The sequence below is a fragment of the Veronia nyctiphanis genome, assembly GCF_004116385.1.
In the GTDB taxonomy this organism is placed as follows: domain Bacteria; phylum Pseudomonadota; class Gammaproteobacteria; order Enterobacterales; family Vibrionaceae; genus Veronia; species Veronia nyctiphanis.
The window spans coordinates 1-57,671 of sequence record NZ_PEIB01000022.1 but is presented as its reverse complement, the minus strand read 5'-3'; the positions used below and the strand labels follow the sequence as shown (position 1 = coordinate 57,671).

The window sequence follows — 57,671 nt, the reverse complement described above, 5'->3', positions numbered from 1 at the left end:
AACAGGTAAACATCGCGGCCATGACTCGCTTTTAACTCAGCCTCCAACCACTTACGTTTTTGCTCGCCATAGTGTCCGATATGGGTCCCCGGAATTGTGGTATCAAGCAATATCAATTCGCCTGCCGGTAAGGTTAAACGGCGCTGTATAAAGTCCTCAGAGTCCGTTTGTAATTCTGGAAAGTATTCACATAAGTAACCATTATCATCATGGTTGCCGGGCAATAACGCGAGCGGTGGTAACAGATTGCTCAGCTCCTGTTTGAGGAGTTGATACGCTTCGGGCTGGCCTTTGTGGGTAAGGTCACCAGTAATGACGACCAAATCTGCATCGCCATGCTCGCGATTGATACTGTCTATGGCGAGACGTAAACGTTGGTAAGGTTTTAGGCCAAACAAGGTTTCGTGTTCTGGGACAATATGTGGGTCGGTCAGGTGGATCAGTTTCATCATGACATGATGCTCCAAAAAAGCGGCCCTGTGGCCGCTAGGATGTTTTACAAATGATTAGTTTCTAACCGTGAGCAGGCCGTTAACCTCATCGAGCAGTTCTTGCTGGAGGTCTTCCACGTCATCCGACTCACCCACTAACAGCGCTTCAAGACCGTCGTAGATAACTTGAGTGACAGCAAGGCCGTTATCACCGGGGTATGCAATCCACTCGCGTAGCAGAGGCAATTGACGAACAGCGGTTTCCTTGTTGGGGTTTTGCTGATAGAAATCTTTCAAAATGATTTCATTCGCAGCTTTGTTGGGTGGCATGTAGCCCGTGGTTTGTGCCACTGCCGCAGCGCCCTGACCTGACCTGACGTAATGTATTTAATGAAGGTCCATGCTGCCTCTCGGCGCTCAGGGTCTTTCGACTGAGAGACCATCATCGCAGAGTTACCGCCGGCTGGCAGACCCAGAGGTGCCGTCTTGATTCCCGGGAATTCGTGTGTCTTCAATACAAAGTCACCTTTTGCACGCTCTATCGCACCCAGTGCCGATGTAGACCAGTACATCATGGCAATTTCACCGGCAGAGAAAGACGCCAGCGCGTCTTTCCATGACAGGTTTTTCATTTCACAATCACGGAAAATAGAGCGAATGGTTTTCAGTGCGGTAAGACCCTGAGGATTGTCGATATTCAGTTTCTTATCCTGAATGATCGGCATATCCTGACTCCACAACATTGATTGTATGAACCAGTTACCCGTGATGTTCCAGCCCCAGAAAACCGGGTTTTTTACGCCGGCTTGGCGTAGTGAGCGGCAGGCACCCACGACTTCTTCCCATGTCTCTGGCATCTTGTTGATGTTGGCTTTTTTCATCAGGTCCATGTTGTAGTAACCAACGGGGAGTGACACGGAGAACGGCAGGCCGTATACCTGATTATCGAAAGTGCCCAGAGACAGCATGGCCTCGTGGTAACCGTCTTTTTCAAACTGTGCTTCTTTAGCGATAAACGGTTCCAGGGACTGAGCGATACCTTTTTCGACCAGATTTGCCTGACGATTCAGGCCTTGCATGGTGACGTCAGGCAGGTTGCCAGACAGTGACTCTCGAAGAACGGTGTTGGTACCATCTTCATAGCTGTCATAAACAGCGCGGAACTTCACCTTAATCTCAGGATGATCCGCTTCGAATCCTTTCATGATCTTTTCATGATCTTTTCGTATGTCACATCAAACAGGTGTGAGTACGGGTAAGCGACTTCAATCTCTACCGCTTGCGCGGAAAAAGCGAGCATTGATGACAAAGAGACACAGAGACACAGAGCATTGCACGTTTCATCATTGTTTCCTTTCACTCGATCTTGGGTTATCCGGCAGACCCTCTGCCGGGTGTTAACTGTCTGACTTACTTGAATCCAGACAAAGTAATTCCTTCGATAAACTTCTTCTGGGCAAGGAGAAAAGCAACGATAAGCGGCATAACAATCACGGTGGCCGTTGCCATCATTGGCCCCCATGCAGAGCCGTCGGCATCTCCCTTAAATTCGCGCAGCCCGAGCGGTGGCGTGAACAGTTCTCTGTCTCCCGTGATGACGATTTTTGGCCAGAAGTAGTCATTCCAGTGTGCGACAACCGAGAAAATGCCAAACGCCATCAAGGCGGGAATAGCGGTTGGAAGCATGACGCGCCAAATAATTGAGAACTCACTCATGCCATCCAAGCGTGCCGCATCAAGCAGCTCGTCAGGGACGGTTTTAAAGAACTGCCGCATCAGGAAGATACCGAAAACAGAAATCGTCCATGGGATCACCAGAGCGATGGCGTGGATAGGGATCAATAAGGAAAACAACACAAGCTGGAAAACCGTATCTCGCCCCCACCATTGCAGCTTGGAGAGAGCATAAGCAGCGGGCACGCTGATCAACACCTGAAAGAAGAAGATAGAGGCTGTGACAATTACCCCGTTGAGCATGTAACGAAGAAGCGGCGATTCTTTAAATGCCTGCGTATAATTGAATACCACAGGGCGTTGCTCGCAGTCTTTTCTCGGATTACCAAGGGCGACACAGTGCTCGTCAACCATCATTGCCTGCGCACCGAAAAAGCCACCAGTATTGGTTTCAATCTCTTTAGGCGATTTAAAGGAATAACTGAGCATCACGTAAAACGGCAACAGAACAATAAGTGCACCGAGGAAAAGTGTCAGATGCTTGATAGCTTCGCGTGTTGGGCTGGATGAGATCATGAGTAGTGCACCTTACGTTCGGTATACCAGCGCTGCACAGTGGTCAGCAACATGACAAAGAGCAGGAACAACACGGTGACGGCGGCTCCCATACCCACTAGGTTTTGCTGTATGGCTTTTTCGTATACCGCATACATCATCACGTAGGTACTTTTCACTGGGCCACCCTGTGTGAGGGCTTCAACACTGTCGAAGACCTGAAAGGAGCGGATGATAGTGATGGTGACAACAAAGACGGTGGTAGGACCAAGCATTGGCCATGTTACTAGGCTAAATCGTGACTAGACTGAGTTTACGCCATCGATTGCTGCGGCTTGATAGAGGTGTTGAGGTACAGACATTAAGCCTGCGAGGTATAACACCATGTTGAAACCGAAGGTTTGCCAAATACCAATAAATGCCAATGTCGGTAACGCGAAGTCTCGGTCGCCTAGCCATAGCGGGAAACTGTCCGCACAGGCGTTCCCGTACCAGCTTTCGTTAACCGGGTTGCCATACCAGCTGCCTGTCAGGAAGGGATACCAGAAGCCACTATTACAACCTGATGCCAAGGTATCGTTGATGATGCCGACGGTGGGGTGAAGGGTAAACTCCCAGACAATGGCTATCGCTAAAAGAGATGCCATGACAGGGAGAAAATAGATGGTTTTGTAGATGTCCTTTCCAACTCTTAGTGAGTTAATCAGCATCGCCGTACCCAGCCCCAATATCATCGAAATAGGGACAACAATGGCTACGTAACCGAGGGTTGCACCGAACATCTTCTGATAACGACTATGGTTAAAGACTTTTAGATAGTTATCAAAGCCCACCCAAGAGAAATGATCACTGCCAAGACTGTACTGGGTGAAAGATAAAATGACGGCAATAACGACAGGGGCCAGCAAAAGAAGAGCCATCATTATGAGGCAGGCAGACTCAGCAGCCATCCCGCTCTTTGGTGTCGATAGTGCACGTTGTTAGCCATGTACCACCTCTAGAGGTGTCTGATGTACATCCGTGCGCTTGCCTTGTTCGTTAAAAACATGGCAGTGGGAAAGCATAAAACCGACGTGGACTCTCTGTCCTCGTTGCTTACCTTTTGCCTGCTGGTAAGGCAGCCTTAATGTGATGGAGGAATGGTGACTGTTTTCATTATTAAGCGTGAGGTAATACTCTGCACCCAGATTTTCGATATGAGTGATTATGCCGTGGGTGATAAAATCTGGTTTTGGGTGTTCGACAGTTTCAACGAGAAAGATATCTTCTGAGCGGATACCAACCTGTACATGCCCGTCACTCAACTCACTTTCTATCCGGCGTTGCTGACTGAGCAGCATAAGGGTATTCGAAACTATTTCAGCATTGAGAAGGTTCATTGGTGGAGAGCCAATGAAGCGTGCGACACGGATATCCTTTGGTTGATGATAGAGGTCATCGGGTGAACCAATCTGGACGATTTCCCCCTCCATCATCACGGCAATACGATCAGACATTGTCATGGCTTCGGCTTGATCGTGTGTGACGTAAATAAATGTGGTTCCCAGTTGCTGGTGGAGCTGACTGATCTCAGCACGCATCTCCACCCTGAGTTTGGCATCAAGGTTGGACAGAGGCTCATCAAAAAGGAATGCCGCGGGTTCTCTGACCATTGCACGCGCTAACGCGACCCGTTGTCGTTGACCACCGGAGAGCTGTCCCGGTTTTCTGTCCAGCAGAGATTCAAGTCCAAGGCTTGTAGCGACCTCATGTGCTTTATCTTTGATGTTTTGTCGGCATGACGCTGCACCCGGAAGAAATCACCCAATAAACGGAAATCGTTGCCAAGCAGTCAACCAGCGCATTTCCAATGGGACGCTAATGTTTCCTTCCACGCTGAGGTGTGGGTAAAGCGCATAAGACTGAAAAACCATTGCAATATTGCGTGCACTTGGCGGTGATTGCTCTACACGAACATCGCCGATTTTGATTTGGCCACCGGTCGGCGTATCGAGTCCTGCTATTAGCTTTAACAGTGTGGACTTTCCGCAACCAGAAGGACCGACCAGAGTGAGAAATTCACCGTCTTTTACTGTCAGCGACAAGTCCTTTAGAACCTGAGTTTCCCCATGGTGTTTTGAAATTCCATCTAACGTGATACCTGTCATTTGTCGGTTCCTGATGACTGATAAGATCGTCAAAATAGTAATTAAGACCACAAACAAGAGGGGGAAGAATTGATGAATCAATTAAGGCGTCATATTACTCTGGATAATAGAGTGATTAGTTAGACCGATTTCAGCTGATTTTTTGCGATGTGGGACTTTCGATGATGAAAATAAGCCGTTACCAGATCATTGCTTTTGCCGCGGTTGGCAGAGAGAGAAGTTTTTCTAAAGCCGCGCGTGCGCTGGGTGTTAGCCAAAGCACTGTCACACAGCATATACAGGCAATGGAGGAGGCTCTCGGCATCGATGTTTTTGTCAGAAGTTCCCGAGGTACTGAACTGACGGCCGCTGGACGTGACTTATTCGAAGTGGCAGACCAATTACAGAGTCTGGAAAACAGATTCAACGAAAGAGCCACAGCGTACATGTCAGGCAAAGGCGGGATGCTGAACGTCTTTATCAGTACGTCTTATCCGGCAATGAGAATGCTGGCCCCTTTTCAGGCAGAAGTACCCGACACCTGCATCAATATTCGAATGGCACCTTGGAAAATCGGCGTCTCGTTACTGAGGAATAGGGAAGTGGATGTGGGAATATTTATGGCGCCTGAAAACTGCTCAGGATTGGCCTGTATTCCAATTGAACAGCATCAATTTGTGTCTGTATTGCCTGAGACCAACCCACTTTCTTTACGAAAGCAGATACGCCTGAAAGAGTTAGAAGGTGAGACTTTTATTCGTTTTCACGAGGAAAGCTATACCCGGCAGTGGGTAGACAAAAAATGTCTGGAGTATAAGGTAGATTTCCCGACACACAATATTCTGGCGAACTATGAAATGATGCAATATGCAGTCAGGCAGGGGTTGGGTGTTTCTATTGCCTTGAGGCAGTCAATTTCTCCTCAGAAAGGCTTGGTGTGCATTGCAATCGAAGAGTTTTCAGAAAATCACACCTTGTGTGCAGTGGCTGTGAAGCAGCGCGCTGGGACAGGTTTGGTGGGTCGTTTACTGGCGAGTCTCAAACAGCAACTAGTGTTGGCTGTCTGTAGCAATGGTAGCTTATGCCTGTTCTTTCGCGGCTAGGCTGTCAGCTATCATAGAAATGAGTGAATCTTCGAACTCGAACCTGAGTTCCATTAACTCACCCACCCTTGATATATGGCCATCGAACTTTTCAACGTCATCCTCAACGTCTTCCATTTTTATCTTGCTGTATTTGTCGTTGAAGTCGAGAAGGGGTTCGGTGGTATCGACAATGCGCTGATACAGTTGGTCAATCTCTTCATTGGTGGAGAACTTATTTTGTTTCCAGCGATCCATGACCATGTCATAGATTTTGAAATGACCAGCAGAGATGTAATCGACCAAGTTTTCACAGAAACGATTCAGTTCTTCTTGTGTCGGTAATGTCGCATTGTTTTTAGCAGAGAGACCAGCAATTTTACAATATTCTAGCAGCAGTTCCTGCCTGAGGTTGAGCCAGTAATCGATAATATCGCTGTAGCCGCCCCACTGTTGCTGTAACTGTTCGACCTTGTTAAGCATGACATGTCCCCATCATTGAATAAGCTAACCCGAGTAATTCCTCTGCGGGTTTTTATGCAAGGTAATACCTTTGTTTTATTCAGGTTTGCAAATTCACCGGTATTGATACCGAAAAACAGATTGCCAGTAAAACACCTGTTTATCAAGGTATGGGAATTGGCATCCAATTCCAGCTGTACAGATTCATCCTTTGTTTATGTCAGGTCACAACAAGACCGAAAAGACGAAGCAGATCAGCACCCCTAGTCTTCTACTTGTATATTATGGTCAGAAGTGATTGAAATTGCCCAATTTAATCTCGTTTTGCCCGTTAAATATGTTAGCGGTGACTCACTATGACGTTGGGAAAACAAAGTCAAATTTTGGCAAAAAATACGTAGCAAACGCAAAATATAAGATGTTGAACAAGATGTTATTTTTTATTTCTTGTACGCCTGTCTTAGAAAGTATATGCCGCTATATCATGAACAGCGACATATACTGCCAATTGAGTATTTAGCGGTCTAGCTTGATTAGAAATGTCTTTGATTGGCGCTTCTGTATGCCTGTCGCCAGACTGCCAGCAGCGAGCTTACTGTCCGCTTTACCTTTCATTTTTCGCCATAGCGTAACCGTGGATGAACAGTCTTTTGTTTGATCAAGATCCGCGCTTTGAAGGCCCGAAATATTACTAAGATTAATACTGTAAGCCCCGGTATCTCCTACGCTATTAAAATCTTGCGTTATTGTGCGGGGAAGGCCCGAGCTTTTGAACGTACAAGTGGCCGTTAATCGAATATCGATATTGGTTTCTCCACTTGTTGTTGTCCAATCAACGTTTACTCTGTCATTTTTCCCTGCACTCTGGTTTTCAAGCGGTTGGTTGATGGTAAAACTGTCTGGAATCGTTGCCGTTGAGGTCAGTACAGAACCATCATCTCGATTAAAGGTGACGGTAGCGACAGAGCCATCTTGGCTAGTGGCAAAGTTGGTTGAATAGCTGACATTAGCCAGTACATTGCTCTCATTTAACTCTTTTTGCTGTTGCCCCAGTTGAGCTATCAGAGATTCGTTGTTGGCGAGCTGGATATTCGTTCCAACATCATTTTCCACGTTTAATTCAACGGTGATCTCTGTGTTTTTTCCGTCAGATTGCGCGGTCATTCTTGACCAAACACCTTTGCTGGCAATGTTGTCAGAATCTGTAGTACTGAAACAGCCGCCAAGCATTATTACTGAGGCTGTCATTAAGCATATTGTTCGTATCTTCATAGCGCATACCCTTTATGTAGAAAGGAAATCCATGTATTCGCGTGCTTGTTATGTTTTTGTTGCACTTCGTAGCGAAATAGAATGTCAGCACTAATTCAGAATTAAGGCTATAGCCTTATCGGCCATTACTAAATAATTAATACCTTTAGAAGCACGTGTTTCAAAGTTAACGCGAGAGCATAATGACTATGGTAAATGTGTGATGGGTAGAAATGGATCGAGGCAAAATATTTCTGCCAGTTTCACTTTACGTTCATTTCTCAATAAGACGTTTAATAGAGGGCGGAAGGTATAAAAAAGAGGAAAGAAAAGTGATGCTAAGACGCTATCAAACCACACTGCCCTGATGCCGCTAAGCAGGTGAGATCGAGGCAGTACGGTTTGATGTTGTGCGGGGTTATCTCGTGACTGAGTGAAGCACCGCTTTCTTCTCTTTGATCAGATGTGCAGCGTAAGACGGAGAAACACGGCATACCTGCGATTTGTCTGCTTTGAATGCGGGTTGCCAGCAACGGTCTTTGTAAATGCCTGCCTCAAGAAGCTCTATAGTTACTTTCATATTCATACTCAATTCCTATACATTTCATCAAAGTTGAGACCGAGAAAGCAGGCTACGCCTGATCATGGAATTAAACTTTGATTAAGATCACATAATTGAGCAAATTTTGAGCAAGGGGTTTGAGGTAAGTGTCTATTTAGTTTCGAATAAAAACAAAATAAAAGAAAAAACCCGCCGTAGGGAGGCGGGACAAGATGCGAATATGGATTTTTGTCTTTCAGACATCGTTATTGTAAGACTTAAATTTTTAACACGTGTGTAAACACCGGGCAAACTATCCGGTATTTGACGTGAAATATTTATGATCCCCCCCGCACAGGTGCCTCTACGAGATACCGGGAGGGTGTTACAATAGCTGTAATTTTTTGCCAGGAAGGAAACAATGACTGAACTGAAAAATGATCGCTACCTGCGCGCTCTGCTTAAACAACCTGTTGATTGCACGCCCGTTTGGATGATGCGTCAGGCTGGCCGCTATCTGCCAGAGTACAAAGCGACCCGCGCACAGGCTGGCGACTTTATGTCACTGTGTAAAAACGCTGAACTGGCTTGTGAGGTGACCTTACAACCTTTGCGTCGTTTTCCGCTTGATGCCGCCATCTTGTTTTCAGATATTCTCACTATCCCTGATGCAATGGGTCTTGGCCTTTACTTTGAGACTGGTGAAGGGCCAAAGTTTGAGCGTCCTATTACCTGTAAGGCTGACGTTGAGAAAATAGGTAACCCAGACCCTGAAGGTGAACTGCAGTACGTCATGAATGCTGTACGTACCATCCGTAAAGGCTGAATGGTGATGTCCCCTTGATCGGCTTCTCTGGCAGCCCATGGACACTGGCAACATACATGGTTGAAGGTGGCAGCTCCAAAGCGTTCACCAAAATCAAAAAAATGATGTATGCCGATCCGCAGACGCTTCATCTGTTGCTGGATAAGCTCGCTGACAGTGTCATTGATTATCTGAACGCACAAATCAGAGCAGGTGCGCAGTCAGTGATGGTCTTTGATACCTGGGGCGGGGTGCTGACGCCTCGAGACTACAACGATTTCTCGCTGCAATACATGCACAAGATTGTCGATGGTCTGATCCGTGAGAATGACGGCCGCCGTGTCCCTGTGACGTTATTCACCAAAAACGGTGGTATGTGGCTGGAGAAAATCGCCGATACGGGCTGTGATGGGGTGGGTCTCGATTGGACTATTAATATCGCTGATGCTCGTCACCGTATCGGTGACAAAGTCGCGCTGCAGGGGAATATGGACCCATCCATGCTTTATGCCTCGCCAGAACGTATCCGTGAGGAAGTCGCAACCATTTTGGAAGGCTATGGCGAAGGGACAGGCCACGTGTTCAATCTTGGTCACGGCATTCATCTTGATGTACCGCCTGAAAATGCGGGTGTCTTTGTTGATGCCGTACATGAGCTCTCAAAGCCATACCATCAGTAATTCCCTGTCGCCACTCGCAAGTGTGAGTGGCGAATACCTTTACCGGGGAAATTCCTTAAATCGCTGTACATGTGCTTTAATTTTATAAAATTCAATACCTTATCTTCATATCTCAAATCACTTCCAAATTCCGCTCATCTTTTCGCTGTTTATCAATAAAAAAGCTGTACATCCGTACTGATACGTAATGGTTAAGCCATGTAGTAATAGATAATTACGACAGGTTTGATTTAGCTACGTTGTAAATATGCTCATCTGAGTGATGGAATCTAGGGCTTAATCGATACCAATCTTCGTATCGAAGAAGGCAGGTAGCTTCATCAGGAAGATTCCTCGAATTGCTGTACACCTTTTTTAATTCTCGATTATTCAATGTCTTACCTATTGGTTCTCTTTTTAGATCAAAGTGAGTTCATCTTTTTGCTGCTCAGTTATAAAAAAGCTGTACGAGTTTGACGCCAAAATATGGATATTTCAGTGGAGTGTAAATATTTACGATTTAAATCATTAATTTATGTTTATTTTTTGGCGATTTACATTGCGGGTGTAGTTGAACGTGTTGATACCTTAAGGTATCTTTTGTGTATCTAAGGTGTCAAATGAGTGCTTTAGGTATCATTTGGGAATTAAAGGTATCAAAAAACTTGTGTTGATATAACAATTCAATAGACTCTGACTGAGAGGGAAAAGCAATGAACACAGCAACAATGACGAATGCACAAAAGGAATTTTTGTTATTAAGAAAAGAGGCATTAATGAGCTTGTTCGTGGGGCTATATTTGCTTCTTTACGGCAGCACGGAGGTGGGATACTGGCTGAATCTCTGGTCTGGTCTTAACTGGTTTGTACTTACCTTAGGCGGTATTCGAGTGATCAGTGGCTTTGTGGTGTTGTTTTATCTGTTTAGTTATCTCAAGTCAGCTCCAAGAAGCCTGCACTTCAGAATACTGCACCGTCACAAGGACGAGTATGTTTCGCAGGTCTCACACAAAGGTTATGTAATTAGCGGCTATGCAACCATGCTGGTTTTGACTCTGGCGCTGATTTTAACAAAGTATTTACCAGATGATATTGAGGCCCTACCGATTGACCTTCTCAGTAATGGCATCACTATCTTACTGGGGTTAATGCTCCTATGTTTTTCGATCACGGTACTATTGGGGTTACGCGAAAACGATGAATGAAGAACTTGATAACCATATTGCTAAACTGCGCAGTCGCACCAAGTTGTCGCAGCAGGAGTTGGCTGATGCAATTGGAGTCTCCAGAAAAACGATAAGCACGATTGAGACTGGACGATTTACGCCGTCTGTGGTCATCGCGCTGAAACTGGCCCGGCATTTTGAATTGCCTGTTGAGAAAATCTTCGAACTGCTTGATTGAATACCATCGGCCTCTGGCCGGTGGTTCTACGTCTGACTCTATCACGTATCTTGATCTTCTCCCTGCTAGCTTAAGTTCCTTATACAGGGTAGACAGGGAAAATACCTGGAAAAGCTGTACGTACAATTAAGCTTATGATTAGTATGTATTTTTATTGTCGCCACCTAAATACTTGTAATTTATTACACCTAAAAGCTGTATTTTCCGTTAATTGCTGTACATGGCTGACTTTAAGTATTATTTACATCAAATTTTGACTTAAATGCTCATCATGAAAAAAGCTAAGAAAGCTGAACGAGTAAATAATATTGATATATTTCAACTATTAAAGGAATGTCACTGGTTCTATTTCAAATATTGCTCATCAAAAAGGTCTTATTTAATCGAAAAGCTGAACAAGATGCTTTCTCAGCGTCGGTAAGATCTCTGCTTCAAACCAAGGGTTCTTGGCAAGCCAAAGGTTGTTGCGAGGGCTGGGGTGGGGAAGCGCGATAAATTCTGGTAGCCATCTACATGTGCTCTGCACGGTTTGGGTCAGTGTTTTCGGTTTGTCAGTGAGATAACACTTCTGAGCATAGTTCCCAATCAACAATGTCAGTTGAACGTCCGGTAGATGCGCTTTGATTTGGTTGTGCCAAAGAGGTGCGCAATCAGGCAAAGGCGGTAAATCACCGCTGTTTCCTCTGCCGGGATAGCAAAAGCCCATCGGCATGATGGCAACGCTGGCGGGGTCATAAAAGGTATCTTTGTCCATTTGTAACCAGCCTCGCAGCCTGTCACCGCTCGGGTCGTCCCACGGTATGCCGCTGGCATGCACCCGAGTGCCCGGCGCTTGTCCGATAATCAGCAACTTTGCGGTTGTCTCTGCCTGCACAACAGGACGAGGGCCTAAAGGTAAAGAGGCCTCGCAGTGACGACAGGCTCTGACCTTTTCAAGCAGCGTTTCCAGCGTCTTCATCAGTAACCACGCTCAAAATCGACGATGCTGTCGAGTGGTTTGTCGTGATACCAATTGAGGTAGTTTTGTCTGAAGCAGGCGAAAACATCATCGGGGAAGCTGACTGCGGCAATGTGCGGTGTGACGGACACTTTCGGGTGATCCCAGAAAGGATGCGCTTCGGAAAGTGGCTCAGTAGCAAAGACATCGAGAAAGGCGTGTTCCACCGCGCCATCATCCAGTGCTTTAATAAGCCCTTGTTCCGACAATACCCCGCCTCGACCAACATTAAAAAGCAGTGCCTGCTGACATTGGCCCAGTGACTCTTCATTCAGTAGATGATGTGTTTCCGGAGTATAAGGCAAGGTAGAAACCACCACATCTGCTTGTGCCAACGCACTGTCTAGCGCCGACGTTGCATAGACGGTATCAAATGGTGCTGTCGGGTTACCCGAACGACTGAGTCCGCTCACGGTCATGCCAAAGAGCTTGGCTGTTTCAGCAAGGTGACTGCCTATTGAGCCCGTACCCAATATCAGCATGTGTTTACCAGCAAGGCTTGAGTAAGCGTGTGGCTGCCATTCTGCTTGTTGCTGTTGTTTCCGGTAGATTGCTAGGTGGCGAGTATGGTTGAGGAGGTGTCCAAGCACATACTCGGCAATGAGCGGGCCGAATATTCCCCGCACATTGGTCAGGGTGTAATCGCGTTTGGTATGGGCAAGCACAGCATCGCAGCCTGCAAAGGTCGATTGCAGCCACTCAAGCGACGATGCTGAGTGCAGTAAAGACGCAACTTTCGGTGGGTCTGCAAGCACAATGTTAGCGTCACGAATATCATCGCAAGGCTGTAACTGTGGCAGGGCGTGTTTGTTTAACAGTTCACGATAGCGCTTACTATGGTCTGAGAGGATAAATACTCTGTTCACGGCTGTTCCTTTTTATGCTGTCGCTGTTGGGGTAAACTTACCCACAATTTCCCCCTGACACCGCACGGGCGGTGTCTCAACGCAGACAGCCTATCATGTTAAGAAATCCTATCCAGCTGAGGCTTGAGAAACTTGAGCCTTGGCAGCACATCACGTTTATGGCCGCGCTGGTGGAGCGTATGTATCCAAACTACGCAGTATTTTGCCAGCAGACTGAATTTTCTGACCCTCAGGCGTTTCGTCAGATCCTCGACAGTGTCTGGGAAATACTGACCGTGAAGAGCGCTAAAATCGACTTTGAACGTCAGCTTGAAAAGCTTGAGGAGCTGATCCCTTCAGAGGAAGAGTACGAACTTTACCTGACTTACCCTGCTATCGATGCGTGTATTTCTCTGTCGACACTGCTGCACATGCTGTTAGATAGAGATCTTATGCTGGAGTCAGTACTTAAAATTAGTCAGCAGTCTGTTGCGACAGTGTGCCACCTTGAACTGGCACAAAATGATATCGAGGTGACCGACAACAACCAGAAAGAGATTGAATCGGTATGTATGGAGTGGGATGTGCAATGGGCCATCTTCCGTGCGTTGAAAGATTGTGAGAGTCGAGACATCGAGCTTATCAAAGGTATTAGAACTGAATTGCGTGAAGAAGGTGTCAGCAACCTTGGCCTTTCTCTTGGCTGACCAGAAAACAAGATGAAGCCATGTATATCATTGGTGAAAATCTTCTCTCTAAGGGCGGAAAAACGAAGCGAATATGCATTGAAAGACGTTTTACCGCCCACTTTATAAGGGGTTTAGCCTCCAACTAGGCGTGTTTTTCTGCTTCAGGCAACCCAATGTTTTGTGAGGATGCGCTCAGTTTGTGGTTAAACCCTCTGCATACAGTCACTCGAACCCTCACAAACCTTTGCCAGCCGGGCTTCTTTTGAATTAGAGTTGCGGTGTCTCAAAGAAAACCTAGAAGGGAAGACATAATGAACAAGACCAACTTGATCGACCTGATCGCTGAAAAAGCGGATCTGTCTAAAACTCAGGCTAAAGCTGCTCTGGAAGCGACCCTGTCAGGAATCGAGGGTGCACTGAAAGACGGTGATCAGGTTCAACTGATTGGTTTCGGTACGTTTAAAATTAACCACCGTGCAGCGCGCACTGGTCGCAACCCTCAAACTGGTGCAGAAATCCAAATCGCTGCGGCGAATGTACCAGCGTTTGTTGCAGGTAAAGCACTGAAAGACGCGGTTAAGTAATCGTATCTCAAACCGCTGAAGCTATTCTGGCTTTGGCGGTTTATCTCTAGCGTACGGTTATGATCAGAAAATACATATTCACACTTCTTATCTTCACCTTCCTGTTTGGCTGCAGCAGCAGCGATACCATTCCCGGCAAGCGCACCACAGTGACTGGCAGTGTTAGCGATCAGGCGACTCGCATCTACTGGCTTGATACCATTAATGATGAGCCTTATCAGCTCACTGAAAAAGTCTCGCGGGGTAAGCTTGGTTGGTACGATGCCGATTACCGATGGCGTTCTGGCGTTTTGCGGGAACTGTTACTCACAGGCCAGACGCTGAAAAATGCGCAACTGGTGCCTCTTTCTGTCCATATTCGTTATGACACCAGTGGGCGGGCGGTGTACCAAAAATATCGTCTTGATGGCGATGTGTTACCGCTGCGAACAACGGAACTGGTGACGTTTGCCCGTGAAGCGACATTCTCTTTGGAATCTGCGCGTACATCAGCTGAAGCCGGTGTGCGTTTCTTTCAGGGATATTGGAGCGACGGCGAGCTCACTGAATGCGAGACGGATAAAACCAAATCACTGAAGTTTCTTCCTAATTTCCCACGCTTTGTAAAACAGCGACTGGAAATGGAAGATAACTTTCTTGCAGCAGTCGGCTCGGTCGGTAGTGAACGGAATCTGGTGTCCGGTATTGTGGCACTGGATGATGATGGGCGTGATTGCATTGAGCGACCTGTCATCGATTTCAGTTGACCAGCGGTGGTGGGTGAAGGCTGTCATGCTTCATCAGACAATAAAATAAAAAAACGCGCGTTATGCGCGTTTTTGGTTTCTGAACGTTTTTTCGCTTGCTTAGTGTTTTTCCTGCTCACGAGCGATGGCACGGTAGCCAATGTCTTTGCGATAGAACACACCGTCCCACTCAATCACTTCCGCCAGTTTGTAGGCTTGTTGTTGTGCATCCAGCACTGACTCTCCCAGTGCGGTGGCACAAAGCACGCGTCCGCCTGCAGTCACCGTCTGGCCGTCTTTGTCCGCCGTACCTGCATGGAAGACTTTAGTTGCCGCAGTGTCTTGAGGAATCCCTGTGATTGCATCGCCTTTGTTGTAAGACGCCGGATAACCGCCAGCAGCCAGCACGACACCAACGGAAGGGCGTGGATCCCACTCAGACTCAACCTTATCCAGCGCTTTGTCTTCAGCGGCCAGACACAGCGAGACCAGATCGGACTTCAGTCTCAGCATGATTGGCTGTGTTTCTGGGTCACCAAAGCGGCAGTTGTACTCAATCACTTTTGGTGTGCCGTCAGCCATCACCATCAGTCCTGCGTAAAGGAAACCTGTGTATGGGTTGCCTTCTGCTGCCATGCCACGCACGGTTGGGTAAATCACTTCTTCCATGATGCGATTATGGATTTCAGTAGTAACAACAGGTGCCGGACTATATGCGCCCATGCCGCCTGTGTTGGGGCCAGTATCGCCATCACCGACACGCTTGTGATCTTGGCTGGTGGCCATTGGCAAAACATTTTCACCATCAACCATAACGATGAAGCTCGCTTCTTCGCCGTCGAGGAACTCCTCAATCACCACGCGAGAACCCGCTTCACCAAAGGCATTGCCTGCCAGCATGTCTTTGACAGCTGCTTCGGCTTCTTCGAGTGTCATGGCGACGATAACGCCTTTACCGGCAGCAAGGCCATCAGCCTTAACGACAATCGGTGCGCCTTTTTCCTGAAGATAGGCCAGTGCTGGTTCAATCTCAGTAAGTTTGCGTACTCTGCCGTCGGGATGTGGTGACGAGCGAGAAAATCTTTGGTGAAGGCTTTTGATCCTTCGAGCTGCGCCGCCGCTTGCGTTGGACCAAAAATTTTCAGCCCAGCTTCGCGGAATGCATCAACAACACCGATAACCAGTGGCGCTTCTGGGCCAACAATGGTCAGAGCTATGTCGTTTTCCTGTGCGAAGGCAACCAGTGCACTGATATCCTCAACACCGATGGCGACGTTCTCTAATTTCGGCTCAAGCGCGGTGCCCGCGTTGCCCGGCGCAACAAAAACGGTTTCAACATCTGCAGATTGCGCGGCTTTCCATGCCAGTGCGTGCTCGCGGCCGCCGCTGCCAATAACTAATACTTTCATACCATCCATATCCTCAAAGCGTGAGAGGGTGCCTTTCTTGAAGGCTGACTCAATGTGTTGTCAGGAAACGGAATCCGGCCCTGACAATGTCAGAGCCGAGAATACCTTGAATTTCTTACACTAACGACGTTTTTAGTGGCGGAAGTGACGCATGCCTGTAAATACCATCGCCATGCCATGCTCGTCAGCGGCTGCAATGACTTCGTCATCACGCATTGAACCGCCCGGCTGGATCACACAGGTGATACCTGCTTCAGCGGCTGCATCGATGCCGTCGCGGAATGGGAAGAAGGCATCAGATGCCATCACGCTGCCTGCAACTTCCAAATTCTCGTCCGCCGCTTTAATGCCAGCAATTTTCGCTGAGTAAACACGGCTCATCTGGCCTGCGCCTACACCGATAGTCATGTTGCATTTCGCGTAAACGATGGCGTTAGACTTCACGTATTTGGCAACTTTCCAGCAGAACAGCGCATCACGCAGCTCTTCATCACTTGGCTTGCGCTTAGATACCACAGTCAGGTCATCGAGAGAGACCATGCCTTGATCGCGCTCCTGAACCAGCAGACCACCGTTGACGCGCTTGAGGTCATAACCGGTCGTTTTCTGTTGCCACTCACCACATACCAGCAGGCGAACATTTTTCTTCGCGGCAACCACAGCCGCTGCTTCATCACTCACAGCTGGTGCAATGATGACTTCAACAAACTGACGCTCAACGATAGCAGATGCGGTGTCAGCATCCAGCTCGCGGTTAAATGCGATGATGCCACCAAAGGCAGAGGTTGGGTCCGTCTGATACGCGCGGTCGTAAGCGGTAAGGATGTTGTCACCCAGCGCTACACCACATGGGTTAGCGTGTTTAACAATCACACATGCTGGCTGGTCGAATTCTTTCACACACTCAAGTGCGGCATCGGTATCTGCGATGTTGTTGTAAGAAAGCGCTTTACCTTGAAGCTGAGTCGCCGTCGATACAGAGGCTTCCTCTGGCTTGGCTTCGGTATAAAACGCAGCGGCCTGATGGCTGTTTTCGCCATAGCGCATGTCTTGCTTCTTAATGAACTGTTGGTTGAAGGTGCGTGGGAAACGCGAGTCTTCATCATTGATTTCTGAGTCGCCGTAAGCAGGTACCATGGTACCGAAGTAATTGGCAATCATGCCGTCATAGGCAGCAGTATGTTCAAAGGCTGCAATGGCGAGGTCAAAACGGGTAGCGTGGGTCAGTGAACCGTTATTCTGGCTCAGTTCAGCCAGTACGCGGTCATAATCTGATGCGTTAACCACAATAGTCACATCTTTGTGGTTTTTCGCCGCAGAGCGAACCATTGTTGGGCCACCGATATCGATGTTCTCTACTGCGTCTTCCAGCGTACAACCCGGCTTAGCAACGGTTTCTGCAAATGGGTACAGGTTCACGACGACCATATCGATAGGCGCGATACCGTGCTCGTCCATCACGTCACCGTCCTGATCGCGGCGTCCCAAGATGCCACCGTGGATCTTCGGGTGCAGTGTCTTAACACGGCCATCCATCATTTCAGGGAAACCTGTGTGCTCAGACACTTCAGTGACGTCTAAACCTTGCTCCAGTAGCAGTTTTGCGGTGCCACCAGTTGATAAAATGGCGACACCTTGCTTGGCAAGTGCTGTGGCAAATTCCACGATACCAGTTTTGTCAGATACGCTAATCAGTGCGCGGCGGATAGGACGAGCGTTTTCCATTGCTACCATCTCTTTCATTAAGGGGATAGGATATTTGGCAAAAGCGCAGTCCCTGCAGTTTTGCCAAACACCCTAAGGCAACTGCCTCAGTGGAATGGCGCGTATTCTACCCTAAAATGTCGACGCAATCGATTGCTTTTATGTATTGTCAGTTAAATGAGCACTCAGACAAATGAAATTACTCCAAATAGGCCAGTTGGCGAAAAAAGCGGGTGTTACCAGCGATACCCTAAGGTTTTATGAGAAGACTGGGTTATTGGAGCCAGAAGCCCGCAGTGACAGTGGTTATCGGCTTTACGGTGAAGAGGCGCTGTCCCGTGTTCATTTCATTATTCGGGGTAAAGCTATTGGGCTCACGCTGGAAGAGATTCAGGAACTGTTGGATATCCGGCTTGAGGCTAGTGACCATAGTTGTGCTGAAGTGAAAGGGATCACCCAGAATAAGCTCGACCAGATTGACAGTAAGATTGCCGAACTGACCCGAATTCGTAAGGCGCTGAAAAAACTCAATGATGCGTGTTGTGGCCATATTGACGACGACGCCAGTCATTGTTCGATCCTCGGTGCGCTGGCCGATCATCCTGAAGATGAATGATCTCCGGTCTTTTTAGTGGGTCAATTCCCTGACTTAGCATCACAAAGCCGTCAACAAGGTGCGTAAATTTCCGGCAGCGGATCAAGCTATCGCTGACAGCAGATTGATTTGCCATCAGAGCAGGCTGACACTGACAGCCACGCTAGAAGAGGGATGATAATGCACCATCTGCTGCTTGATCAGGTTAATCAGTCGTTTCCGGGTGGCCTTCCGGATAATGAACAATTGCGTCAGTTTCTATTTAATGTCTCTGAGACTTATAACAACCTTGAGCAAGTGGTGACGCCCGAGGAATGGGTGCCGGATTCCTGTTGCCAAGGGCCGAAAAAAGAAAAGGCTAAATCAGTCACTCCGCTGCCATTTCCTGACACTCTTCTTCTCTTTGATGCAGACAACAATATACTGTGCTGTTCTCTCGGGAAGGGCTTTGAATCGTTTGCTGATCGTGAATACCATCAGCAGCCTCTTGAAGTCGTGCCGTTTGTCCACGATGCCACTGTGTTTACCGAGGTCTTGAATAAAGCGGTATCCAGTGAAGATATTCTGAGCTTTGACTATCAATTAGAGTCAAGTGAGGGTAAGCAACATATCGAAGCGCGCATTTATGCGTACCCGGGTGGTACGGTGGCGGTATTGCGTGATGTGTCAGAACTTCGGCTGGCAGAATCACTGCGCCGCGACAGCTATCAGCGTGCTAAAAACACCCAAGAACAATTGATGCAGGTCTTTTCTTCTGCCCCCGTTGCCATGATGGTCTGTGATGAGCAAGGCGAGATCACCATGGTCAATACCTATGCCGAGGCCCACTATGGCCTGATGGCCGAGCAGTTGATAGGTAAAACCGCGGAAGCATTGATTTCTCCTGCATCCCTTCCCCGTTACCGCGATCTGGCAGAGCAGGTTCTCACTGGCGACCTGAATAACATGGGATACATAGGTGTTCATGCTGACATTGAAGTGAGAACTCCAACAGGACGACGCTTTCTGGCAGAGGTAGGTTTCTCGCGCATTTTTTACATGGGTAGGCCGTGGCTAGCTCATACCTTTGCGGATATCACTGAACGAAAACGCCTTGAATCAGAACTGCGTATTCTTGCCTCAACCGATCCGCTAACAGGTGCCTTGAATCGACGTCAGTTCTTGTTGAACGCGGAGAGAGAAGTCAACAGCGCCCGCCGTCACGGGCAGGCATTGAGCCTGGTGGTGATGGATGTTGATTGGTTCAAGACCATCAATGACAACTTCGGCCATGCTGCAGGGGATGCGGTGCTCAAAGAAATGGTCGCCATTCTCTCAACAATTCTGCGCCAGCAGGACCAGCTGGGACGCCTTGGCGGCGAAGAATTCGCCGTTCTACTGCCGGGAACGGAAATCGCTGCTGCCGAGCGGGTTGCCGAGCGTTTTCGTACCTGTTTGGATGACGCCAGAATTGAACATCAAGGTGAGGTCATCAAACTCACAGCCAGTTTTGGTGTGGCGGGTTTGTGCCGCGAATACGATCAGTTTTTCGATATTATTAACGCGGCGGATGATGCACTTTATGAGGCAAAAAGCAGAGGACGCAACAGAGTTGCCTGCGCAGAGCTGTAAAACATGTTGATTAGACGAATAATATTTTTACCATAACGACGATAAAAATGTGATAGCGTGTCCGTCTTTGGGATAAAAGTTAAGGAAGACGGATGAAAGTAAATGAATATTTCGACAGCAAAGTCATGTCGATAGGCTTCGAGTCGTCAGGCCAGAGAAGCAGTGTGGGTGTCATGGACACAGGTGAATACACCTTTGATACCGCCGCACCAGAAAGAATGACCGTGGTGGCGGGCGAAATGACCGTCAAACTGCCAGGCAATACCGAATGGCAAACCTTCTCTACAGGCGACAAGTTTGAGGTGCCGGGCGAGTCTTCATTTAAGCTACAAATCGCTCAACCTGCTGCTTATCGTTGCGATTATCTATAATGCGTCTGTCTGCTGGCGTGTTAAACCACAATACGCCGCAGACAAGCCACTCATTTTGGCGTTTCTGACCGCTATTTATTTCCCCCTATTGATCCTCTACATCTGATTCACCCTTCAATTCCTGTCTTGATTTTTCAGCCCGCTATGATGGTAGCCATTCCTTTGGCTTGTGCATCTTATTTCTAACGCACTAAGCTGAAAGACAGGGGGAATTTACCATGCCAACAGTGACCTTTTATCAGTCTGGAAAATCTGTCGAGCTGAACCAGAACAGTGAGTTGCTCGACCTCGAAAATACTGATCAGTGTGAGCTTGATTTTGGCTGCCGCGCGGCAGGGTGTGGGACCTGTGCGATAGAAGTCGTGGCAGGCTTGCATAATCTCAACCCTAAAAATGAGGACGAAGAAGACATGCTCGACAGGCTTGATATCAACGGCCCTAATTGTCGGCTTGCCTGCCAGTGCCGCTTAAACGGTGACATTACCATTCGATCGCTCGGATGAAACTTATGATGACAATCTCAGCCATCGGCATGAATGTTCACGTGTCTCAATCGCAATAATCATCGGTTTTCCGAGCAAAACGCAGTGCAACTTTATAAATAATAACTAGCTTAACTACATAAATGTGACTGTAAGGCTCAGGATTGGCCAGAAAATGAGGTAGGGATGTCAGATAAAGTAGATTTTATTGTGATTGGCGGCGGCTCAGGAGGCTGCGCTGTGACTGGGCGTCTGGTCGAAAAAGGCCAAAAAGTGTGTGTGTTGGAGGCTGGACCAAGCGATAAACCTTTCTGGGTTTTAAGCTCTGGGGAGTGAGAACACCTGTCGTTAGTATGCTGCTGAATAACTGGATCCCCTACATTTATAACTGGTGGTTTTTTACTGACAGAGACAAAGAGCTTAACAAGCGCAAATTGTTTTGGCCCAGAGGTAAGGGCATGGGCGGCAGTTCAAACATCAATGCGATGCTCTACATCCGTGGCCACAAAAAAGACTATGACGAGTGGGCTGAGCTCGGTAATACGGGGTGGAGCTGGAATGAGATGCTCCCTTATTTCCTCAAGAATGAAAAGAATGAACGTTTTGAGGGCGACCCTTTACACAGTAATGAGGGGAAGCTGGCCGTCTCTGACCAGTGTCATATCCACAGCCTGACGAAGGTGTATCTCGAAGCGGGTCAGCAGGCGGGTATCAAACTCACTGATGACTTTAATGGAGAAGAACAAGAGGCGTCGGCTATTATCAGGTCACTCAGTTGGATGGGTGCCGTTTCAACGCCAATCGAGCGTATATTGAGCCCTTAGGGGATGACAGCAACCTGCGTGTCGAAACCCGAGCCAAGGTTTCCCGTATCCTTTTTGATGGAAACAAAGCGATTGGCGTGGAATATGTGCAAAAAGGCAAAACGAAGCAGATTTTCGCTGAGAAAGAGGTCATTCTCGCTTCTGGTGCTGTTCAGACGCCGCATATTTTAATGGTGTCCGGTATTGGCCCTAAAGCGGAGCTTGAGAAACACAATATTCCCGTGGTTCAGGATTTACCTGGTGTCGGCGAGAACTTGCAGGACCACCTTACGACGACCATAAAGTATTGCGATAAAAGCCGTACCTCCATTAACCTTGGTCCTTTCGGGTTGCCGAAAATCATCAAAGAAGTATTCGTTTATTTACGCAAAAATCGTGGCTTGATGGCTTCTGTTGCGGCAGAGGGAGCGGCGTTTACCAAGACCGACTCATCCTTTGAGCGCGCGAACCTACAGACCCACTTTCTCCCTATTGTGCTTCACAACCATGGGCGGAAACTCGATTTTCGTTTCGGTTTCTCTCTTCACCTGACCGACCTGCGGCCCAAGAGTCGAGGTCGCATCTATCTGAAGTCTGCGGATCCAGACGACAGACCTTTGATTGAAACGGGTTACCTAACTGACCCCGAGGGCATTGATTTAAGAAATATGGTCGAGATAGTCAAAAATGGCCGTAACCAGATGATGCAGGCTGCGTTTGATGCCTATCGAGGCAAAGAAATTGCCCCTGGCGCTGAGGTGCAAAGCGATGAAGACTTGGCCAAGTTTGTTCGCTCCAATGCAGAAACCATCTACCACCCTGTCGGTACCTGTAAAATGGGCGTTGACGATGACATGGCGGTGGTCGACCCACAGCTTTGTGTTTACGGTGTTGAAGGGCTTCGAGTTGCCGATGCGTCGATTATGCCGCTGATCATTGGCGGAAACACCAATGCACCGACCATGGTGATCGGTGAGAGGTGCGCAGACTTTATCGCCAGCAAATATAACCTCCCGATGACGATCCCGGACGAGAATGACAATGTTGTGCCCATGCGTCAGGCGGGCGGATAAGAGTAAGCTCGCCAAAATAAAAAAGCTCACTGGCCAGTGAGCTTTTTACATTCCAGCCAGTTTAATTCGCTATAGAAAGGCACTGATGGCAGTGTTAGCTGTCAAGGCTGCTAGTGGATATTGGAGAGAATGAACAGCACAAAACGGACTTCAACAATGTTTGTCATTGCGTGAACCAGACTGTGCACGATACGCAGCCCCACATAGGCCCATGCGAGATAGATATTAAGCTCAGAAGCTTGCCCTAACACTGCCAGAGACAACACCACGGCATAAAACAGCGTAGGCTGCTCCATCAGGTGATTGTAGTTATCCGCTTTCCACCGGACTTTTGCGGGGAGTTGTGACATTTGGATCCCGGATGGCACATGCGAGTCCATCTTCATTTCCATCTTTGCGATGGCAGGTAACCGGGTGACATACATCCAAAGCCACATCACCATCGACCATACAACCAGTGCCAGCACTGGCTGCACGAAAACACTCTCTGTCTCCATGTTCGTTCCCTCTTGTTTTATTTTTTGATGTCTTTGTTGGCAATACTTTGTTAGCAATAGCTACGGGGTTGAAACTATTGTGTTTCCCTACCAACCTCGTTGCGTATTTTCGCTAAGCATTATTTATCAGCTTCTAACATAGCAAGGCGGTTTCGTATGAGGCGTTTCATCATTGAGCCATAGAGTAAAGGCTCGCTCACCTGACGCCGATATTGACGTCCACAAGCTCCCCTAACGGGCAAATCGACCTGATTGTGTGCTGACTTTTTTGAACAAAGAGCGTGAGGATATTGTTGATAAACCTGACCGATAAGGCTGTCTCAATATTGCTGGATGTTCAGGTTATCTTATTTATTTCTAACGATTGTGTAGTGACTAATTTCGTCTTTACAGTGTCGAGAGATGTGCCTCCTCACTCTCAGCAGTTAAATAGATTGCTCGCTGCCTCTGTGCAATAGTGAGGGTTAATCGGGAGGGAGCCAGATGAAGAATTATTGTGCCATGGGTATTTTGTTGAGTTTGCTTGGATGCGGTGGAGGGGGCGGTGATGCTGGTGGTGAAAACGCCTCTGTGTCTTCATCTTCAACAACGGCGTATAGCGATGACAAGCTAGATATTTTTGTCATGTTTCAGTCCATGGGCGGCAAAAAAGCAAGGGCAAGTAGTATTCCAAAGACCGCAGTCAACAATACACTTCTTACATTGGGCAAGGGAGATGCTATCGGGGTGACGGTTGATGGCGTGAAACAGGTGTTGTCTCGTGAAGAGAACACCGACGTCGCCAGTTATTCACTCGATACTGTATCAGACGCTTCAGAATATGTACTTACGTTCTCACGGGAAAGTAATAATGCCTCTTACTCCGTGCTCTTTAATCAAGACGCTCTTCCCGTCCCCATGTCGCTTACCCATTCATTTGCTGGTGAAGTTATATCAATTAATGTGTCGCGAGAAGCCGGACACTTTTACAGTATTCCATGGATGGCTTTGAACTGTTTCTCTGAGCGTGAATCACTCACCACAGCAGTACATAGTTCCCTCGATGAAAATGGGAGCTATCAACAGAGCTTGAAGACTGCGTTTGACTCCACGCAAAGCGAACTATTGCAACGCTTTGATGAATGCCATGTGGATTTTACTGTTTCAGCGTCTAGGCTAGAAAATGCTAGCCAGTATCGCGATGGGCCACTGAATGTCAGTGTCAGTAAGATCAAAGAAATTCGTATTGATTTATAGCCAACTTCTCTTTTCAAAAGAAAAAGGCTCTGCAGTTGCCTGCAGAGCCTTTTCCAAAAAATCAGGTAAAAACTTAAATTAGTTCATGCCGTATTTTTTCAGTTTCTTACGGAGCGTACCACGGTTGATACCCATCATGGTTGCCGCGCGGGTTTGGTTACCACGGGTGTATTGCATGATAGTGTCCAGAAGCGGTTGCTCAACTTCTGCGAGTACAAGCTCATACAGATCATTGATTTCCTGGCCATTCAGCTGAGCAAGGTAGTTTTTCAGAGAAGCCTTTACCGAGTCGCGCAGTGGCTTCTGGGTAATTTGATCTTGTGAAGTTACAGTTGTCACTGTTAGTGCTTCTGAAGTCAGGTTTTGTTCGAACATATTCTGTTAGCTCTTCTCGTATTTATGCAACGTTTTCGAAATGATCTTGCAGCGCATCGAGTTGCATTTGAGCGTCTTCGATAGCGTTGAAAGTCTGGCGAAAATCACCAAATTGCTCATGCTCTTTTAGGTACCAACCCACGTGTTTACGTGCAATTCGCAGCCCTTTGAGTTCACCGTAAAATTGATGAAGCTCTTGAACATGACCCAATAAAATTTCTTGTACCTCATCCACAGGCGGTGGAGCGAGCTCCTCGCCTGTATTGAGATAGTGCTGAATCTGCTGAAAGATCCAGGGACGCCCCTGCGCTGGGCGGCCAATCATTAATGCATCTGCACCCGTATAATCGAGTACATGACGGGCTTTCTGAGGTGAATCTATATCCCCATTGGCAATCAGGGGAATGGATATTGCCTCTTTTACCGCTCTGATGCTGTCGTATTCCGCTTCACCTTTGTACATACACGCACGAGTCCGGCCGTGAAGGGCCAGTGCCTGTATGCCACACTGCTCGGCCATTTTTGCGATATCGACACAGTTTTTGTTTTCGGTGTCCCAGCCCGTACGCGTTTTCAGCGTAACAGGCACATCCACTGCGTTGACCACGGCAGTCAGGATCTGCTCGACCAAATCCGGTCGGGTCAGCAAGGCTGAACCAGCCAGTTTTTTGTTTACCTTTTTCGCTGGACACCCCATGTTGATGTCGACGATTTGCGCGCCATTCTCAACACAGTAGCGGGCAGCTTCTGCCATCATGTCTGGCTCAGCGCCAGCAATCTGTACAGAACGAATGCCTTTTTCATCGAGGTGAACCATACGGTTCTTCGACTTGTCAGTGTTCCACATCTTCGGATTCGACGACATCATTTCACTCACGGCCATTCCTGCCCCAAAACGCAGGCACAATTCACGGAACGGTCGATCAGTCACACCCGCCATGGGAGCAACGATCAGTGAGTTCTTCAATGTATAAGGTCCAATCTTCAAAGGGCTACCTTCTAAAACCAGCAAGGGCGCGCATTTTACGCATTTTTTGGCGACCTGAAAAGGCCATTATTTGAGCGTTTCACCTTGATTTTATAAAAAAACAAAGAATTCATGGTTTTAGTACAAAAAATGGCCAAAAAAGATTGATTTATACGCGATGTGCCGTGATACGGCACCATTCTTCGCGCTCAATGATTTGCTCGACGCTGAGTTCGTCACGATAACAATCGGCGACTGACTCTGCCTGAGTGTCCAACACGCCCGACATGGCAAGGCGGCCCTGAGGTGCAATCAGGCTTTTTATAACGGGTGCCAGCTCACGAAGCGGGCCAGCCAGAATGTTAGCCACGACGATGTCGCCCTGAATATTTTCAGGCTGATCCTGAGGCAGGAAAAGTGCCAGACGGTCAGCAACGCCATTTCGCTCGGCGTTGTCTTTCGATGCCTGAAGTGCCTGGGGGTCGATATCGATACCGATAACCTTTTTCGCGCCCAGTTTAAGGGCGGCAAGAGACAGAATGCCGGAGCCACAACCAAAGTCGATCACAGTTTTGCCTTCCAATGATTGGCTATCGAGCCACTCAAGGCACAGTGCTGTGGTTGGGTGAGTACCAGTACCAAATGCAAGACCCGGATCAAGCATCACGGTGACGGCGTTTTCATCAGACACATCACACCAGCTTGGGCAAACCCACAAACGCTCGCCAAAACGCATCGGCTTGAAGTTGTCCATCCAAGCGCGTTCCCAGTCTTTGTCTTCAAGCTGTTCAATCTTGTAGGCGAAATCGTCATCCAGAAGCGGGCTGGCTTTTAGGATAGCCATTACCTCGTCCATATCGGCTTCTGCATCATAGAGAGCGAGGATGTCGGTATCTCCCCAAAGTCGCGTCTCACCGGGCAGTGGTTCGAAAACCGGCGTGTCTTTGGCGTCAAGGAAAGTCACAGACAGGGCGCCTGCGTCTTCCATCAGCATGTCACCGATTGTTTCTGCATTCGTTTCCGTCGCATTCAGTTTGATTTGAATCCAGGGCATGGTTAATTCCGCTTAGCTTGCTTGGCGTTTCTGATTAAGGAGGCGGAGTCTAGCATAAATTTTAGGCAGCCCGAATAAGATTGTTGGTTGTACGCTGGGTCGGGAGGTTGAAGCATAAAGCAGCGCATTCACACTGCTTTATGCGGGAGATGAAGTGCTATTAGCGGTGTTTTACACGGTACTTTTGACATTGACTGACGTAGAAAAATGCCAGCAATCCGATGATCAGTGACGGCACTATAGCCTGCATGTCGCCCATATCAGGCTTTGTCACCGCCAACAGAAGGTAGCTTCCTGCACCACACACCATAGAGGCGATAGCGCCTTCGGCAGTGGCATGGTTCCAGTAAAGGCCGAGCACTAACGGCCAGAGAAAAACGGCCTGCAAGCCACCAAACGCGACAAGGTTGAGCCAAATAATCATGTCGGGGGGATGGATGGCAGCAACAAACACCAGCGCTGAAAAGATGCCCGTTACCCACAGTGATAACGTAGGAAGCTTTTTCTCGACGGCGTCGAAATCGGCGTCGGCTGGGTTGATGTAGTTGAGATACAGGTCTTTCAGCATGGTGGCGGAGGCCTTAATGAGCTGCGAGTCTATCGTCGACATGATGGCTGCCATGGGGCCTGCGAGGAAAATACCGGCAACGGCTGGTGGCAAGACGGTGACCATCAGTGTGGGCATAATCTTATCGGGCTGCTGATATCTGGGATAATGGCCCGGCCTAGTGCTCCCGCCATATGCATTCCCAGCATCGGAAAAGCCATCACCGCGGTACCGATAACCATAGCGCGGTGCAAAGACTGACTGTCTTTGTAGGATATGCAGCGAATGGCTGCATGAGGCAGTCCGATAACACCAAAACACACCAGTACCCAGAAACTCAACATGAAAGGCTGGCTAAGAAAATTGTTCGGTCCATAAGGCGTGATGAGTGCCTGGTCAATGTCTTTGAGTGCTTGGATCATCTCCCCAAGCCCACCTCCGGCGTGAATAATGCCTGTCAGCAACGCAATGGTGCCAATATCATCATTACGCCTTGCAGAGCATCTGTCATGACCACGGCACGAAATCCTCCAATGGTGGTATAGAGGCCAACAGTCTATGCAAAAATGGTGAGTCCTTGTTGGTAACTGAGGCCCGTCACGGTTTCCAGTAAGCGCGCGCCACCGACAAATTGCACGACCATGATGCCGAAGAATGCCATGAGTAACGACAGCGACGCTAAGATCACGACGGCGCGGTTTTTATAACGGGCGTACAACATGTCATTAAGCGTTAGTGCGCCATGGCGACGGGCTTCAATGGCGAATTTCTTACCGAGTACCCCAAGTGTCAGCCAAGCGGCGGGCAATTGGATCATCGCAAGTAGCACCCATCCCAGCCCCATTTTGTAGGCAGCAACCGGACCGCCGATAAAGGAGCTGGCACTGGCGTAGGTGGCTGCGAGCGTCATTGCCGCCCATACTGCGGCCACCCAGGAGATAATCACTGAGAAAGCCGTCACTTTTGGCGGGCTTTTGCTTGCTGAAAAGAGCCAGCGCAAATACAGCGGCAAGATACATCGTGAGAGGTAACAGTAACTCAAGGTTCATCCTTGTTACCTTGATGCCACATCCAGCGACATGTCTTTGAAGACAAACTTCACCATCAGGCCACAGAAAATAGTAAATACGAGCGGCCCAATCACACAAGCGAAGACAAACCATAGGGGTAAACCGAGGAGCAGTGCGGTATCGTCGGTGTGAGAAGGTGTGAAGAGGTAGGCGGAGGCATACCACCAAATAAAATAGGCGATGGCCAGCCCAATCGACCAGTGGGCTTCTTTGTGAGCCTGTCGGTATCGCGAACGAAGCGTGTTCATTGAGAGGTTCCACTGCTTGTGTTGATGTCGCCATTTCTGGCGTTTTCAGTGTAGAGAATTAAAAGGGGCGCTATTGTGGCAAAAGTGAATATCGAAGCATAAGAGGGGATTTTCGTTCTTTAAATACAAAGAAAGGCCGCAATTGCGACCTTTTTGTTAATGCAGGGTTACTTATTGTAAGCCCAGCTTTTTCTCCAGATAGTGGATGTTAGCACCACCATGCTGGAAGTTTTCATCTTTCATGATTTCCAGCTGGAGCGGGATGTTAGTTTTGATCCCGTCAATGATGATTTCACCCAAAGCATTACGCATGCGGGCAATCGCCACGTCACGGTTCTCACCGAAACAAATCAGCTTACCGATCATGGAATCGTAATGCGGTGGCACTGTGTAGCCTGTGTACACATGTGACTCCCAACGAACGCCCATGCCACCCGGAGAGTGGAAACGATCTATGGTACCCGGACTTGGTAGGAAGCGAACAGGGTCTTCGGCATTGATACGACATTCCACAGCATGACCACGGATTTGAATATCATCTTGCGTGAATGACAGTGGCTGACCCGCTGCAATGCGCAGTTGCTCTTTGATCAAGTCTACGCCCGTCACCATCTCGGTCACTGGGTGCTCAACCTGAATACGGGTGTTCATCTCAATGAAGTAGAACTCACCGTTTTCGTACAGGAACTCGAAAGTACCCGCACCGCGGTAGCCAATTTCAAGACAGGCACGGCAGCAGCGTTCACCGATGTATTTACGCATTTCTGCGGTAATGCCCGGCGCAGGTGCTTCTTCCACAACCTTCTGGTGACGGCGCTGCATTGAACAGTCACGTTCACCAAGGTGAATAGCACCGCCCTGGCCATCAGCCAAAATCTGAACTTCAATGTGACGCGGGTTTTCAAGGAATTTCTCCATGTAAACCATGTCATTGTTGAAGGCCGCTTTCGCTTCAGCGCGGGTCATTGCAATGGCTTCGGTCAGTTCAGCTTCAGAGCGCACAACACGCATACCGCGGCCACCACCACCACCAGAGGCTTTGATGATCACGGGATATCCGATGCGTTTTGCGAAGGCTTTGTTCTTCGACTCATCGTCGTCAAGTGGGCCGTCTGAACCCGGTACACAAGGGACACCGGCTTTCTTCATCGCGTTGATCGCTGACACCTTGTCACCCATAACACGGATGGTCTCGGCTTTAGGGCCAACAAAAATGAAGCCAGACTGTTCAACCTGCTCAGCGAAGTCAGCATTTTCTGACAAGAAACCATAGCCAGGGTGAATAGCCACTGCACCTGTGACTTCCGCTGCACTGATAATGCGCGGAATGTTCAGGTAGCTTTGTGGGCTTGGGGCTGGACCAATACAGATAGTTTCGTCTGCCAGCAGCACGTGCTTAAGGTCACGGTCAGCAGTGGAGTGCACCGCTACCGTTTTAATACCCAGCTCTTTACATGCGCGCAAAACCTCAGTGCAATTTCACCTCGGTTTGCAATCACAATTTTGTCTAACATGGGTACCCTCGGTTATTCGATAATGATCAGAGGTTCATCAAATTCTACAGCCTGGCCGTCTTCACACAGGATAGCTTTGACCTTACCTGATTTGTCAGCCTGGATCTGGTTCATCATTTTCATTGCTTCAACGATACACAGTGTGTCGCCTTCACTTACTGACTGGCCAATCTCAACAAAAGCTTTGGCTTCAGGGCTTGGTGAACGGTAGAAAGTACCTACCATCGGCGACAGAACTTTATGACCCGCATCTTCCGCAGCAGGTGCTGGCGCAGCTTCAGCAGCAGGCGCAGCAGCGGCAACAGGAGCAGGCGCGGCTACAGCAGCGACAGGTGCTGCGGCAACGGTGGCAATCGGTGCAGTGGCACGGCTGATACGCACTGACTCCTCGCCTTCAGCAATTTCCAGCTCGGCAATGCCTGACTCTTCAACCAGTTCAATAAGCTTCTTGATCTTACGAATATCCATGGTGTTGTTCTCTTCTAATTTGTTTTCATTTGGCGTCTGATTGCAGCTTTCTCGCTGCCGCCATTAGTGCGAATTCATACCCGGATGGGCCAAGTCCACAAATCACGCCTTCTGCTTTATCTGAGAAGTAAGAGTGATGACGGAAGGGCTCACGGGCATGAACGTTAGATAAGTGCACCTCGATAAACGGTATGCTCACTCCCAGAAGGGCATCGCGTAGTGCGACGCTGGTGTGGGTATAGGCAGCCGGATTAATAATGATGAAGTCCACTTTGCCGTAGGCCTGATGAATGGTGTCTATCAGTGTGGCTTCAGAGTTTGACTGCACGTGTTCGAGGGTAATGCCAAGGCCGTTGGCCTGAGTGGTCAGGTTGGTCACAATCTGGTCGAGGCTGAGTTGACCATAATGACCGGGCTCCCGGGTACCCAGCAGGTTAAGGTTAGGGCCATTGAGCAGCAAGATGCGGTGATTTGTTGCCATATTGTCTAACTTTTCCTTTTATTGCTGTGAATCTTCATCAAAATTCACGAACGTCCATTTCGAGTGTGACGCACGAGTGCGGGAGTGTGTTTTCTTTTCTAACCGCCAATTATAGTGAATTCACAACAAATGGCAGCAAAATACTGGTCTAATCTCCAGATATTTCTCATTACTGCGTAACGGTGACTTAGAAAAGTAGAGTCCTCAAAGGATAAAAAGGTCCGATTAACCGTGTTTTTTGTTATCACAACGTTAACCGAATCACATAATATGGCTGTCTGGATTATTACTCAAGATGAATAAAAAAGGCCGCATCTGCGGCCTTTGGAGATTGAGATAAAGATCTAAGCGGTTAGCTTAGGTTTTCTTTTTCAGCAATAAGTTTGTCGACAACACTCGGGTCTGCCAGTGTCGAGGTATCACCGAGGCTACCTGTGTCACCCGTGGCAATCTTACGCAGAATACGGCGCATAATTTTACCTGAGCGGGTCTTCGGCAGCGCATCAGTCCAGTGCATGAAATCTGGCGTTGCGATGGGGCCAATTTCCTTGCGTACCCAGTCTTTCACTTCTTTATGAAGTTCTGCACTCGGTACTTCACCTGCATTCAGGGTGATATAGGCGTAAATCGCCTGACCTTTGATATCGTGCGGTACACCGACGATGGCGGCTTCGGCAATCTTGTCAAACGCAACCAGCGCTGACTCAATCTCTGCGGTACCCATACGGTGACCGGAAACGTTCAGTACGTCATCAACACGGCCTGTGATCCAGTAGTAACCGTCTTCGTCACGGCGCGCACCGTCGCCAGTGAAATACATGTTCTTGAACGTCGAGAAATAGGTTTGTTCGAAGCGCTCGTGGTCACCATAAACGGTACGCATCTGACCCGGCCATGCATCCAGCATCACGAGGTTACCTTCTGTGGCACCTTCAATGATGTTACCCATGTTATCAACCAGTGCAGGTTGTACACCGAAGAATGGACGCGTTGCTGAGCCTGCTTTCAGTTGCGTTGCACCTGGCAGAGGGGTGATCAGGATGCCACCGGTTTCTGTTTGCCACCAAGTATCAACGATAGGGCAGCGCGAATCACCAATCGTTTTGTAATACCATTCCCATGCTTCAGGGTTGATAGGTTCACCTACCGAGCCCATCACGCGGAGAGAATCACGTTTGGTTCCCTGTACTGCTTCGTCACCTTTTGCCATCAATGCGCGGATAGCGGTCGGTGCGGTGTAAAGGATGTTGACCTGGTGTTTGTCTACGACTTCACTCATACGCGCTGTCGTTGGATAGTTAGGTACACCTTCGAACACGATAGTTTTAGCACCGTTGGCAAGCGGTCCGTAGATCAGGTAGCTGTGGCCAGTGATCCAGCCTACATCCGCGGTACACCAGAATACTTCACCTTCTTGATAGTCGAAGACATATTTGAAGGTCATGGTCGCGTAAACCAGATAGCCACCTGTGGTGTGAAGCACTCCTTTTGGTGTCCCTGTTGAGCCAGAGGTATAAAGAATGAACAACGGATCTTCTGCGTTCATTGGCTCAGGGTCACAGTGGTCAGAAACATCAGCCGTGGCGTCATGCCACCAAACATCGCGCTCATTGTTCCAAGTAACATCACCGCCAGTGCGACGATAAACGATTACTTTTTCGATATTTTTAACTGAAGGGTTATCTAATGCGGCATCAACGTTGGCTTTCAACGGGACAGAGCGTCCACCACGAACGCCTTCATCAGCAGTGATCACGATTTTGGCGTTGGAGTCGACAATACGACCGGCCAGTGCTTCTGGAGAGAAGCCACCGAAGACAACGGTATGTACGGCACCTACTCGGGTACATGCCAGCATCGCGATAGCAGCTTCCAATACCATTGGCATATAAAGACAAACCACATCGCCTTTTTTAACGCCTTGTGCTTTCAGTGCATTTGAGAAACGGCTGACTTCTGCGTGAAGCTCTTTGTAAGTAAGGGTTGAGTCGTCTTCAGGGTTGTCACCTTCCCAGATCAGCGCAACCTGATCACCTTTGGTTTCAAGGTGACGGTCGATACAGTTTGCGGAGACATTAAGCTTTCCGTCTTCAAACCATTTGATGCTCACGTTACCCGGGGCATAGCTGGTATTTTTGACTTGAGTAAAGGGCTCAATCCAGTCGACGATATGACCATGTTCAGACCAGAATGCTTCCGGATCTTTCACTGAATGCTCGTACATCTCGAGATATTTGGCGTTGTCTGCGTGTGCATTAGCTCGATCTCTGGCATAACCGGATGCAGGTGGATCTCACTCATCTTTAATTCTCCTTGTGTTCCTGCAGGATGCGTGACACTTCGATTTGAGTTGACCAGTTAGATTTAGTGTAGAAAAAGTAAACGCTGGCCTAGTCTATCTAACTTCCAATAAGTGCGAATACGCGGCAATTAGACTTTAGGATGAGGTAACGGGCTATATCCACACTTCTGACAAATACTCGTACGACAATTAGGCTATCTCCCGTTTCTCTCATTTGTTATTGATTTACATGTACTTTGAAAAAAGGGAATGACTACCTTTCTGCTGCTTTAGTCATAAGTGGTGACCAGTTATGAAGGCTAAAGAAATGATGACGCCAAAGTGACCTCTAAGTACTGGGTGTTAGTTGTGTAAAAAAGACGGATAAATTGCGACTGAACGGCCAAACTGATGGGACGGCAATAATCTTCTGGGTGTAGTTTGATTTCCCCATCTCCGATGACATGGCTGTCCTGTTACTACGGCAGTTTTTACTTTGTGTTTGGTATTTACGTCCCCTTCTGGGCCGTTTGGATGCACTGGCTGGGCTTGTCTGCAGATAAGATTGGGCTGGTAATTGGTGCGGGTGTTGTGACTCGCTGCATCGTGAATCTTTTCGTGTTACCCCGCTTCCACCATCACAGCCAACTGATTCCAATGCTGCGTGTGATTACCATTGGCAGCACGGTTTTTGCTGCATGGCACTTGACTGCTGGCCCTGATCTTGGCTGGCTGCTGTTGCTGTCAGTCTTGGTCAACGCCATGCTTGGCCCTTCTTTTCCGGTCACCGATACCATTGCCAGCCACTATGGCCGGGCAGGCTTGCTTGATTACGGCAAAGTCCGACTTTGGGGGTCGGCAGCATTTATTCTTGGCACAACATCAGCAGGTCTGCTGGCAGACCAACATGGTCCGGGTGTGATTGTTCCTCTTGCGGTGGTGGCGCTGGTGGTAGCCTCATGCTGGGTGATGGTCACGCCTCAGACCCTTCCGGTGACGAGTAACCAAGCATCAACACCGAGACCAAAGCTCAGACAGGTGCTGTTAGAAAAGCGAGTGTTACTTCTGATGGCGATCTTGTCGCTTATTCACGGCAGTCACGCCACCTATTATGCATTCAGTGCAATTTACTGGGGGTCGGCTGGTATGAGTGAGTCGACAGTCAGTTATCTGTGGAGTATTGGCGTTGGTGTCGAGATTATTATTTTTGCTTTCAGTCAGCGGCTTTTTCGCGATTGGTCAATTGTCGGTCTTTTGTGGTTGTCGATTCTGGCTGTCACAATTCGATGGCTAATGACGGCGATGACGACCGATATACTCTGGCTATTCGCAGCACAGTCGCTACATGGCATCACCTTTGGTGTTACTCATCTGGCTGCGATGCAGTTTATCCGTCAACAACCTACGGAAAAGGTGTTGGCCTTGCAGGCACTGTATAGCGCTATCCCAATGGGTGCGGTGTTGGCTGTTATGACGATGGCAAGCGGTCCGCTTTATGATGCTTTATTAGGACAGGCATTTTTTGTCATGGCTGGCACCGGCGTTCTCGCCGCTGTTGTTCTGTTGTTCAGTGCGTCGACGTTAAATGACAAGACAATGAAAACGGAGAAGAAGCAGTAATGGAAGTGCGTCACGTTGATAGGTAAACAAACAAGGGAGCGTTGAGCTTACTGAAGCTAAGTGATAAACAGACGTTATAACGTGTTGTCAGGGAAGGTATTATGTTTCAGGGATGGATGATTGTCGTCGTATCGCTTGTGTATCTGGGGGTACTTTTTGCTATCGCCTGGTACGGTGACAAACGCTCTGAATGGTTGTCTGGATGGCGTCCCTGGATATATAGCCTGTCTATTGCTGTCTACTGCACCTCTTGGACCTTTTTTGGCACTGTTGGTCAGGCATCGAGCGAGCCCTGGTCTTTCCTCCCGATATACCTCGCGCCGATTTTGGTCTTTACCGTCGGCTGGCGTTTTCTGGCCCGGATTATTCTGATTTCCAAACGCGAGCACATTACCTCTATTGCTGATTTTATTGCGGCCCGTTATGGCAAGTCGCAGGGGTTAGCGGTAGTGATCACCCTGATTGCAGTGATTGGTATCTTGCCTTATATCGCGCTGCAGCTTCGTGGTATCACCATGGGTTTAGGCGTTTTGTCACCCGATACCTTCGAGACAATGAATGAGTCTAAGGTCGCCTGGTTGGTGTGTGTCTCACTGGCCATTTTTACCGTGCTGTTCGGCAGTCGTCATATCGATTCAACAGAGCATCATCGTGGTTTGATGATGGCGATTGCCTTTGAATCGATCGTTAAACTGCTCGCCTTTATGCTGGTGGGCTTTTTTGTTGTTGACCTGTTATTTGAAACCGATAAAACATTGCCATCGCTGACTGATACGAACGTTGTCGGTGAGCCGCAGTGGGGTAGCCTGATCATTCAGACGATTCTGACCATGGCAGCGATATTTTGTCTGCCCCGCCAGTTTCATACCATGGTGGTTGAAAATACCCACATTGAAGACCTGCATACCGCCCGACGCGTTTTCCCTATCTACCTGCTGTTAATGGGAATCTTTGTTTTGCCGATCGCCTATGCCGGGCAGGCCATGCTGGCACCGGATGTTTCAGCCGATACCTATGTTCTTGCCCTGCCGCTGTCGGAGGGAAATACCTTCATTGCAACACTAGCGTTTATTGGCGGTGTGTCAGCAGCGAGCGGTATGGTGATTGTATCGACCACGGCGCTGGCGACCATGGTCTCAAATGATCTGGTGTTACCCATGTTGCTTCGCCGAATGCGGGTCGAAAATCGAAGTTTCGTTGAGCTTTCTGATTTACTTCTGAACGTCCGGCGTGGCTTGATTGCCCTATTGCTATTGGGGGCATGGGGCTTTTATCAGTTGATCCTCAACGTGCCCTCATTGTCTGCGATTGGCTTTTTGTCTTTTTCGGCGGTTGCACAATTTTCGCCACCGTTAGTTGCAGGTATTTACTGGCGTCAGGCCAACAAAAAAGGGGTGTATGCCGGGCTTTTTGTTGGCTTCACGATCTGGTTAATGACCTTGATGGAACAGACCGGCATGATGGCTGGCAGTTCAGAAACCAACCTTATTCTTTGGCTGCTGACACCGCCTGAAGTGCCGCTTCTTCGCGAGTTGAGTTTGGCTGATTGGGGAATGTTGTTAAGCGTGATGGCCAACGCGGTGTGCATCTTTGTTGTGTCACTGGCAAGCCGCCCTTCTCTGGCAGAGAGGCTTCAAGCCAGTAACTTCGTGGGGAATCCCATCCCTGAAGAGGATGACAGCAGCCTGTACTACAGCCGTGTCACAGTTGCCGAGCTTGAAGAGCTGGCGTCGCGCTTTGTTGGGCGCAAGCGAATGAGAACCAGTATGGATAGCTATGCCCGAACACGGGGCGAAGTACTCAATCCGACCGGGCAAGCTAAATCGAGTTTGATTCGCCATACTGAGCGAGTATTGGCAGGGGTGTTTGGTGCATCGTCGGCGAAACTGGTCCTTTCATCGGCCCTTCAGGGCCGAAATATGCAGTTGGAGGAAATCGCCACTATTGTCGATGAGGCTTCAGAGTTTTTTGATTTCAACCGAGGATTACTGCAAGGGGCGATAGAGCATATCAGTCAGGGGATTTCGGTGGTTGATAAGCAGCTTCGGCTGGTGGCTTGGAACCAACGCTACATCGAGCTTTTCCGGTTTCCCCGTGACTTTATTCAGGTCGGACGGCCGATTGCGGATGTTATTCGCTATAACGCGGAGCGTGGGCTTTGCGGCCCGGGTGACATTGAGGAACATGTTGCGAAACGGGTGGTGTTTCTGAGGGAAGGCTCTCCGCATACGTCGTCGCGGGTGCACAAAGATGGCAAAGTCATTGAAGTGCAAGGAAACCCAATGCCAAGCGGTGGTTTTGTGATGAGCTTTGCCGATATCACCGCCTTCCGAGACGCAGAAAAAGCGCTGAAAGCGTCAAATGAAGACTTGGAAGCGCGCGTCACTGAGCGAACCCGTGAACTGGAGTTGCTCAACACCCAGTTGGTCAACGCCACACAAAAAGCAGAAAAAGCCTCGAACTCAAAGAGCCAGTTGCTTGCCGCTGTGAGTCATGATCTGATGCAACCGTTGAATGCGGCGAGACTCTTTGCCTCTTCTTTAGAGGAAATGGCACCGGGTGGTGAAGTCAGCAAAATTTCGAATCATATTCACAGTGCGCTGGGCGCTGCCGAAGATTTGATTGGGGATTTACTGGATATCTCCCGTCTGGAATCGGGCAAGATTAATACCCGGATACGTGAATTCGCACTGGATGATGTGTTCTCGACACTTGAGGCTGAATTCGGCGTGATTGCCAAAAAACAGGGTGTCGACTTTCGGGTCGTGACCACGAGCCTTTTGGTGCGTTCAGACAAACGTTTATTGCGCAGGGTATTACAGAACTTTTTGACCAATGCGTTTCGCTATAATCCGGAAGGAAAGGTGGTGCTGGGTGTTCGGCGTGTTGGTGAGTCTTGTCAGATTGAAGTGTGGGATAACGGCCCTGGTATCCCGTCTGACAGACAGCAAGATATTTTCGATGAATTTACCCGCATTGATCATGAGGGGGCGGAGCTTGGCCTTGGTCTCGGGCTCGCTATTGCGAAGGGTATCAGCCAGATTCTCGATCATCCGTTGACACTAAAATCGTGGTACGGGCAAGGTACAGTTTTCGCCATTCGTACACCGAAACTTGACGACTTCACGCCTAACCAAAACGCGGCATCTTCCTATGTTCCAAGCAACGATACAGGTATAGCCCCGCTGCGTGATGTTAGAGTGCTGTGTATCGATAACGAGAGAGAAATACTGGCAGGTATGCAGAGTTTACTCTCGCGCTGGGAGTGTGACGTCAAACTTGCCGACAGCCTTGATGAAATCGAGCGTGTGTTGGGGACAGGGTGGCAGCCTACTGTAGTACTGAGTGATTATCACATAGCAAAATCGCTCACGGGGCTTGATATCCTCCAAACCTGCCGACAACGTATCGGTGATACGTTTATAGGTGCTATTGTCACTGCAGATAAAAGCCCCGAAGTACGTGAACAGATCAAAGCTGAGGCTATAGCCATGTGAGTAAACCGGTTAAGCCACTGAAGTTACGATCCCTGATTCAACGAGGAGTGAAGTAAGATGGAGCCGTTTGCAATTCCGCGTCTGGATACTGAGTATGGCCTGATGCGTGTAGCGGGGCAGTGGAACCCTGTAAGCAATGAGATGGAACTGACAGAGCTTGATCGAATGGGTACTGATGGTTGGTCTGATATCAGCTTTTGGCTGACAGAACAGGAATATGAAAATCAAATTGTCGCGGTCATGGCTGCGGTCCGCGAGTACTTGCTGACCGCTTGATAGCCTGTTTTTTTAGTTCACATCGTGTTTGTTGTGACTGTTTATTTGTCCTGACTTTCCGTAAAGAAGGTCTTGTATTCAACAAACGTAGTTTCTGATTCCCCGTAGTAGAGACTGTCATTCGATTTCACTACTAATCTCACCATGCTTTCTGGCCCTTGAGGTGCGGGCATCTCGATGGCCCATTCCATTCCATTATTATCTGTCGACGACATGGCAATTGGCTCAGCACTTTCAGACTCACCGAGTGACATTCTTGCGCCCTGTAACGGGAACTCGGAGGTGAGTGTCAGCGATAGCGTGGTCTCTGTCAGTGATTCAGATTTGAGCTTTAGTTTAAAGTCGCCGTTTTCTAAAGAACACAGGCCACTGGTGTATCGGCAGTTAGAGCGCGCGGCCAGCTGATAGGTTTCTCCTTTTTCCGCGACCATTGGCTTTTCACTGAGTGCGGCATCAATACCGAAATAGGCGATGATGGCGAGTATTGGGGCGACAATCATCGCCAAAACAACGTGCTTATTAGTAAACATAGTGACTTCTGATGCTATCCCTTTCTATGATTAAAGCCTAACTCAGGCCGTTGATAAAAAAAGCCCCGGTGTGGGGCTTTTTCATTGTTACGTGAGCAGGTTCAACCCTCATTTCTTAGTGAGCACCCGCTTCGCCCGCGCCAGCAGGAACCCTGACGTGCTCGACCAGATCTTTCACTTCCTGCGGTGTTTCGCCCGTCACTTTCGATACGCCAAAGGCAACAGCAAAGTTAAACACTGCACCGATCGCGCCGAAGGCATTCGGTTCGATACCGAAGAACCAGTTCGAGCCCCAGCTTTCCAGATATTTCCAGTCAGACACAAACAGAATGCCTTTGTGCTGGAATACATAGAACAGGGTGATACTGATACCTGCAATCATCCCGGCAATGGCGCCTTCTTTGTTTATGTTCTTGCTGAATATGCCCATCATCAATGCAGGGAAGATGGATGAGGCTGCAAGACCAAAGGCGAGTGCCACCGTTCCGGCCGCGAAACCGGGCGGATTAAGTCCCAGATATCCGGCGACACCGATAGCCACAACCATGGAGAGTCGGCTGGCCAACAGCTCATTTTTCTCGGAAATATTCGGGTTAATCACACCTTTAATCAGGTCATGTGAGACCGCGGATGATATCGCCAGCAACAAGCCTGCTGCCGTTGACAGTGCAGCAGCCAGTCCGCCTGCGGCAACCAGCGCAATCACCCAGTTTGGAAGGTTCGCGATTTCCGGGTTCGCCAGTACCATGATGTCACGGTCAACTTTCAGCTCATTGGTTTCGTTGCTCGGCGTGTACTGAATGCGGCCATCACCGTTTTTGTCTTCAAAGCCCAATAAGCCAGTTTTCTCCCAGTTTTTGAACCATACCGGACGCTCGTCATAAGCAAGGCTCTGACCCGATGGTGGGTTTACCGTATCCATCAGATTCAGTCGTGCCATGGCTGCAACAGCTGGTGCCGTTGTGTAGAGAATGGCAATGAACACCAATGCCCAACCCGCTGAACTTCTTGCATCACGAACCTTAGGCACGGTGAAGAAACGGATAATGACGTGTGGCAGGCCTGCCGTACCAATCATCAGCGACATGGTGTAGACAAACATATTGAGTGTGTCGCCACGAACGGCGGTGGTGTATTCGGTAAACCCAATTTCTGTGACCACCTGATCCAGCCTGTCGAGCAGGTACTGATCGGTGCCCACCATGGTGCTGCCGAGACCGAGCTGCGGGAACGGGTTACCTGTCAGTTGCAGCGAGATGAAAACCGCAGGGATAGTGTATGCCAGAATTAATACACAATATTGCGCAATCTGGGTGTAGGTGATCCCTTTCATTCCGCCCAGTACAGCGTAAATGAATACAATCGTCATACCAATGTAAAGACCGTCTGCGTAGTCAACTTCGAGGAAGCGACCAAATGCCACGCCGACACCTTTCATTTGCCCGATAACATAGGTGACCGAGGCGATGATCAGACAGGCAACGGCAACGACCCTTGCGGTATTGGAGTAAAAGCGTTCACCAACAAACTCAGGAACGGTGAATTTGCCGAACTTGCGAAGATAGGGTGCGAGAAGGAGTGCAAGTAAGACATAGCCGCCTGTCCAGCCCATCAGGAATACAGAGCCACCGTACCCCATGAAAGCAATCAGACCTGCCATTGAGATAAATGAAGCAGCAGACATCCAGTCCGCAGCGGTTGCCATACCGTTAGCAATCGGGTTTACACCGCCACCGGCGACATAAAACTCTTTTGTCGTTCCGGCTCTTGCCCAGATAGCGATACCTATGTAGAGAGCAAATGTTGCGCCAACCACAAGTAGGTAATTGTTTTTAGATCCATCTTAATTCCACCTTGCCGTTATTAATCGTCATCATCGACGCCAAACTCACGATCGAGTTTCCGCATCTCACGTGCATACACGAAAATGATACCGAGGAAGACGTAAATCGAGCCTTGCTGGGCGAACCAGAAACCAAGTTTATATCCGCCAATCTGAATGGTATTCAGGGCGTCAACAAACAAGATCCCACAGCCAAAAGAAACCACGAACCAGATAACCAGTAAGACTGTCATCAGTTTCACGTTTCTGTCCCAGTAGGCTTTTGATTGTTCCTTACTTTCAAATGCCATTGATTGTTCTCCTTGTCTATTTTTCAGACTGTTGCATTCTGAACATAACAGCAGGATGACAAGTTGACATTGCAACTTTAGTCTAGCGGTTTTGGTGGCTAAGCATCTGAATTTAAAGGAAAGTGGTGCGGATTGGGAATGTTAATGAAATGTTACCATTAGCCGAAGGTCTAATGCTAGAAATGAGAATTAAAGGAAAATGAGAGCTGAAGCGGTAATGGAGTAGCCTGAAAGCTGGGCATTCAGGCATTAATATCCATCTGCTGAAGGAGAATAACGGCTTGGGTGCGGCTCTTGACACCAAGCTTGCGGAAAATAGCGGTCATGTGGGCTTTAATTGTTGCTTCCGACACGTCGAGCTCGAAGGCAATTTGCTTGTTCAGCAGCCTTCGGCCAGCATGTGAAGCACTTTATATTGCTGAGGTGTTAGTGAGGCAATCTTATCGTGGAGCCCATCGCTTTCCTGATGGTCATCGATGCCTTCCGGGAAACAAGGTTCACCTGCGAGTACTTGGTTCAGTGAACGCATCAACTCACGCATATCGCTAGATTTTGGTATGAAACCAAACGCACCATGAGATTTGACCTGACGAATGACATTCGGCTCTTCATTCGCGGAGATCACCACAATCGGCAGGTCAGGGTACTGACTGCGTAATTGAATGAGCCTAGCATGCCGTCTGCACCTGGCATTTTAAGATCCAGCAGTAACAGATCGATATCAGCGTCTTTATCAAGCAGAGCAAGCAAGCTGCTTAGCTGTCAGCCTCATGCAAGGTCGCACCACTTATCGCCATATGCACTGACTGAAACAGGGCATTGCGAAACAGAGGGTGATCATCTGCTATGACTATTGAATATTGAGCGTCCATGTCAGGTTTTATCTGTCCTTTTTTATCGATACGCTAGCACTGGTGTGAAGGAGGATCAATTTATTGCACGGGGAAGTAAGAGATGGATCGGGGCGCAAAGCGACAAACTACCCGGCGTTGCAGCCGGGCAGTGCTCTTATTGAGGAGCAAGTTTGTATTTATTGAGGTGCTCAAGAAACGGTTTGGCTTCAACAAAGCCCGTTAAGCGGGCCGCAGGCAGTTTATTGCCTTGGCTGTCCCAAAACTCGAGGGTCGGTAAGCCCAAGACGCCCATCTCACTGAGCAGCATCACATCTTGCGGTCGGTTTTCAGTCACATCGGCCTGAAGCAGCACAAAGTTTTGCAGCTTTGGCGATACTGACGGGTTGTGGAATGTATACTTTTCGAACTCTTTACACGCCACACACCAGTCAGCATAGAAGTCCAACATCACAGGCTTACCTGCTGCTTTTGCTTTGGCTAACTCATTCTCAAGGGAACTCGCAGAGCTGACGCGGATAAATTCAAGGTGCGTCGCCTCTTTTGCGTGGGTAGCCCCCGGTAAACCTATGGTTTGATAGAGATTCACTGCGCCGGCGCTCATTCCGATAATCGCGGCAATACCCAAGATGCTAGAGAGCTTGCCCGGCGTCATTTGTCTGCTGGTGTGATAGAGCCAACCCAGCGCTGCTAGTAACCAGACAGACCAGAGTACCGACGCCCAAAACTCCGGTATCAGACGCTCAAGCAAGAAAATAGGAACAGCCAGCAGGATAAAGCCAAAAAAGACTTTGATGCCGTCCATCCAACCGCCCGCTTTTGGTAGCAGCTTGTTACCGAACATCGCCGCGGCAATCAAAGGAATACCCATACCGAGAGCCAGTGCGTACAAGGTTACCGCCCCCGTGAGTAAATCGCCGCTTTTTGCTACATAAATCAGAGCGCCGGATAAAGGCGCTGTGGTACATGGGGAGCAAATCAGGCCTGAGATAGCCCCCATGGTAAATACGCCCGCGTTAGTACCGCCTTTTTGCTGATTACTGATTTGGCTCAACCAAGTTTGCGCACCGGCGGGGAGTTGCAGCGTAAAGACCCCAAACATTGACAATGCCAAGAGAATAAACACAACACTCATCCCCAAGAGAACATACGGGTGTTGCAAAGCCGCCTGAAACTGCAAGCCCGCAGACGCAACGACCAAACCCAATAAGGTGTAGGTCAGTGCCATACCCTGAACATACAGTATGGAAAGTTTGAAGGTGGTGGCGTGTCCTTTTCGCCCCCCGCCCAAAACAATCCCTGTCAGTATTGGGTACATAGGCAAGACGCAAGGTGTAAACGCAAGGCCGATCCCCAACCCAAGGAACAGAAGAGGCTGCCACCAGTTATCCGCCAGACTGCTGACTTCCGGTGCCTGATCGGTTTGCTGCATGCTGTCGGTAGCATCAGCATCAACAGCGGGTAATAAGTCAGTACTTGCTGACGTGGCATTCTCTTTCTTGCCTGAAGATTGATTACCCGCTACTACTTTTGTCAGAGGAACACTGATGGTTTCCGGCGGGTAGCAAAAGCCTGCTTCAGCGCAGCCCTGATAGCTGACATTCAGTGTCGCGTTTTCAGTTGCCGAATGAATAATGGCACTCAGTGTAACGGGCTGTTTGTAAACACTCACCTCACCGAAAAACTCATCGTAATGAGGTTCGCCAGCAGGCAGGTCAACACGACCGAGTTCTATGCCGTCACTCCCTGTGATTTTCATTTTATCTTTATAGAGGTAGTACCCAGGGGTGACCTGCCAATCCAGATAGAGCAAATTCCCTTGCTGTGAAAAATTAAAGGGAAAAGCCTGATCAACAGGAATAAACGAAACATCGTTACTTGGTGTCGAAGTTTGGCCAAATAAGCTGAATTCAGCATTGGCAGCCTGAGGCATGCAACCTAAGACAGCTATCAGCGCCATCAAACGGCAAAGTTTAGAAAACATTGTTGTTAACAGATACCCATTGTTACTCGTTAATTCCCACTATATCACCCAGACCGGATATGACTGAATAATGTTTCATCACCAATTGCCCATTTTCCCTTTTGTTTATGAAGCAAAGCTTTTATTAGTTTTTTATGAAAAAACACTTTTCCTGAAGTTAAGTTGAGGTTTTAGAGTGGAAACCAATGAGACAACAACATCAAGGAACAGATTATGTATCAATATTATTCAACCGATCTTCACATTAAAGCCCACCATCAGGCACTTGTTGAGCAATACAACAGGAAGAAAGAGCTTTCTCCATTGGGTGCGCTGGCAGCAGCAGGCGCAATTGCTGGTTTGTTCATTAACTATCTTTTCATCGTTTGATCACTTGCCCAAAAGGAGATGCCATTATGTATCCTGTTTACTCCCCAGAACTTTACAAAAAGAGCTATCACGAAGAGCCTCGTAAAGAGGTGTTGTCACCGGAAAGGAATTCAAAAAGAGCGACACGTCGATCTTTGGTTGTCATCTCAATCGTGGGTGTCTACATCACGCAGTTTTTTATGGGATAACTGAAAAATGATTCTTAGGTGAACACTGCACAGCACAAATGTACACTGTTCATTTGTGCTGTGCAGTGTGTTAGGCTCTGCCTTCAGAATTTAACGGTGACACCATCTGGAGACTGAATACCTTGAAACGCCTCATTGGACTCATGATACTGCTGACGGGTTGTTCTTCTGTTCCTTCTTTAACACCAAAATATGATAACGAGATATTGCTAATGTCTGTCATGTCAGTTGATGCTGACACGGTGAAAGTCGAAACGATGCTTTACCGTGAAGATGAAAGCGGCGATATTTCCAATGCAATGATGCTGCCGACCTTTGAGCTGAAAAACGGCTTGTCTGCATGCAGCAGAATGATTTTTGATGATTCGACATCTGATATCAGCTTGCTGAATATAGACAGTGGAGGCGAGAGAGTTTCAATACCCGTTGATATCGGATTGACACAAACCATCAGCGTGACGCGAGTATCTGGTAGCCACCGTTCACGTGTCTCAGGGGTGATTGTGAACAATCAGGTCGGCAACAATCCAGTCGCATTGGGATTTGACAGAACACTGACTATGGGAGAGCAGCAAGCGATACCTGTGACTCTGAAAAATACGCTTACCCTTTCGCCAGCTTCGGTTCAGCAGCTCAAGACATGTTTAAATTGAAAAAGAGGCGCTGAAACCTCTTTTTTGGTTACCTGTGTTTTTTGTTATCAAATGAAGCGCTTAGCTTTATATTTCGGGCGCATCAGGTTGTCGACCGAGAAGGTTTCATCTAACTGTTCTGCTGTCAGCAAGCCACGCTCAATCACCACCTCACGTACGCTCTTACCTGTTTCGGCACAAATTTTACCTACAATATCGCCCTCATGATGGCCGATGAACGGATTGAGATAGGTAACAATACCGATAGAATTAAAGACATAGGCTTCACAAGCGTCTTTATTTACGGTGATGCCGCTGACGCATTTATCGGAAAGATTGATACAGGCATTCGAGAGAATATCAATGGATTCAAACAGCGCTTAACCGATAACGGGCTCCATCACGTTTAGCTGCAGTTGTCCCGCTTCAGCTGCAAAGGTGATTGTGGTGTCGTTGCCCATCATTTTGAAGCATACCTGATTGACGACTTCAGGGATCACTGGATTTACTTTTGCTGGCATGATTGAAGAGCCTGCCTGCATTTCGGGCAGGTTGATTTCGTTCAGTCCTGCGCGCGGCCCTGATGACAAAAGACGTAAGTCATTACAAATCTTCCGCGGGTTTGCAGTCGAGGCCGGTTACTTCTGCAAGGCGCTGCACCGCGAGATGTTGATAACCTTCAACGGCATTGAGCCCGGTGCCAATCGCTGTGGTGCCAAGGTTAATCTCGAGCAGGAGCTCAGAGGTGTATTTCAGGTTTTTTATTTCTTCTTTGAGTAGTGTGGAAAAGGCTTGAAACTCCTGTCCCACGGTCATCGGCACGGCATCCTGAAGCTGGGTTCGCCCCATATTCAGTACATCTTTAAATTCAGTCCCTTTTTCTTCGAAAGCCTGCTGCAAATGGAAAATTGAAGAGACCAGCGTTAACACGCTGTTGTAAACGGCGATACGAAAGCCTGTTGGGTAGGCGCAGTTTGTCGACTGACTCTTGTTAACATTGTCGTTGGGATTGATGATGTCGTATTCGCCCTTTTCATGTCCCATTAACTCAAGCGCGAGGTTTGCTATAACTTCATTGGCGTTCATGTTGACCGATGTGCCCGCCGCCTTGAAAAACATCAGACGGGAATTGATCCATGCACTTGCCGGACTCAAGGATCAGGTCACATGCCTGAATAATATACTGACCGACGTCAGCGGGAATGGCACCCAGCTCTTTATTCGCCATGGCTGCGGCCTTTTTGGTGTAAACCATGCCTCTCACAAACTCCGGCACATCTGAAATGGTGGTATTGGAGATGCGAAAATTCTCTACTGCCCGTAGAGTATGAATTCCATAATACGCATCAGCGGGGACTTGCCTTTGTCCTAGCAGGTCGTATTCAGTGCGCGTAATGGTTGGCATAGTTTCTATCGAGGTAAGGGTAGAGCTTAACTGACTCATTGTGTGCCATTTCTTATTATGAATAGTGTAATTAATTGCACTTATAGTTTTTTTAAGGTTAATTTTTCGATTAATCGGCACTATATCGATGTTTTATGTTGATGATTTTACTCTTGGTCAGAGCAAAAAAAGCTCTCTGATCACTTTTCTGGAACATAAAAAATTTCTTGCCAAGAGCAACGGTTGGTATGGTGTAACAGGATATGACTTAACGTTAACATGTGTGTGACTTATCGACTTACTGCTGGGATCAGGCGGCGAAAGTGGTAGCATACGCAAAACACAGTAAATAAAGGATGAACGTGTTTCCGGTTATTTTATTTTTATTTATCGTTGTGCCCATCATTGAAATTGGTCTGTTTATTCAGGTCGGCGGGTTTCTTGGGTTATGGACCACACTGGCACTGGTATTAGTGACAGCGGTAGTCGGTGCGTCTTTGGTCAGAAGTCAGGGATTACAAACGTTGATGACTGCGCAAAGCCGTATGCAACAAGGGCAATTGCCTGCGCAACAAATTATGGAAGGTGTATTACTGGCAGTAGCGGGTGTTTTGTTGCTGACTCCAGCTTTATGACTGATGCCATGGGAATGACGGTACTCTTGTCCGGCCCACGCGCAATGATTGCGAAATATTGCCTGACGAAGTTCAGACAAGGCGGAGGAACGGCGGGGTTTCAAGCTTACACAGAGCAGCGTCAGCAGCATGATTCGTTTCGTCAGCAACAGCCTGACGCCAGAGACGGTGACACCTTTGAAGGTGAATTCGAGAGAAAAGACGATAAAGACAAAGATCGCCTCGAATAACGAAGCAGAAATAAAAAATCAGCCCGGTTTATGCCGGGCTGATTGCATGAGGGGTTGCTTGATTTTAGTCGTCCAGTTCAGGACGGTTTTTGTATTGCGCCAAAGACTCTGGGTTATCAAGTGCACTAAGCTGTGCGACTTCCCGCCCGTGAACCACATCCCTGACGGCAAGCTCTGCCAGCTTTCCAGATTTGGTTCGTGGAATATCGGTGACACCTACGATTTTTGCAGGCACATGACGCGGCGTGCAGTGGGTGCGGATCTCTTTTCTGACAAGTGTTTCGAGTTGATCATCCAGATCGACACCCGGCAGAATTTTCACAAACAGCACCACGCGAACATCATTTTGCCATTCTTGTCCAATCACCACAGAATCGAGGATCTCTTCCAACTGATTGACATGGCGGTAGATCTCAGCGGTACCAATTCGAACACCACCTGGATTGAGGATCGCATCCGATCGGCCAAAGAAGGTCATACCACCTTGTGACGTGAGCTCCACGTAATCGCCGTGGAACCAGACGTCATGAATTTTATCCCAGTAGGCTTTGTGATAGCGCGCACCATCATGATCGTGCCAGAAACCAACAGGTTGGTTCGGGAACGAGTTGCAACAAACCAGCTCACCTTTCTCTTCTACGACAGGCTGTCCGGCACTGTTGAATACGTTGACATCCATACCAAGGCCACGAACCTGAGCCTGCCCTTTGTAGACAGGGCTGATTGGGCTACCCAGCACGAAACAGCCACAGATATCGGTACCACCGGCTATTGAGCTAAGCTGCACATCTTGCTTGATATCGCGGTACACGTAATCAAACTGTTCAGGGGCAAGGACTGAACCAGTTGAGCAGAGGGTTCTCAGTTTCTCGAGGTTATGCTCTTTACCCGGCACATAGTTCTGCTTTTCTAGCGCTTCCAAGTATTTGGCCGATGTGCCAAATAGAGTCACTTTCTGTGATTCAGCCAAACGCCAAAGTACGCCTGTGTCAGGGCATGACGGGCTGCCATCAAACAGCACCAGTGTTGCGCCGCTCGCCAGCGCGGTGACCATCCAGTTCCACATCATCCAGCCACAGGTGGTGAAGTAGAACAAACGGTCGCCAACTTTCACGTCTGAATGAAGCTGGTGCTCTTTCAGGTGGTTGAGTAAGGTACCGCCTACGCTGTGGACAATGCACTTGGGTTTACCCGTCGTACCTGATGAATACAGGATATAAAGCGGGGCATTAAAATCGGTTCTGGTAAAGGTCAGCGTCGGGACATCGCCTTCCAGAAGATCACGCCAGTTTTGTTCGTCATTGCTTAGCGGTTGACTCAGTGAGCCGTCACCTGCAAACGGGATCACGACCAGTTGTTGGATGCTGTTGACCCGGGCAGCAATATCACGAGCTTTACTCAGGCTATCGTGCGTCTTGCCGTTGTAGTGATAACAATCTGTAGTGAAGAGGACTTTTGGTTCGGTTTGTCCGAACCTGTCGAGCACACTTTCAACGCCAAAATCGGGAGAAGTGGATGTCCAAATCGCGCCGAGCGAGGTGGCTGCGAGCATTGCCACAACGGTTTCAGAAATGTTTGGCAGGTAGCCTGCGACAACATCTCCTTCTTCAATACCCTGTGCTTTGAGGAGTTCAGCAACATAGGCCACCTGATTGCGGAGCATCGTCCAGCTAAGCGTGCGCGGTGTTTCCAGCTCACCACTGAAGACAATGGCGTCTTGTGGGCCCATTTCGTCAGCCCATTGCAGCAGGTTTTCCGCAAAGTTTATCTTGGCATCCGGAAACCACTGGCTGTTTTTCGCCGGGCTGTTAGCATCGGTATAACGGATCCTGTCCCCACGATCACCGATGACTCCGGAGAAATCCCACAGTGCTGCCCAAAAAGCATCGCTCTCAGCCACAGACCATTGATAGAGCGAAGCATAATCCTTTAATTTGACATCATTCTGCTGGTTAACAGCCTGAATGAACTCCGTCATGTTTGCATCGGCAACACGCTTGGCGCTGGGGCGCCATAGGGGTTGTTGATCCATAGTTACTCCTAAACGTTGGCTGGATGCGCCTTTTCAAAGGCAGGCAGGGACTGACATTCCGCATCGATCGCTACTAACCTTTGATAAGGGCTGAGATCAAGCTCGAACCGGCGTGCATTAAACATCTGCGGCACCAGACAAACATCGGCTATGGTCGGGATGTTACCACAGCAAAAACGCGAGTTACTGTGAGCCAGTTTTGCTTCCAGCGCGGCCAGCCCTTCTTTCAGCCAGTGCAGATACCAATCCAGTTTCTCTTGCTCACTATGGCCCATATGTCCGGTGAGATACTTCAATACTCTTAGATTGTTCAGAGGGTGGACATCACAGGCAATATCGAGAGCCAAAGCTCGGCAGCGAGCGCGTTCGACTGCACCTTCTGGTAACAATGCTGTTTCTGGGTGCTTCTCTTCTAGATACTCAAGGATCGCCAGCGATTGGGTGATCACCTCACTATCTTCGATAAAGCTTGGTACCAAACCAGCAGGATTTTTCTGTAAGTAGTCGACGCTTCGCTGGGCATTTTCCAGCAACGGAACTGAGATGGCCTCGTAATCAAGGCCTTTTAGATTCAGTGCAATTCTCACTCGGTATGATGCCGAGGATTTGCTGTAATCGTAGAGCGTTCTTTCCATGATCTCTGCCATTTACACGTGAATTAGCGGGTATAAGGCACAACAGTCTGGCTGATCTTACCGAAGATCGAATCGCCTTTGCTGTCATGCATATCAATTTCTATTTTGTCGCCATACTTCATGAATGGCGTTTTTGCTTCGCCATGTTCAATAATTTCAAGCATACGGCGTTCAGCCAGACAGCAAGAGCCTTTGCTGCGATCAAGGTTCGACACTGTGCCGGAGCCGACAATGGTGCCTGCTGCGACATGACGACTTTTGGCCACGTGGGCAACCAACTGCGAGAAGTCAAAGGTCATATCAACGCCTGCATTCGGTGCGCCGAACAGCTTGTCGTTGAGGTTAACTTCGAGAGGCAGATGAACTTTATTGTTCTGCCAGACATCGCCGAGTTCATCCGGTGTCACAGCGACAGGAGAAAACGCTGATGCAGGTTTTGACTGAAAGAAGCCAAAGCCTTTCGCCAGCTCAGCGGGGATAAGGTTTCTCAGTGACACATCGTTGACCAACATCAGTAACTTAATGTGTTTCGCGCTTTGCTCTGCCGATGATGCCATGGGCACATCGTCAGTGATCACCGCAATTTCAGCCTCAAAGTCACAGCCCCACGCTTCGTCACAAAGTTCAATGTCATCATGTGGTGCCAGAAAACCATCAGACATTCCCTGATACATCAACGGGTCTGTCCAAAAGCTTTCGGGTACCTCGGCACCACGTGCTTTTCTGACCAGTTCGACATGGTTGACATAAGCACTACCGTCAGCCCATTGATAGGCTCGGGGTAAAGGAGAAGCGCACGCCGCCGGATCAAAGCTGAACGCATCGGTGCATTGGCCGTCATTGAGAGCTTGATAGCGCTTTTCGAGCGCAGGGGCTGAATCTGACCAGTTATCCAGTGCGACCTGCAAGGTCGGTGCAATGTCAGATACTTCAACAGCCTGTTTGAGATCTCGGGAGACGACAATGAGTTTGCCGTCGCGTCCGTGTTTCAAAGATGCCAGTTTCATTGTCTTCTCCTTACTTTACCTTGGCCTAATGAACTTAAGCTGTCGGTGGTGTCTGCCAGGATTTCACGTAATCTTTGTCTTCTGTTGCCACTGCTGCTTCAGCGAGATCCAAAGGCATACGTGTATCAATCATCACTGCCACTTCGTCAGTTTCTGCTTTAACGCGTTTCGCGCCTGCAGCGAAGGCTTTCGGGTGTGGGCCGTGAGGGAAGCCACATGGGTGGTGCGTCACCATACCCGGGTGAATGTTGTCACGGCTGAAGAATTCGCCACGGTGATAGAAAATGACCTCATCGTAATCGTCATTGTTGTGGTAGAACGGCACCTTCAATGCACCCGGATCGCTCTCGATAGGGCGGGGAACAAAGGTACAAATGACAAAGCCGCTGGCAACAAAGGTGGTGTGTGCCGATGGTGGTAAGTGGTAACGGTGACTCATCAACGGACGGATGTCACGCCAGTTCAATTTGAATACCGTCAGATTACCTTTCCAGCCCTTCGCATCTAGCGGATTGAACGGATACGTAATGCAGTTCATCTCGTTACGTGATTTCAGGAAGACCTGCCAAGTCTCGTTACTGCTTTGCTGTGCTTTAAACGCGTCGTTGATTGACGCGTGCTCAAGGATGGCAGGGTCATAGACCGCGTGATCACCGACGATGCTTTATCAGAACTCATATAAGAGCTATGCGTGGCCTCGATCATCAGCATAGTCACAGGCTCTTTCGGCACGATACGCCAGTTGGTCGAGCGTGGAATGATCAGGTAATCACCGTCGCGGAATGACAGGTGGCCATAGTCACAGTAAAGATCGCCGCTGCCTTCATGAACAAACAGACAGTCATCGCCATCGCCATTACGCACGAGATAATTCATCTGCTCGTCGCAGTTCCAGATACGGACTTTAACGTTCGGGTTAGTCAGCAGCAGAGGGGCAGTCATTGGGTTGCCTTCCGCATTCTCTACCTTGTTGGTATCAAATGCATGTGGGCGTAGTGAGCCTTCCCAATGAGACCAACCCGTAGGTGCATGCTGGTGGTACATATGCGTGGCCGGGCCAAAGAAGCCTTCTTTGCCACATTCTCTCTCATATGTTCCTTCAGGCAGATCACAATGGGCCTGGCGTGAGGTTTCACCCTCTTTGATTGGAAATGAAAACCACTTGCGCATACTCGTCTCCCTGTTGGCCTTGCGGGCCTTATTTGGTTTCATTTGTAACTATATGCTATGATAGCCCTAAATTGTTCACTATGGCAACAACAAGAATGACGGAAATTTAGTCATATTTGTGACTGGTCTATTGAAAATGTCTTAAGTTCAAGGGTTACCGTTGGCGAGCTGTGCTCGACGTAGTAACAATTAAAGATGTAACGATTTCTTGAGAAACTATTTCTCAATGATGAAGTCGAACAGTGTTTTGGCACTGCATTCGACACAACCATGAAGGGGTAACCGCATTTATGTCAGCACCTATCGATTTTTCATTGGATAACTTTTTACCCTACAAACTGGTTAAAACGGCGGAGCACGTGGCGGGTGGACTAGCGCGATTGTATGAAGAAGAATTTGGTATTACTCGTCCTGAGTGGCGTATCTTGGCGACATTGGGAAACCGTGATGGTGTGAAAGCCAAAGAATTATCTGCAGAAACCAGTCTCGATAAAGTGCGGGTATCGCGCACATTGGCAAGCCTTGAGAGTAAAGGATATGTGTGCAGAGTCAGAGATCAGAATGACCACCGTGCGGCATACCTTCACCTGACTTTGAAAGGGAAAGAGCTATACCAACGTATCGTGCCTAGAGCACTGGAGTGGGAAAGTGAGATGCTCGCGGGCATGAGCGCTGCGCAATATCGCGACCTGTTCAAAGCGCTGGATCTACTGCTTGCGAAGGCTGACGGCGTCACACCGTCGCCCTTATAAGGTGCTCCTCCACTCTGCTAGCGCCTGCCGTCTAAAGTGGACGGCAGTAAGATACGCCACAATTCCTGATATCCCGTTCGCTAACGCGATTCCAATGAAAAGCCCCTCGGTTTGCCATATTTCACTGCCAAGCCATGCCAGTGGCAGGACTAAAAGAAAAAGCCTTGTCAGGTTAAAACCAAACGAGATGATGGGCTTTTTCATTGCGTTCAACGCACTCACCAGCATCATCAAGCACCCTGCAAGCCATAACACAAAGGCACAATCAGCAGGTAATGCCAAAGCTTCTCCTGTACGCCGGCTTCTTGACTGAACATCACCGCAATGGGATGGCTCAGAGGCACCATGGCGATAAACATCAAGAACTGAAACATTAACGAAAAGCGTATCGCGCGGAAGAGTGTTTGAAATGCCCTTTCAGGATTACCCGCACCGAAATTTTGCGCCATCATTGGCGTCAACGCTGACGTCAGTGCCATCATCACAATAAGCATTAACGACTCCACGCGTTGTGCTGCGCCATAGGCCGCGACACTAACTGCTCCTTGAGATGCCAAAAGCCACATCAACACTGCGCTGGAAATGGGGGTCAGTACATTCGATAGTGCCGCAGGTGTTCCGATGGATAAAATTGCCCGCCAGTCATCAGGCAAGCTTAGTAAGGACGGCCATGAAAGTAGCTTTTCTTTTATCGTCAACATATACAACGAGCAGGCAAGTGCTGCGGCCCAGCTAATGGCGCTCGCTATGGCAGCGCCCTGAATACCCAGCTCAGGAAATGGCCCGTAGCCAAAGATAAGCAGAGGATCCAATATGCCGTTGATAACTCCGGCGACAACCATAATTTTAGCGGGTGTTTTGGTATCTCCAGAGGCGCGTAATGATGCGTTGCCTACCATGGGGATCACCAACAGTGGGATAGTTGGATACCAGATGACCATATATTCCCGGATGAGTGGCAGTAATGTCTCGTCGGCACCCAGCAGCTTGAACAAGGGATCGATGGTGAAATAACCCAGAGACACCATGATGACAATCAGCAACACGGCGAGAAGTAAGCCGTGTGCAGTCATGCTTGCAGCGGCATGAGATTTGTTTTGTCCAAGTAGGCGGGCAACAGAGGTGGATAACCCGGCACCTAGGCCCATAGTGATGCTGGTTACGGCGAACGTAATCGGAAACGTGAAGCTGATAGCTGCCAGGGCATGTGTCCCGAGCAGAGATATAAAAAACGTATCAACGAGATTGAACATCAGGATAGCCAGCAGGCCAAAGACCATGGGGATAGTCATCCGGGTCAGCGTCTCGTCAATCGGGCCTGCCAACAAGCCATGCTTGTCACTCATATCGCTCCCTTAGGCAAAGATTGCGTGGCTACCCTAATAGATAGAGTGTGATGGAGCAAAAGGTATCGTGAAAAAATCAAAAAATTTTTGCCTCCGCCACTTGTTATTGAAAAAAACCATCCCCACATCCGGTTTACAAAATGGTTAGTGTGCGAAACCGCCACTACTTATCACATGGAATAACATTCAATATTCAGGAGACGACCAATGAACATTCGTCCACTTCATGACCGAGTAATTGTTGAACGCCAGGAAGCAGAGTCAAAATCTGCCGGTGGTATCGTACTAACAGGCTCTGCGGCAGAGAAATCAACCCGCGGTGTGATTCTGGCAGTCGGTAACGGCCGCATTCTCGAGAATGGCAACGTACAACCGCTGGACGTTAAAGTTGGTGATAACGTCATCTTCTCTGAAGGCTACGGCACAAAGAGCGAAAAGATTGACGGTAAAGAAGTCCTGATCCTGTCTGAAAGCGACATCATGGCTATCGTTGAGTAATTCATTTCACCTCGAACTAAGAATTAAGAAAGGAAATAAAAATGGCAGCTAAAGAAGTTAAGTTTGGTAACGATGCTCGCGTAAAAATGCTGGAAGGCGTAAACGTACTTGCTGATGCGGTAAAAGTGACCTTGGGTCCTAAGGGCCGTAATGTTGTTTTAGACAAATCTTTCGGTTCACCGACCATCACTAAAGACGGTGTATCTGTTGCGCGTGAAATTGAACTGGAAGACAAATTCCAGAACATGGGCGCACAAATGGTGAAAGAAGTTGCTTCGCAAGCAAATGACGCAGCGGGTGACGGCACCACCACAGCAACTGTTCTAGCTCAGTCTATCGTTAACGAAGGCCTGAAAGCAGTAGCAGCAGGCATGAACCCAATGGATCTGAAGCGCGGTATCGACAAAGCGGTAGCGGCTGCAGTTGAAGAGCTGAAAGGCCTGTCTGTTCCATGTGCTGATACTAAAGCTATCGCTCAAGTTGGTACTATCTCAGCAAACTCTGATGAGACCGTCGGTAACATCATTGCTGAAGCAATGGAAAAAGTAGGCCGTGACGGTGTTATCACTGTTGAAGAAGGTCAGTCACTGCAAGACGAGCTGGACGTGGTTGAAGGTATGCAGTTTGACCGCGGTTACCTGTCTCCATACTTCATCAACAACCAAGAGTCTGGTTCAGTAGAGCTGGAAAACCCATTCATCTTGCTTGTTGACAAGAAAGTCTCAAATATCCGTGAGCTTCTGCCTACGCTTGAAGCTGTGGCGAAATCATCACGTCCTCTACTGATCATTGCTGAAGATGTAGAAGGTGAAGCGCTGGCAACACTGGTCGTGAACAACATGCGTGGCATCGTTAAAGTTGCTGCTGTTAAAGCACCAGGTTTCGGCGACCGTCGTAAAGCAATGCTGCAAGATATCGCAACGCTGACTGCGGGTACCGTTATCTCAGAAGAAATCGGTCTGGAGCTTGAGAAAGTCACTCTGGAAGATCTGGGTCAGGCTAAGCGTGTAAGCATCACCAAAGAAAACACCACGATCATCGATGGTAACGGTGAAGAAGCCGCTATTGAAGGACGTGTTACTCAAATTCGTCAGCAAATCGAAGAAGCGACATCAGAGTACGACAAAGAGAAACTTCAAGAGCGTGTTGCGAAACTGGCTGGCGGTGTTGCAGTTATCAAAGTGGGTGCCGCAACCGAAGTAGAAATGAAAGAGAAGAAAGACCGCGTTGAAGATGCACTGCACGCAACCCGTGCTGCTGTTGAAGAAGGCGTGGTTGCTGGTGGTGGTGTTGCACTTATCCGCGCAGCACACAAAGTTGAAAATGTTGAAGGCGTGAACGAAGACCAGAACGTGGGTATCCGTGTAGCGCTTCGTGCAATGGAAGCACCAATCCGTCAGATCACGCTAAACGCAGGTGATGAGGATTCAGTAGTTGCTAACCAAGTTAAACAAGGCGAAGGTAGCTACGGTTACAACGCGGCAACTGGCGAGTACGGCGACATGATCGAAATGGGTATCCTTGACCCAACAAAAGTGACGCGTTCAGCACTTCAGTTCGCAGCATCTGTTGCCGGCCTGATGATCACTACCGAAGCAATGGTAAGTGAACTGCCCAAGCAAGACGCACCTGCAATGCCTGACATGGGCGGTATGGGTGGTATGGGCGGCATGATGTAATCATCGCTCACCGAAATTGCTTGGAAAAGCCCGCTTACGCGGGCTTTTTTGTGTCTCCAGCCAAACAAAAAATACGCATGACTATTCTCATAACCGTGTCATCGGCTAATTAACATCGTTTTCAAATCACAAAAATGTGCAACTCAGTGAATTTGTGCTTTACTCGATCTGCTGAGGCAAGCGAATGAAAAAACCCTTATTGACTGTTTTATTGGTGGCGAAATAGCCAAAACCTAAACATTTGATTGATCTTTGACCGCTTGAAAGGGAAAACGTGATTTTTTCATAAAAAAGGGTTGCGCCATTTTTCGAAGTCCCTATACTGCGCTTCCTGTCGACGGGGCACAGAGCATGAAAGCTCAGGAGCCAAGAGTTAACCTCACCGCGACAAGCTCTTTAACAATTTGACCTATGCAATCTGTGTGGGCACTCGTGAATGATAGACAAAAAGATTTATCAATGTTTACTGAGTGACCAAACGAGATAACTTCAGTTATATCGGCACAGTCAATTCGTTTTGCTTCTGCTTTTTAAAAGCGGAGACAAAACACAACAGTATTTCATTGAGCCGTTACCTTCGGGTAACAACAAAATTCTAATTGAAGAG

46 protein-coding genes and 14 pseudogenes (1 of these 60 running past the window's edge) are annotated in these 57,671 nt (G+C 48.5%); 24 read left to right on the top strand and 36 right to left on the bottom strand.

Annotation, left to right across the window (positions count from 1 at the left end; all coding sequences use genetic code 11):
* From CS022_RS16150 to CS022_RS27775, 8 genes and pseudogenes are all read right to left on the bottom strand, one after another.
* Positions 1–452: the 5' end (the start) of a phosphodiesterase gene (locus tag CS022_RS16150; protein WP_129123154.1), read on the bottom strand. 508 nt of this gene lie to the left of the window's left edge; the window shows 452 of its 960 coding nt (coding positions 1–452); it begins with the start codon at positions 450–452; its stop codon lies beyond the left edge, outside the window.
* 54 nt (positions 453–506) lie between these two features.
* Complete coding sequence (locus CS022_RS25460; protein ID WP_201746305.1) at positions 507–728, bottom strand: hypothetical protein; 222 nt, start codon at positions 726–728, stop codon at positions 507–509.
* Positions 725–1,636: an extracellular solute-binding protein gene (locus CS022_RS16145; RefSeq protein WP_201746304.1), complete on the bottom strand. Its 912-nt coding sequence runs from the start codon at positions 1,634–1,636 to the stop codon at positions 725–727. The genes CS022_RS25460 and CS022_RS16145 overlap by 4 nt, the downstream gene beginning before the upstream one ends.
* Positions 1,637–1,841: 205 nt before the next feature.
* Entirely contained in the window at positions 1,842–2,681 is an 840-nt protein-coding gene (locus CS022_RS16140; protein WP_129123153.1) for a carbohydrate ABC transporter permease, read from the bottom strand.
* Positions 2,678–2,935 (bottom strand): sugar ABC transporter permease, encoded by a 258-nt coding sequence (locus CS022_RS25455; protein ID WP_201746303.1) that lies wholly within the window; start codon positions 2,933–2,935, stop codon positions 2,678–2,680. The genes CS022_RS16140 and CS022_RS25455 overlap by 4 nt, the downstream gene beginning before the upstream one ends.
* A gap of 27 nt (positions 2,936–2,962) precedes the next feature.
* The gene (locus tag CS022_RS16135; RefSeq protein WP_201746302.1) at positions 2,963–3,610 is read right to left on the bottom strand and encodes a carbohydrate ABC transporter permease; all 648 of its coding nucleotides are present in this window, start codon (positions 3,608–3,610) and stop codon (positions 2,963–2,965) included.
* A gap of 30 nt (positions 3,611–3,640) precedes the next feature.
* Positions 3,641–4,312, bottom strand: coding sequence for an ABC transporter ATP-binding protein (locus tag CS022_RS28190; protein WP_235869564.1), 672 nt, complete (start codon positions 4,310–4,312; stop codon positions 3,641–3,643).
* Between the two features lie 18 nt (positions 4,313–4,330).
* A pseudogene (locus CS022_RS27775) lies at positions 4,331–4,807 on the bottom strand (ABC transporter ATP-binding protein); the annotation flags it as partial.
* 161 nt (positions 4,808–4,968) lie between these two features.
* On the opposite strand from CS022_RS27775, the gene CS022_RS16125 reads away from it, so the two are divergent.
* Positions 4,969–5,889: a LysR family transcriptional regulator gene (locus CS022_RS16125; protein WP_129123152.1), complete on the top strand. Its 921-nt coding sequence runs from the start codon at positions 4,969–4,971 to the stop codon at positions 5,887–5,889.
* Here the strand turns inward: CS022_RS16125 and rsd are convergent.
* From rsd to CS022_RS24915, 3 genes are all read right to left on the bottom strand, one after another.
* Positions 5,866–6,351 (bottom strand): sigma D regulator, encoded by a 486-nt coding sequence (rsd, locus tag CS022_RS16120; RefSeq protein ID WP_129123151.1) that lies wholly within the window; start codon positions 6,349–6,351, stop codon positions 5,866–5,868. The genes CS022_RS16125 and rsd overlap by 24 nt on opposite strands.
* Before the next feature lie 495 nt (positions 6,352–6,846).
* On the bottom strand, positions 6,847–7,602 hold the full coding sequence (locus CS022_RS16115; protein WP_129123150.1) for a hypothetical protein: 756 nt from the start codon (positions 7,600–7,602) through the stop codon (positions 6,847–6,849).
* A 397-nt stretch (positions 7,603–7,999) separates the two neighbouring features.
* Positions 8,000–8,167, bottom strand: a complete 168-nt coding sequence (locus CS022_RS24915) for a hypothetical protein (protein ID WP_161569654.1) — start codon at positions 8,165–8,167, stop codon at positions 8,000–8,002.
* Between the two features lie 376 nt (positions 8,168–8,543).
* Here CS022_RS24915 and hemE point away from each other — a divergent pair.
* From hemE to CS022_RS16100, 3 genes and pseudogenes are all read left to right on the top strand, one after another.
* Positions 8,544–9,607 (top strand): annotated as a pseudogene (gene hemE, locus CS022_RS16110) (uroporphyrinogen decarboxylase).
* A gap of 692 nt (positions 9,608–10,299) precedes the next feature.
* Positions 10,300–10,791, top strand: coding sequence for a hypothetical protein (locus CS022_RS16105; protein WP_129123149.1), 492 nt, complete (start codon positions 10,300–10,302; stop codon positions 10,789–10,791).
* Positions 10,784–10,990, top strand: coding sequence for a helix-turn-helix transcriptional regulator (locus CS022_RS16100; protein ID WP_129123148.1), 207 nt, complete (start codon positions 10,784–10,786; stop codon positions 10,988–10,990). The genes CS022_RS16105 and CS022_RS16100 overlap by 8 nt, the downstream gene beginning before the upstream one ends.
* 379 nt (positions 10,991–11,369) lie before the next feature.
* Here CS022_RS16100 and CS022_RS16095 read toward each other — a convergent pair whose 3' ends face one another.
* Complete coding sequence (locus CS022_RS16095) at positions 11,370–11,948, bottom strand: uracil-DNA glycosylase family protein (protein ID WP_129123147.1); 579 nt, start codon at positions 11,946–11,948, stop codon at positions 11,370–11,372.
* Positions 11,948–12,853, bottom strand: a complete 906-nt coding sequence (locus tag CS022_RS16090; RefSeq protein ID WP_129123146.1) for a D-2-hydroxyacid dehydrogenase — start codon at positions 12,851–12,853, stop codon at positions 11,948–11,950. The genes CS022_RS16095 and CS022_RS16090 overlap by 1 nt, the downstream gene beginning before the upstream one ends.
* A 95-nt stretch (positions 12,854–12,948) precedes the next feature.
* On the opposite strand from CS022_RS16090, the gene CS022_RS16085 reads away from it, so the two are divergent.
* From CS022_RS16085 to CS022_RS16075, 3 genes are all read left to right on the top strand, one after another.
* Complete coding sequence (locus CS022_RS16085; RefSeq protein WP_129123145.1) at positions 12,949–13,539, top strand: YjaG family protein; 591 nt, start codon at positions 12,949–12,951, stop codon at positions 13,537–13,539.
* Between the two features lie 293 nt (positions 13,540–13,832).
* Positions 13,833–14,105, top strand: a complete 273-nt coding sequence (hupA, locus tag CS022_RS16080; protein ID WP_129123144.1) for a nucleoid-associated protein HU-alpha — start codon at positions 13,833–13,835, stop codon at positions 14,103–14,105.
* A 59-nt stretch (positions 14,106–14,164) separates the two neighbouring features.
* The gene (locus tag CS022_RS16075) at positions 14,165–14,851 is read left to right on the top strand and encodes a DUF1481 domain-containing protein (protein WP_129123143.1); all 687 of its coding nucleotides are present in this window, start codon (positions 14,165–14,167) and stop codon (positions 14,849–14,851) included.
* Between the two features lie 99 nt (positions 14,852–14,950).
* Here CS022_RS16075 and purD read toward each other — a convergent pair.
* Both purD and purH read right to left on the bottom strand, forming a co-directional pair.
* Positions 14,951–16,239 (bottom strand): annotated as a pseudogene (gene purD, locus CS022_RS16070) (phosphoribosylamine--glycine ligase).
* A 132-nt stretch (positions 16,240–16,371) separates the two neighbouring features.
* Positions 16,372–17,964, bottom strand: coding sequence for a bifunctional phosphoribosylaminoimidazolecarboxamide formyltransferase/IMP cyclohydrolase (purH, locus tag CS022_RS16065; protein ID WP_129123142.1), 1,593 nt, complete (start codon positions 17,962–17,964; stop codon positions 16,372–16,374).
* 172 nt (positions 17,965–18,136) lie between these two features.
* On the opposite strand from purH, the gene zntR reads away from it, so the two are divergent.
* The 7 genes and pseudogenes from zntR to CS022_RS28185 all read left to right on the top strand — a co-directional run bounded on the left by zntR (position 18,137) and on the right by CS022_RS28185 (position 22,878).
* Entirely contained in the window at positions 18,137–18,559 is a 423-nt protein-coding gene (zntR, locus tag CS022_RS16060) for a Zn(2+)-responsive transcriptional regulator (protein ID WP_129123141.1), read from the top strand.
* Positions 18,560–18,667: 108 nt separating this feature from the next.
* Complete coding sequence (locus tag CS022_RS16055) at positions 18,668–20,149, top strand: sensor domain-containing diguanylate cyclase (RefSeq protein ID WP_129123140.1); 1,482 nt, start codon at positions 18,668–18,670, stop codon at positions 20,147–20,149.
* Positions 20,150–20,241: 92 nt separating this feature from the next.
* Positions 20,242–20,520: a pyrimidine/purine nucleoside phosphorylase gene (ppnP, locus tag CS022_RS16050; protein ID WP_129123139.1), complete on the top strand. Its 279-nt coding sequence runs from the start codon at positions 20,242–20,244 to the stop codon at positions 20,518–20,520.
* Positions 20,521–20,738: 218 nt separating this feature from the next.
* The gene (locus CS022_RS16045; RefSeq protein ID WP_129123138.1) at positions 20,739–21,023 is read left to right on the top strand and encodes a 2Fe-2S iron-sulfur cluster-binding protein; all 285 of its coding nucleotides are present in this window, start codon (positions 20,739–20,741) and stop codon (positions 21,021–21,023) included.
* 165 nt (positions 21,024–21,188) lie between these two features.
* Positions 21,189–21,338 (top strand): FAD-binding protein, encoded by a 150-nt coding sequence (locus tag CS022_RS27370; protein WP_129123137.1) that lies wholly within the window; start codon positions 21,189–21,191, stop codon positions 21,336–21,338.
* 17 nt (positions 21,339–21,355) lie between these two features.
* A pseudogene (locus tag CS022_RS16035) lies at positions 21,356–22,035 on the top strand (GMC family oxidoreductase); the annotation flags it as partial.
* A gap of 174 nt (positions 22,036–22,209) precedes the next feature.
* On the top strand, positions 22,210–22,878 hold the full coding sequence (locus tag CS022_RS28185) for a GMC family oxidoreductase (RefSeq protein WP_408057253.1): 669 nt from the start codon (positions 22,210–22,212) through the stop codon (positions 22,876–22,878).
* A gap of 110 nt (positions 22,879–22,988) precedes the next feature.
* On the opposite strand, the gene CS022_RS16025 is transcribed toward CS022_RS28185, so the two are convergent.
* Positions 22,989–23,375, bottom strand: a complete 387-nt coding sequence (locus CS022_RS16025; RefSeq protein WP_129123134.1) for an MAPEG family protein — start codon at positions 23,373–23,375, stop codon at positions 22,989–22,991.
* A gap of 483 nt (positions 23,376–23,858) precedes the next feature.
* Here CS022_RS16025 and CS022_RS16020 point away from each other — a divergent pair, with 483 nt between their 5' ends.
* Complete coding sequence (locus tag CS022_RS16020; RefSeq protein WP_129123133.1) at positions 23,859–24,611, top strand: hypothetical protein; 753 nt, start codon at positions 23,859–23,861, stop codon at positions 24,609–24,611.
* Positions 24,612–24,689: 78 nt separating this feature from the next.
* On the opposite strand, the gene fis is transcribed toward CS022_RS16020, so the two are convergent.
* From fis to acs, 9 genes and pseudogenes are all read right to left on the bottom strand, one after another.
* The gene (gene fis / locus CS022_RS16015; RefSeq protein ID WP_068904993.1) at positions 24,690–24,986 is read right to left on the bottom strand and encodes a DNA-binding transcriptional regulator Fis; all 297 of its coding nucleotides are present in this window, start codon (positions 24,984–24,986) and stop codon (positions 24,690–24,692) included.
* 22 nt (positions 24,987–25,008) lie between these two features.
* Positions 25,009–25,974 (bottom strand): tRNA dihydrouridine synthase DusB, encoded by a 966-nt coding sequence (gene dusB / locus CS022_RS16010; RefSeq protein ID WP_129123132.1) that lies wholly within the window; start codon positions 25,972–25,974, stop codon positions 25,009–25,011.
* A gap of 148 nt (positions 25,975–26,122) precedes the next feature.
* Complete coding sequence (prmA, locus tag CS022_RS16005; protein WP_129123131.1) at positions 26,123–27,007, bottom strand: 50S ribosomal protein L11 methyltransferase; 885 nt, start codon at positions 27,005–27,007, stop codon at positions 26,123–26,125.
* A 160-nt stretch (positions 27,008–27,167) separates the two neighbouring features.
* Positions 27,168–28,603, bottom strand: a pseudogene (gene panF, locus CS022_RS16000) (sodium/pantothenate symporter).
* 5 nt (positions 28,604–28,608) lie between these two features.
* On the bottom strand, positions 28,609–28,872 hold the full coding sequence (locus CS022_RS15995) for a YhdT family protein (RefSeq protein WP_129123130.1): 264 nt from the start codon (positions 28,870–28,872) through the stop codon (positions 28,609–28,611).
* A 171-nt stretch (positions 28,873–29,043) separates the two neighbouring features.
* Positions 29,044–30,386, bottom strand: a pseudogene (gene accC, locus CS022_RS15990) (acetyl-CoA carboxylase biotin carboxylase subunit).
* A gap of 12 nt (positions 30,387–30,398) precedes the next feature.
* Entirely contained in the window at positions 30,399–30,854 is a 456-nt protein-coding gene (accB, locus tag CS022_RS15985; protein ID WP_129123129.1) for an acetyl-CoA carboxylase biotin carboxyl carrier protein, read from the bottom strand.
* A gap of 25 nt (positions 30,855–30,879) precedes the next feature.
* Positions 30,880–31,335, bottom strand: a complete 456-nt coding sequence (gene aroQ / locus CS022_RS15980) for a type II 3-dehydroquinate dehydratase (RefSeq protein ID WP_129123128.1) — start codon at positions 31,333–31,335, stop codon at positions 30,880–30,882.
* A 352-nt stretch (positions 31,336–31,687) separates the two neighbouring features.
* Positions 31,688–33,636 (bottom strand): annotated as a pseudogene (gene acs, locus CS022_RS15975) (acetate--CoA ligase).
* Between the two features lie 421 nt (positions 33,637–34,057).
* On the opposite strand from acs, the gene CS022_RS15970 reads away from it, so the two are divergent.
* The 3 genes and pseudogenes from CS022_RS15970 (at position 34,058) to CS022_RS15960 (ending at position 39,009) form a co-directional block, all read left to right on the top strand.
* Complete coding sequence (locus CS022_RS15970) at positions 34,058–35,236, top strand: 3-phenylpropionate MFS transporter (protein ID WP_235869562.1); 1,179 nt, start codon at positions 34,058–34,060, stop codon at positions 35,234–35,236.
* A 101-nt stretch (positions 35,237–35,337) separates the two neighbouring features.
* A pseudogene (locus tag CS022_RS15965) lies at positions 35,338–38,789 on the top strand (PAS domain-containing hybrid sensor histidine kinase/response regulator).
* 1 nt (position 38,790) lies between these two features.
* On the top strand, positions 38,791–39,009 hold the full coding sequence (locus tag CS022_RS15960) for a hypothetical protein (RefSeq protein WP_129123127.1): 219 nt from the start codon (positions 38,791–38,793) through the stop codon (positions 39,007–39,009).
* Between the two features lie 41 nt (positions 39,010–39,050).
* Here CS022_RS15960 and CS022_RS15955 read toward each other — a convergent pair whose 3' ends face one another.
* From CS022_RS15955 to CS022_RS15935, 5 genes and pseudogenes are all read right to left on the bottom strand, one after another.
* On the bottom strand, positions 39,051–39,539 hold the full coding sequence (locus CS022_RS15955) for a hypothetical protein (RefSeq protein ID WP_129123126.1): 489 nt from the start codon (positions 39,537–39,539) through the stop codon (positions 39,051–39,053).
* A gap of 115 nt (positions 39,540–39,654) precedes the next feature.
* Positions 39,655–41,381 (bottom strand): annotated as a pseudogene (locus tag CS022_RS15950) (sodium:solute symporter family protein).
* A gap of 21 nt (positions 41,382–41,402) precedes the next feature.
* Entirely contained in the window at positions 41,403–41,672 is a 270-nt protein-coding gene (locus CS022_RS15945; protein WP_129123125.1) for a DUF4212 domain-containing protein, read from the bottom strand.
* Between the two features lie 242 nt (positions 41,673–41,914).
* Positions 41,915–42,544, bottom strand: a pseudogene (locus CS022_RS15940) (response regulator transcription factor).
* Between the two features lie 136 nt (positions 42,545–42,680).
* Entirely contained in the window at positions 42,681–44,507 is a 1,827-nt protein-coding gene (locus tag CS022_RS15935; RefSeq protein ID WP_129123124.1) for a protein-disulfide reductase DsbD, read from the bottom strand.
* 213 nt (positions 44,508–44,720) lie between these two features.
* On the opposite strand from CS022_RS15935, the gene CS022_RS24910 reads away from it, so the two are divergent.
* Positions 44,721–44,876: a hypothetical protein gene (locus CS022_RS24910; RefSeq protein WP_161569653.1), complete on the top strand. Its 156-nt coding sequence runs from the start codon at positions 44,721–44,723 to the stop codon at positions 44,874–44,876.
* 310 nt (positions 44,877–45,186) lie between these two features.
* Positions 45,187–45,717, top strand: coding sequence for a hypothetical protein (locus CS022_RS15930; protein WP_129123123.1), 531 nt, complete (start codon positions 45,187–45,189; stop codon positions 45,715–45,717).
* 47 nt (positions 45,718–45,764) lie between these two features.
* On the opposite strand, the pseudogene CS022_RS15925 reads toward CS022_RS15930, so the two are convergent.
* Positions 45,765–47,140: pseudogene (locus CS022_RS15925) on the bottom strand (aspartate ammonia-lyase).
* A gap of 302 nt (positions 47,141–47,442) precedes the next feature.
* Here CS022_RS15925 and CS022_RS15920 point away from each other — a divergent pair.
* Positions 47,443–47,945, top strand: a pseudogene (locus tag CS022_RS15920) (FxsA family protein).
* A gap of 64 nt (positions 47,946–48,009) precedes the next feature.
* On the opposite strand, the gene CS022_RS15915 reads toward CS022_RS15920, so the two are convergent.
* From CS022_RS15915 to CS022_RS15900, 4 genes and pseudogenes are all read right to left on the bottom strand, one after another.
* Positions 48,010–49,977, bottom strand: coding sequence for an acetoacetate--CoA ligase (locus CS022_RS15915; protein WP_129123122.1), 1,968 nt, complete (start codon positions 49,975–49,977; stop codon positions 48,010–48,012).
* 8 nt (positions 49,978–49,985) lie between these two features.
* Complete coding sequence (gene maiA, locus CS022_RS15910; RefSeq protein ID WP_129123121.1) at positions 49,986–50,612, bottom strand: maleylacetoacetate isomerase; 627 nt, start codon at positions 50,610–50,612, stop codon at positions 49,986–49,988.
* Between the two features lie 23 nt (positions 50,613–50,635).
* On the bottom strand, positions 50,636–51,619 hold the full coding sequence (locus CS022_RS15905; RefSeq protein WP_129123120.1) for a fumarylacetoacetate hydrolase family protein: 984 nt from the start codon (positions 51,617–51,619) through the stop codon (positions 50,636–50,638).
* Between the two features lie 34 nt (positions 51,620–51,653).
* Positions 51,654–52,789 (bottom strand): annotated as a pseudogene (locus CS022_RS15900) (homogentisate 1,2-dioxygenase).
* Between the two features lie 290 nt (positions 52,790–53,079).
* Here CS022_RS15900 and CS022_RS15895 point away from each other — a divergent pair.
* On the top strand, positions 53,080–53,541 hold the full coding sequence (locus tag CS022_RS15895) for a MarR family winged helix-turn-helix transcriptional regulator (RefSeq protein WP_129123119.1): 462 nt from the start codon (positions 53,080–53,082) through the stop codon (positions 53,539–53,541).
* Here CS022_RS15895 and CS022_RS15890 read toward each other — a convergent pair.
* Positions 53,536–54,887 (bottom strand): annotated as a pseudogene (locus CS022_RS15890) (MATE family efflux transporter). The gene CS022_RS15895 and the pseudogene CS022_RS15890 overlap by 6 nt on opposite strands.
* Before the next feature lie 207 nt (positions 54,888–55,094).
* On the opposite strand from CS022_RS15890, the gene CS022_RS15885 reads away from it, so the two are divergent.
* Together CS022_RS15885 and groL are read left to right on the top strand one after the other, a co-directional pair.
* Positions 55,095–55,385, top strand: a complete 291-nt coding sequence (locus CS022_RS15885; protein WP_129123118.1) for a co-chaperone GroES — start codon at positions 55,095–55,097, stop codon at positions 55,383–55,385.
* Positions 55,386–55,426: 41 nt separating this feature from the next.
* Complete coding sequence (gene groL / locus CS022_RS15880; RefSeq protein WP_129123117.1) at positions 55,427–57,064, top strand: chaperonin GroEL; 1,638 nt, start codon at positions 55,427–55,429, stop codon at positions 57,062–57,064.
* Positions 57,065–57,671 lie beyond the last annotated feature (607 nt).

Excerpts from the sequence above, each read along its gene's own strand:
- CS022_RS24915 (WP_161569654.1), bottom strand. The coding sequence starts at position 8,167 with ATGAATATGAAAGTAACTATAGAGCTTCTTGAGGCAGGCATTTACAAA.
- CS022_RS27370 (WP_129123137.1), top strand. The coding sequence starts at position 21,189 with ATGTCAGATAAAGTAGATTTTATTGTGATTGGCGGCGGCTCAGGAGGC.
- CS022_RS16100 (WP_129123148.1), top strand. The coding sequence starts at position 10,784 with ATGAATGAAGAACTTGATAACCATATTGCTAAACTGCGCAGTCGCACC.
- CS022_RS15955 (WP_129123126.1), bottom strand. The coding sequence starts at position 39,539 with ATGTTTACTAATAAGCACGTTGTTTTGGCGATGATTGTCGCCCCAATA.
- CS022_RS16140 (WP_129123153.1), bottom strand. The coding sequence starts at position 2,681 with ATGATCTCATCCAGCCCAACACGCGAAGCTATCAAGCATCTGACACTT.
- CS022_RS15915 (WP_129123122.1), bottom strand. The coding sequence starts at position 49,977 with ATGGATCAACAACCCCTATGGCGCCCCAGCGCCAAGCGTGTTGCCGAT.
- ppnP (WP_129123139.1), top strand. The coding sequence starts at position 20,242 with ATGAAAGTAAATGAATATTTCGACAGCAAAGTCATGTCGATAGGCTTC.
- CS022_RS15905 (WP_129123120.1), bottom strand. The coding sequence starts at position 51,619 with ATGAAACTGGCATCTTTGAAACACGGACGCGACGGCAAACTCATTGTC.
- CS022_RS24910 (WP_161569653.1), top strand. The coding sequence starts at position 44,721 with ATGTATCAATATTATTCAACCGATCTTCACATTAAAGCCCACCATCAG.
- CS022_RS15995 (WP_129123130.1), bottom strand. The coding sequence starts at position 28,872 with ATGAACACGCTTCGTTCGCGATACCGACAGGCTCACAAAGAAGCCCAC.
- CS022_RS16115 (WP_129123150.1), bottom strand. The coding sequence starts at position 7,602 with ATGAAGATACGAACAATATGCTTAATGACAGCCTCAGTAATAATGCTT.
- CS022_RS25455 (WP_201746303.1), bottom strand. The coding sequence starts at position 2,935 with ATGCTTGGTCCTACCACCGTCTTTGTTGTCACCATCACTATCATCCGC.
- CS022_RS15895 (WP_129123119.1), top strand. The coding sequence starts at position 53,080 with ATGTCAGCACCTATCGATTTTTCATTGGATAACTTTTTACCCTACAAA.
- CS022_RS16075 (WP_129123143.1), top strand. The coding sequence starts at position 14,165 with ATGATCAGAAAATACATATTCACACTTCTTATCTTCACCTTCCTGTTT.
- CS022_RS16045 (WP_129123138.1), top strand. The coding sequence starts at position 20,739 with ATGCCAACAGTGACCTTTTATCAGTCTGGAAAATCTGTCGAGCTGAAC.
- CS022_RS16145 (WP_201746304.1), bottom strand. The coding sequence starts at position 1,636 with ATGAAAGGATTCGAAGCGGATCATCCTGAGATTAAGGTGAAGTTCCGC.
- maiA (WP_129123121.1), bottom strand. The coding sequence starts at position 50,612 with ATGGAAAGAACGCTCTACGATTACAGCAAATCCTCGGCATCATACCGA.
- CS022_RS15960 (WP_129123127.1), top strand. The coding sequence starts at position 38,791 with ATGGAGCCGTTTGCAATTCCGCGTCTGGATACTGAGTATGGCCTGATG.
- CS022_RS28190 (WP_235869564.1), bottom strand. The coding sequence starts at position 4,312 with ATGGTCAGAGAACCCGCGGCATTCCTTTTTGATGAGCCTCTGTCCAAC.
- purH (WP_129123142.1), bottom strand. The coding sequence starts at position 17,964 with ATGGAAAACGCTCGTCCTATCCGCCGCGCACTGATTAGCGTATCTGAC.
- accB (WP_129123129.1), bottom strand. The coding sequence starts at position 30,854 with ATGGATATTCGTAAGATCAAGAAGCTTATTGAACTGGTTGAAGAGTCA.
- CS022_RS16125 (WP_129123152.1), top strand. The coding sequence starts at position 4,969 with ATGATGAAAATAAGCCGTTACCAGATCATTGCTTTTGCCGCGGTTGGC.
- CS022_RS16020 (WP_129123133.1), top strand. The coding sequence starts at position 23,859 with ATGAAGAATTATTGTGCCATGGGTATTTTGTTGAGTTTGCTTGGATGC.
- CS022_RS16085 (WP_129123145.1), top strand. The coding sequence starts at position 12,949 with ATGTTAAGAAATCCTATCCAGCTGAGGCTTGAGAAACTTGAGCCTTGG.
- prmA (WP_129123131.1), bottom strand. The coding sequence starts at position 27,007 with ATGCCCTGGATTCAAATCAAACTGAATGCGACGGAAACGAATGCAGAA.
- CS022_RS16095 (WP_129123147.1), bottom strand. The coding sequence starts at position 11,948 with ATGAAGACGCTGGAAACGCTGCTTGAAAAGGTCAGAGCCTGTCGTCAC.
- CS022_RS15945 (WP_129123125.1), bottom strand. The coding sequence starts at position 41,672 with ATGGCATTTGAAAGTAAGGAACAATCAAAAGCCTACTGGGACAGAAAC.
- hupA (WP_129123144.1), top strand. The coding sequence starts at position 13,833 with ATGAACAAGACCAACTTGATCGACCTGATCGCTGAAAAAGCGGATCTG.
- aroQ (WP_129123128.1), bottom strand. The coding sequence starts at position 31,335 with ATGGCAACAAATCACCGCATCTTGCTGCTCAATGGCCCTAACCTTAAC.
- CS022_RS16105 (WP_129123149.1), top strand. The coding sequence starts at position 10,300 with ATGAACACAGCAACAATGACGAATGCACAAAAGGAATTTTTGTTATTA.
- CS022_RS15935 (WP_129123124.1), bottom strand. The coding sequence starts at position 44,507 with ATGTTTTCTAAACTTTGCCGTTTGATGGCGCTGATAGCTGTCTTAGGT.
- CS022_RS28185 (WP_408057253.1), top strand. The coding sequence starts at position 22,210 with ATGGCTTCTGTTGCGGCAGAGGGAGCGGCGTTTACCAAGACCGACTCA.
- CS022_RS16135 (WP_201746302.1), bottom strand. The coding sequence starts at position 3,610 with ATGGCTGCTGAGTCTGCCTGCCTCATAATGATGGCTCTTCTTTTGCTG.
- rsd (WP_129123151.1), bottom strand. The coding sequence starts at position 6,351 with ATGCTTAACAAGGTCGAACAGTTACAGCAACAGTGGGGCGGCTACAGC.
- CS022_RS16025 (WP_129123134.1), bottom strand. The coding sequence starts at position 23,375 with ATGGAGACAGAGAGTGTTTTCGTGCAGCCAGTGCTGGCACTGGTTGTA.
- fis (WP_068904993.1), bottom strand. The coding sequence starts at position 24,986 with ATGTTCGAACAAAACCTGACTTCAGAAGCACTAACAGTGACAACTGTA.
- groL (WP_129123117.1), top strand. The coding sequence starts at position 55,427 with ATGGCAGCTAAAGAAGTTAAGTTTGGTAACGATGCTCGCGTAAAAATG.
- CS022_RS15885 (WP_129123118.1), top strand. The coding sequence starts at position 55,095 with ATGAACATTCGTCCACTTCATGACCGAGTAATTGTTGAACGCCAGGAA.
- zntR (WP_129123141.1), top strand. The coding sequence starts at position 18,137 with ATGAAATTACTCCAAATAGGCCAGTTGGCGAAAAAAGCGGGTGTTACC.